The sequence below is a fragment of the Thioclava sp. genome (assembly GCF_048263065.1).
Lineage (GTDB): Bacteria > Pseudomonadota > Alphaproteobacteria > Rhodobacterales > Rhodobacteraceae > Thioclava.
Map to the genome: position 1 here is coordinate 166,462 of NZ_JBLXEM010000005.1, position 55,382 is coordinate 221,843.

Sequence of the window (55,382 nt, forward strand, 5' to 3'; positions counted from 1 at the left end):
CATCGGGTGCGTCGTTTGAACGCCTTTGCCGCTTGTATGCGTCCGGGCGAAGATCATGCGCCGGTTTTCTTGATTTGCCGCGCCTGTGGCGAGGTTGCCGAGGCGGGCGCGGATGAGGTGCGCGGCGCGCTGCTTGATGCGGCCGCGCGCCATAACTTCACCGTCGAACGCGCCACGGTCGAGGCTTTGGGCCTGTGCCCGCGCTGTGTCGATGGCGCAGAGGTCGCGCTATGAAAGACCTGATCACCGCGCAAAACCTGTCGGTTCGCCACGGCGCGACCGAAGTGCTCTCGGGCGTCAACTTTACCATTGCCAAGGGTGAGATCGTGACCGTGATCGGTCCCAACGGATCGGGCAAGTCCACCCTGATCCGCGCACTGATCGGGCTCGAAACCGCCGCGACGGGGCAGGTGGCCCGCGCGCCGGGGCTGGCGATTGGCTATGTCCCGCAAAAACTGCATATTGACGCCAGCCTGCCACTAACGGTGCGCCGGTTCCTGTCGCTGCCCACGCGCGTTTCCAATGAGCTTGCCGAAGCCGCGCTTGAACGCACGGGCGTGGCGGGGCTTGGGGCGCGCCCCATCGCGCGGCTGTCTGGCGGGCAGTTCCAACGCGTACTTTTGGCGCGGGCCTTGCTGGTGAACCCTGATATCCTGATATTGGATGAGCCGACGCAGGGGCTTGATCAGCCCGGCACAGCGGCATTTTACAAGCTGATCGAAGAGGTGCGCGCGCAGACAGGGGCGGCCGTTTTGATGGTCAGTCACGATCTGCATGTCGTGATGTCGGCCTCGGATCGGGTGCTATGCCTGAACGGGCATGTCTGCTGTCAGGGCGCGCCGAAAGTGGTGGCTGAGGCCCCGGAATATCGCGCGCTGTTTGGCATGGGCACGCAAGGGGCCTTCGCGCTGTATCAGCATGATCACGATCACGGGCATGAAGGGGGCGCAGAGGGCGCCGCTTGCAGCCATGAAGGGCATAAGCACGAACATGTTTGACGATTTTCTAGCCCGCGCGGCGATCGCGGGAATTGGCCTGACGCTGGCAACTGGCCCGCTGGGCGCGTTTGTGGTGTGGCGTCGCATGGCCTATTTTGGCGATGCGACAGCGCATGCCGCGATCCTTGGCGTGGCGCTAAGTTTCGCCTTTGGCACCTCGGTTTACATTGGCACGTTGGGCGTGGCGCTGGCGATGGCGCTGACGGTAGCGCGGCTGTCGGGGCGGGGCCATGCGATGGATACGATGCTGGGCGTGCTGGCCCATTCGGCCCTAGCCTTTGGTCTGCTGGCGGCCTCGCTCCAATCAGGGCTGCGCGTCGATCTAAGCGCGTGGCTGTTTGGCGATATTCTGGCAGTGTCGAAAACCGATCTGGCAATTGTCTGGGGGGGCGCTGCGGTGGTGCTGGCGCTACTGGCGTGGCGTTGGCAGGGGCTGCTGACATCAACGATCAATGACGAGTTGGCGATGGCCTCGGGGATCGACCCCAAGCGTGAGCAATTGGTGTTGACGGTCGCACTGGCGCTGACGGTGGCGGTGTCGATCAAGATCGTGGGGGCGTTGCTAATTGCGGCGCTGCTGATCATCCCGGCAGCCAGCGCGCGCCAGATCGCGCGCAGCCCGGAAACGATGGCGATTGGCGCAACGGGGGTAGGGGTTGCCTCGGTACTGCTGGGGCTTTGGGCCTCAATGCAGTTTGACACGCCTGCGGGCCCCTCAATCGTATCGGCGGCCGCGGCGATTTTCGTGGTGTCGCTGGCCTTGCGGCGGCGTTAGAGGGCGCGCGCAGAGATCGCGCGCGCCCGAATTTTAGTGATCCACCACCGCTTTTCCGCCATTGGACAGCCGGTCGATGATCGTTTCCGTCGCCTGATTCATGCCCACGACCTTCACATCCGTGCCTTGCATGCGGAATTTGCCCACCGCCCGATCCAGCGCCGCGACCGAAGAAATATCCCAGATATGCGCATGCGTCAGGTCGATCACCACGCGATCCAGCTTTTCGCGGAAATCAAAGGCGCGGTTGAATTCCTCGACCGTGGCGAAGAATATCTGGCCCTTGATGTAATAGGTGCGCAAGCGGTGTTCCTCGTTCAGGCGTGACGTCATATCGGTCATCTTCGCGATCTTCCCGGCAAAGAAAATTCCCGACAGCAGAACGCCCACCAGCACCCCGATTGCAAGGTTATGCGTGGCCACAACAAAGCCCACGGTGGCCAGCATCACGATATTGGACGACAGCGGCATCGTGCGAAGCTGACCCAGCGAGGCCCAGCTAAACGTGCCAATCGAGACCATGATCATGATCGCGACCAGCGCGGGCATCGGGATGCGCCCGACCCATTCGCCCAGCACAACGCAAAAGATCAGCAGCGAAACGCCCGCCACCAGCGTCGACAGGCGCTGCCGCCCGCCCGAGGTCACGTTGATCACCGACTGCCCGATCATCGCACAACCCGCCATGCCGCCAACAAAACCGGTCGCGAAATTGGCGATGCCTTGGCCATAACATTCCTGACGACGATCCGAGATCGTATCGGTCATCTCATCGACGATATTCTGCGTCATCAGGCTTTCCAGCAGCCCTACGACCGCCACGGCAACCGAATAGGGCAGGATGATTTGCAGCGTTTGCAAGTTGAACGGCACGTTGGGGATCAGGAAGGAGGGCAGCTCATCGGGCAGCGCGCCCATATCCGAAACGGTGTGCACATCGCCAAGGCCAAGTCCAATCGTGATCGCCGACAGCACCACGATCGCCACCAGCGGCGAGGGGATGGTGCGAAACACGCGCGGCAGCAGATAGATGATCGCAAGACCACCTGCGACCAGCGCATAGGTGATCGGGGGAACTTTGGAGGGGTCCAGTTCGGGCCATTGCGCCATGAAAATCATGATCGCCAGCGCGTTCACAAACCCCGTCATCACCGATTTCGATACGAAACGCATCACATGCCCAAGGTTGAGCAAGCCTGCGATCATCTGGATCACGCCCGCCAAAATCGTAGCCGCCAGCAGGTAATCAAGCCCGTGTTCGCGCACCAAAGTGCCCATCAGCACCGCTGTGGCCGCAGTCGCCGCCGAGATCATCCCCGGACGCCCGCCGAAAAACGCCGTAATCGTGGCGATCATGAACGAGGCATAAAGCCCCACTTTCGGGTCCACCCCGGCGATGATAGAAAACGCGATGGCCTCGGGGATGAGTGCCAGCGCGACCACAAGGCCAGACAGAATATCGGTGCGGACATTGCCGAACCATTGGGTCCGCCACGTTGAAAAGGTCATACGACTCTCCGGGAATACAAAGGCCCGCAGCGGGGGGAGGCGCGGGCTTAACGACGTCAATTTGAGGCTGGACATATCGCCGCAAGGCCGAAAAGCCAAGCAAACCTTGGCGGATTTTAGAGAAACTTAAGGCCGATTATGCCGATGTGACGGGTTTATGCGCAAAATCTGCAAGGCTTGTGGCCAAATCGCCATAGCCCGTAAAGCGCCGCTCATAGCGCAACCCCAACCGCGCGGCGGCTTCAGCTGCCTTGGCATCAAGCGCGGGATCATCGGTTTGCGCCTGATAGATCAGCCGGTCGTAATTGCCAAACATCATCTCTATCAGCTCGGGATGGCGATCAAACCCCATCGGGCGCCACACGAAGGCATCGAACTGGCGTACCAGAAAATCGGTCAGGTAATAGGCGGTGATTTCATCCTCGGCGGTCTTGGCAAAGGCGGCGTTACCTTCAAAAAAGGAATAACAATGGGGCCCTGAGATCATCTCAACGCCCAATTCCTTGCACTTTTCCAACAATTGCCCGCCCGTACCGCAATCCGCATAGACGACAAAAATATCGTCGTAATCGGCGCGATGTTTGGCCACCGCATCGGCCACGGCTTGCGTGATTTTTCCGGGGTAATTGTGCAAAATCGCGGGCAGGCAAGTCAGATCAAGATGATCCCACCCGTTCAGCCGCTTAAGATCCAAAATCTCGCGCGCAAGCGCACCGCAGGCGATCAGCAACAATCGCCCCGAGCCTTGCGGGGCCAGCCCGTCCTTGGACAACACCGAATCCCGGGGAGGCTGGGTCATTCCACCCGCGCCATTAACCGCATCACGCCCGCCGCAATCAAAGCCATCAATCCCAGCGTCGCAATCGGCATGCCCGAACTGGCAAACGCCCAAATCGTTACCCCGGCCATCACGATGACAAACACGATCAACAGAAGAAAATGTGGTAGCGGCATACGCGGTCCCTCCATTACCTTAAGTATGGGGCGCTCAAGGCCAAAGGAAAAGGCCCCGATGAAAAAAAATCGGAGCCTAATGTTGGTTCAATTGTCGCACCTTCACTCGTCAGTACGTTGTTTTCACGCTGACATCTGGTTGTGCTTGCGCGCGATAAAGGCCTTGGCCGTTTCCACCGCCACAGCTGCATCACGGCAATAGGCATCTGCGCCAATCGCGCGGCCAAACTCCTCATTCAACGGCGCACCGCCCACCAGCACGATGTAATCGTCGCGAATGCCCTGTTCCTTCATCGTGTCGATCACGACTTTCATATAGGGCATCGTGGTGGTCAGCAGAGCCGACATGCCAATGATATCGGCACCTTCGGCGGCGGCAGTTTCAAGATATTTCTCGACCGGGTTGTTGATCCCAAGATCAACAATCTCAAATCCGGCACCTTCCATCATCATCGCGACAAGGTTCTTGCCAATGTCGTGGATGTCGCCTTTGACCGTGCCGATCACCATCTTGCCCATGCGCGGGGCACCGGTCTCGATCAGCAGCGGCTTGAGAATCGTCATGCCACCCTTCATCGCGTTTGCCGCCAGCAGCACTTCGGGGACAAACAATATACCGTCGCGGAAATCGTGCCCCACGATCGTCATGCCCGCGACCAGTGCCTTGGTCAGAATGTCATAGGGTGTCCACCCGCGACCCAGCAGAATATGGGTGGCCTCTTCGATCTCTTCCTTGAGACCGTCGTAGAGGTCGTCCATCATCTGCGCGGTCAGCTCGGCATCGTCGAGCTCGGAGAGGATGATGTCTTCGTTGTCTTCGGCCATGTGCCTGATCTCCTGATAGCCGCCTTAACCTTTTGGTGGGGCGCGTGGCCCGTCAAGTCTTGGCGAATTGCGACATACGCGGTGTTTCATGCGACCTCACGCGCTGTTATGCGGTGGCGTCTTGGCAAGCGTTCCTATTTTGTTCTAGATTAACAGTATGAGTCTGCCATTTGATCTGCCACCCAGTGATCCCAACCTGCGCCTGCGCGCGCGCGGTGCTGCCGCGCAGCCTGAGGGTCGGTTTGAACCCTATGCGCGGGCGCCCGAACATGACGGATGGGACATTCCCGAGGAAGAGCGTCTGGCGCGCACCGAGGTCAGTGTCGAGCGCACGCGCAATGTGATTGCGCGCAACACCTCGCCCGATCTGCCCTTTGATCGCTCGCTCAACCCCTATCGGGGCTGCGAACACGGATGCATCTATTGTTTTGCCCGCCCCAGTCACGGCTATCTGGGCCTGTCGGCGGGGCTGGATTTCGAAACCCGACTGGTTGCACGCCCCGATGCCCCGCGCGCGCTGGAATCGGAGCTGCGCAAACCCGGCTACAGCGTGCGCCCGATGGCGATCGGCACCAATACCGACCCCTATCAGCCGATCGAGCGAAAATGGGGTGTGATGCGCGGTGTGCTTGAGGTGCTGGCCGCCCATCGCCACCCCGTCGCCATTGTGACGCGCGGCTCGTTGATCTTGCGCGATCTGGATGTGCTGGGCGACATGGCGGCTGCCGGTCTGGTGCAGGTCGGTATCTCGATCACAACGCTTGATGCCAGCCTTGCCCGCGCGATGGAGCCGCGCGCCCCCAGCCCGCCGACGCGAATCCGGATGATCCGCGAACTCTCGCGCGCTGGCATCCCGGTGCGCGTTATGGCCGCGCCGATGATCCCCGGTCTCACCGATCACGAGCTGGAGGCAATTTTGACCGAGGCGCGCCGGGCTGGGGCCAAAGCCGCCTCGATGATACCGGTACGCTTGCCCCACGAGGTCGCGCCGCTGTTTGCCGATTGGCTGCAACGCCACCGCCCCGGTCAGGCCGAAAAGGTGCTTGGGCGCATCCGCGACATGCGCGGCGGCAAGCTGAATGATCCGCGGTTTGGTGCGCGCATGAAGGGGGAGGGCGAGATGGCCGAGCTGCTCGCACAGCGTTTCGCGCTGTCGTGCAAGCGGCTGGGGCTGGCGCGCGCGCTGCCCGATCTGGATTGCACGCAGTTCCACTTGCCCCCGCGCACGGGCGATCAGCTTGAACTGTTCTAATACTGGTTTCATCACTCACTCTGCGCCGCGCCGAAGATTAAAATCTTCGGTGGGCCTTTTCATCTAGCAAGAAATACTCCCGCCGGAGGCATCTTGCCCCCGAAACCTACGCGCCGCCTAGCTGCGACGCCGACCGCGCCGCTCGCGCTTTGCGCCGCCTTCGCCCAGACCGTCATCCTCCGAGGAAAATCCGCCGAGCCGCTCTGAAATCGCCTCAAGCGTCGGGCGTTCTCCGCGCGGAGTGTTTTCCAATGCGGCGCGCATTGCGCGCAGGTGATCGGGCATCGTGCCACAACAGCCGCCGATGATCGTCGCCCCGCAATCGCGGGCCATCACCGCATATTCGCCCATCAGTTCGGGCGTGCCGTCGTAATGGATATGGCCATCGACATATTTCGGGATGCCCGCATTGCCTTTGGCGATGATCGGGCGCTCGGTGCCAGTTGCGGCAAAACCGAGGATTGTGCGCAAAAGATCAGCCGCGCCGACCCCGCAATTGGCGCCAAACGCCATCGGCGGATGCGCCAGCTTGTCGACCATCCCCACCATCGCGGTCGAAGTTAGCCCCATCATCGTGCGCCCGGCGGTATCAAAGCTCATCGTGCCACACCACGGCATGCCGGCCAGATGGCAGGCCTCGGCAGCGGCCTTGTATTCTTCGGGCGCGCTGATCGTTTCGGCCCAAAGCACATCTGCGCCGCCCTCTTTCAACCCCTCGGCCTGTTCGTGAAACATCTCTACGGCGAGTTCGTGGGTCAGCGTGCCCATCGGCGCGAAAATATCGCCCGTTGGCCCGATTGAGCCCGCCACGATCACCGGGCGGCCCGCCGCATCGGCGACATCGCGCCCAATTTCGGCGGCTAGGCGGTTCAATTCACGCACTCGGTTTTGCGCATCATGCAGTTTCAACCGCGAGGCATTGCCGCCAAAACTGTTGGTCAGAAAAATATCCGAGCCCGCATCGACCGCCAACGAATACAGCTTTTTGATCTTGGCGGGTTCATCGGCGTTCCACATCTCGGGCGCATCACCAGATGACAGCCCCATGTTGAACAGGTTGGTGCCCGTCGCGCCATCGGCCATCAGCCAATCGCGGGTTTCCAGAAGGCGGCTTAGCGCGTCGGTCATTGTGGCCTCGTGTTTCATGGCGTTGCGGGCGCGCGACAAGGCGGCCTTTTGTTCTGTCCTGCCACGCGGGGAGGCAATTGGCAAATTCCTTTCCTTCATGATGAACGTGAGCCAGATTTGAATGGCGCGCGCGCGGGCGAATGATTTCGCCCCTCGCTTGGCTTAGAGAGTGGTGTTTGGGAGGGGGGCACAGGGCAGGGGGCGCATGGATCGCGCGCGCAATGTCCGCCGCACCGAGCATTAGTGCCCCGCACGAGGGCGCGGCGATGTAGCGCGGGCTAAGGCGGGGTGCGAAACCCATTTTGAATTGGCGCAGCCCGGCCGCCCCTGCACCCTTTTCGGCGCGGTCCCAGATCTTGCGCGCAGGCCCGTCGATATCGGCGGCGCGTGGCGCTAGAGCGGCAAGCGAAACGCGCTTAATGCCCGCTGCACGGGCGGCGTTAACCGCCGCCAAGATTAACGCGTGCATCGTGCCATTAGGGGCATTCGGGGCAGGGCGCATCAGGTCCAGCACCCATTCGGTGTGGCCGGTGTGAAAGCTTGCAAAACCGATGATTGCGCCGTTCTGGCGTGCTATGATCACGGCCTGCTGCGCGACATAATCCGCGCTGAAGCGACCCATGGAAAAGCCGCGCTCTCTGCCCCGCGCTTGCGCCCATTGCCTCGCGATTTGGGTTAACTCATAAGGCTTTGGATTTTGTTCAAGCGCGCAGATCACACCGGCTTTGCTGGCCTTGCGCAGCTTGCGACGCAAGCCGGAGCGCGCGGCCGCTTCAAGCGTAAAGCCCGCAAGCTCAAGCCAACATTCCATCGCCACCGGCGCTACATGCCAGCCTGACCCGCGGGCAATGGCGGCTGCGCGCGGGCCAAGCTTGTAAGCACAGGCGATGCGCCCTTGCTCGTGCGCCTGCGAACGCAACTGCGTCAACGATTGCGCAATGCTGGCTGATCCGAAAGGGTCGAGTAGAGCGACCAGCGCTTGCGGCGTGCGCCAGATCATCCAGCCCCCCTGCGCATCAGGACTTAGCAGGACCATATGTTCGCCTTGGCGCAGCAAGCCCAGCTCTGGCTGGTTGGCTTGTGCGACCAATCGGGCCAATTGCGGCGTCAGCGCGGGGGGCACCAGTGACGGAGGCGCGCGCTCGGTTTGGGTGCAACCTGCCAGCACCAATGCAGCCATCGCCAGCATTGCTGGCGCCGCGTAATAGATCAGCCGCCACGCAAGGATGGCCGCCATCAGCGGGGCGGTTTCGCTTTGGGGAAGCAGCGCCAGCAGCGTCACTTCGAACGGACCGACCCCGCCGGGCGACCCCGACACGAACCCGACCCCAAGCGCGATCAGAAAGGCCGGATAGAGCGCGAGCGCCCCGATCCCGCTACCTGTAGGCAACAAGACCCATAAAGCGAGCGCGGCAAAGGCCGTATCAAGCAGACATAGCCACATGATTCGCCCCATGACGGGCAGTGTCGGCAGGCGCCGATGCCAGCGTGCGATTTTCATTCCCGGCTGCAACACCGCCAGCACGCATAGCCCGCCACCTGCTAGCAAAACGACGCCCGCCAGAGCGCGCACCGCCCAGACGCCATTTCCCGCCAATGGCAGCGGCAGCGCAATCAGCACCAGCGCGCTTAGCAACGTCCACGCCGCCAGAAAGCTGGCTGCGACCGCTGCTGTCAGGCGCGACGCCTCGCGCAAGGATAGGCCGGGCAACATCCGCCAGCGCACCAGCGCGCCTGAAATCAGGCCAAATCCAACGGTTTGAGAAATCGCAATCGCGACCCAGCCTGCGCGGCGCGCCCGTGCGGGGGGCTGCGCAGTGCCAAGGGCGCGATGCAACAGTGCGTCATAATTGGCTAAAGCCGCGAAAGAGCCAGCGCTTGCCAGAGCCGCGAGGGACCATTGCAGCCACGAGACCTGCGCAAAGGCCGCGCCAATCGCGACCCAATCAAGCGCTGCGATGCGCTCGCGCAACATCAGCGCAAAGCCCAACAAAAGCGCGATGACAACAAACTGACGCCGCAGCGCCGTGCCCCAGCCGGGCAGGCGCAGAGGCGCTACATGCGTCGTCCCACTTGCCGCGTTGCCGGGTTTGATATGCGCCATATGTGTTGCTCCCGGCCGATCCAATCTTGGCAAGGAAGCTAGCGCAGAGCCGTTCACAGGCGCTTAACAGCCGCAAAGGAAAACGCCGGGCGCATTTCTCGGCGTCCGGCGTATGCTTTAGCATTTAAAGCTGTAATCAGTTGTCTTCGATAACCTGACGGCGCGCCTCGCGCATGCATTCGGCCATCTTGGCGCGGATCGTGGTTTCATCTGCTTTGCCTTCCAGATCGGCGGCAAGCTTGCGGTAGACATCCTCATGTCCGGCTTCTTCGAAATCGGCCGTTACCACTGCGCCAACATAGGCGACAGCCTCGGGGCCGGATTTGCCCAAAAGGCCCGCAGCCCATTCGCCCAGCATCTTGTTGCAGCGCGCATCGGCCTTGAATTGCAACTCCGCATCATGGGCGAATTTGTTCTCATAGGCATTTTCGCGATCATCAAAAGTGGTCATCGGCTGTCTCCCCCAAAGGATTTTTGTTACCTCCTGATATGCACACCATGGGCCTGCATCGCAAGAGGGCTGGCGCGAAACCTGCGATGATAGCGCTCGCAGGCGCGCGTGGTTTGCCTTGCCCCAGCGGCGGGCTTGTCCTATAGGGCAAATAAGGGTTCCGCGCATCGTCCAAGACCGGGCAGACAGGGACCGCAGAGAGAACGGAGACGCCATGGCACCGCGGCGCAAGAAAATCTACGAAGGCAAGGCGAAGACGCTCTACGAGGGGCCCGAACCGGGCACTCTGGTGCAGTATTTCAAAGATGACGCCACCGCGTTCAATGCCCAGAAAAAGGCAGTCATTGAGGGCAAAGGCGTGCTGAACAACCGCCTGTCCGAGTATTTCATGACCGGATTGACTAATATCGGCGTGCCCAACCACTTCATCAAACGCCTCAATATGCGCGAGCAGTTGATCCGTCAGGTGGAGATCGTACCGCTCGAAGTGATCGTGCGCAATTTTGCCGCCGGATCAATTGCGAAGCGCCTTGGTCTGGAAGAGGGCACGCCGCTGCCCCGTCCGATCGTGGAATACAGCTACAAAAATGACGATCTGGGCGACCCGCTGGTGCCCGAGGAATATATCATCGCCTTTGGTTGGGCCAATCAGCAGGATCTTGATGATATCGTCGCGCTGGCGCTGCGGGTGAATGATTTCCTGACTGGCGTGTTTTACGCTGTTGGCATCAAGCTGATCGACTTCAAAATCGAAGTTGGCCGCGTTTGGGAAGGCGATTTCATGCGCCTTCTGGTGGCTGATGAAATCAGCCCCGATAGCTGTCGTTTGTGGGACATCAAGACCGGCGAGAAGCTGGATAAAGACGTGTTCCGGCGCGATCTGGGCAATCTGACGGATGCCTATACCGAAGTTGCGCGGCGGTTGGGCGTTTTGCCCACCAATACCGCGCAGATCAAACCGACCCTGATCAACTAAAGGAGCCCCGGCGATGAAAGCGCGCGTGCATGTGATGCTGAAAGATGGGGTGCTTGACCCGCAAGGTGAGGCGGTGCGTCACGCGCTGGGCCATCTGGGGTTTTCGGGCGTTGAGGGCGTGCGCCAAGGTAAGGTGATCGAGCTGGAGCTGGCGACGAGCGATAAGGCTGCGGCCGAGGCCGAAGTGGCGCAGATGTGCGATAAGCTGCTCGCCAATACGGTGATCGAGAAATACACCGTCGAGATCGTCTGAACCCGCCGGGGCGCTGCCCCGGACCCCGGGATATTTCAAACACTTGGAAGCAGGAGCCGCCGCGATGAAAGCCGCTGTCATCACCTTTCCCGGGTCCAATTGCGACCGCGATCTGGCCGTGGGCTTTGAGAAGGCCGGGGCGCAAGTGGTCAAGGTTTGGCACAAGGAAACCGAACTGCCCGCCGGGATTGATCTGATCGCGGTGCCGGGCGGGTTTTCCTATGGAGATTATCTTCGCTGCGGGGCGATTGCGTCGCGCTCGCCCGTGGGGCAGGCGATTGCCGATTTCGCGGTTCGGGGCGGTTATGTTTTGGGTATCTGCAACGGCTTTCAGATATTGACTGAGATGGGGTTGTTGCCGGGCGCGCTGATGCGCAATGCGACGTTGAAATATATCTGCAAGCCGGTCGCGTTGAGCGTGGAGAGCGCCGATAGCGCCTATACGGACAGCTACGGTGTGGGCACGCAGGTGACCTTTCCGATTGCCCATCACGATGGCAATTATCAGATTGATCCCAACGGGTTGGCCGTATTGCAGGGGGAAGACCGCGTGGCGTTTCGCTATGTCGAGAACCCCAATGGCTCGGTCGATGATATCGCAGGCGTGCTGAGCGCAAATCGTCGGGTGTTGGGGATGATGCCCCACCCCGAGCGTGCGATCGACCCTGCGCAGGGTGGCGCCGACGGGGCGGCGCTTTTCCGCGCGTTGTCGGGGATCATGGCAAGCGCCTGAGAGCGCATGCTTGCCCGCGCTTGTCGCACTGGCGTAAGTTGGCGCTATGTCTGATGAAACATCGCAAGATCTGATATTACCCGAGGCAGATGAGCCCGGGACCGGTACGCGTCGCGTGCGTGGCCGCTGGCTGATGCGGATCGCGGTGGCAACGGTGCTGGTGCTGGCAGTGGCGGTCATGTGGGTCAGCAATGTCTGGCTGATGCAGCGGTTCACCGAGACTACGCGTGTGCGCGCCGAGCTGCGGCTGGCGCTCTATACCGGCAATATCATGTCCGAGTTGCAGCGCACCAATGTCGTGCCGCTGTTGTTGGCGCGCGATCCGCAACTGATACAAGCGCTTGATACAAATAATTATTCCTCCGCATCTGCACAGTTGATTTCGGCGCGCAAAGAGGTTGCGGTGGCCTCGATCCGCTTGCTGGATATGCAGGGGCGGGTGGTGGCCTCAACCAATCGCACGCAGATCGGGATGAGCTTTCCGACCGAGGCGTTTTTTGTGGATGCGACGCGTTCGCGCGATACAATCTTTTCGCTCAATAGCAATGCGGCGGGCGGGGCCGAGTTTGATTACTCTCGCGTCGTGCTTCAGGATAATCGCCCCGTCGGTGTGATTGTGGTTGAGGCGGATTTGTCGAAATTCGAGCGCTCTTGGGCGGGCATTTCGGATGCGGTGGCGGTGACGGACAGTTCCGGGATAATCATTTTGACCACCGAGCCGCGCTGGCGGGGCGTGACGATGGCGCAGGCTTTGGCTGCGCGCTCGGCGCCCACGGCGATTCAGCGTGCTCTGCAAGCCACCGCCGATTGGGCCAATGAGGCCCCTGATGCCTATCTTCAGGGGCAGGCGGTGATGCGCACCGAGGCACGGGTGCCGTTCCGCGGCTGGAAGATGATCGCCTTCACCAGCTATGATTCGATCCGCGAGCGGGTGAATGCGGTGCTGGCGCTGGAAATCATGGGGTTCGCGATTTTGCTGGCGCTGGTATTTTACGCGCTGTCGCGGCGTGCGCGGCGCCAAAGCCAGGCCCTGCGCGCCGAATCGGCCGAGTTGCGCACCCTCAACGTGCGTCTGTCGCGCGAGATTGCTGAACGTGAGAAAGCCCAGATGGACCTTGCCGTAGCCGAGCAAACCTTGGCGCAAAGTTCTAAACTTGCCGCATTGGGGGAAATGTCGGCGGCTGTCAGCCACGAGCTGAATCAGCCTTTGGCCGCAATGAAAACCTATTTGGCGGGGGCGAAGCTGCTATTGCAGCGCGCGCGCACCGAAGAGGCCTTGTCCTCATTCCAGCGCATCGACGATCTGATCGGGCGGATGGGGGCGATCACGCGCCAGCTCAAATCATACGCCCGCAAAGGCGGCGAGGCGTTCGAGCCGGTCGATTTGCGCGCAGCACTTTCCGAGGCGCTCTCGATGATGGAGCCACAGTTGAAAACGCGCAAGCTGCACATCATTCGTACGATGCCGCGCGGATCTGTTATGGTGATGGCAGATCGCATCCGTTTGGAGCAAGTTATCATTAACCTGTTGCGCAATGCGCTGGACGCTACCAAGTCGGTAGCGGAACCGCAGGTCGAGTTGATGCTGACCGCGGGTGAGACCGCCGTTTTGAGCGTGCGCGATAACGGCCCCGGGATCAGTGATCTCGACAAGCTGTTCGAGCCGTTCTGGACAACGAAGAAACCGGGCGAGGGGACAGGGCTTGGCCTTGCGATTTCCTCGTCCATCGTGACTGATTTTGGCGGTCGCATGACCGCGCATAACTCTGAGGATGGGGGAGCTGTGTTCGAAGTGCAGTTGCCGCTATTGTCAGATAAGAACAGGTCCATCAGGGCTGCGGAGTAAAATATGGCTAGAATGATGAAGGTCGCAATCGTCGATGATGAAGAGGACATGCGCCAATCGGTCAGCCAATGGCTGGCGCTTTCGGGATTTGACACCGAGACCTATCCCACTGCCGAGGATGCGCTCAAGGAGATCGGGGCGGATTGGCCGGGCGTTGTGATTTCCGACATTCGGATGCCGGGAATGGACGGGATGGCCTTTCTCAAGCGCCTGATGGGCATTGATAGCGGTCTGCCGGTAATCATGATTACGGGTCATGGTGATGTGCCCATGGCGGTTGAGGCGATGCGCCTTGGCGCGATGGATTTCATGGAAAAACCCTTCAGCCCCGACCGGATGACAGAACTGGCCAAACGCGCCACGCAGGCCCGGCGCACCACGCTGGACAACCGCGCGCTGCGCCGCGATCTGGCCAAGGGCGAAAAGGTGATCGGCAAGCTGATCGGCACTTCGGAACCGATGGAGCGGCTGCGCGAGGATGTGCTTGATCTCAGTCAGGCCGATGGTCATGTGCTGATTGATGGCGAAACCGGGTCGGGCAAGACTTTGGTGGCGCATGCGCTGCATGCCACGGGGCCGCGCGCGGGCAAGAAATTCGTCATGGTGTCCTGCGCAGCCTTCACCGAAGAGGCGCTGTCTGCCAAACTGTTTGGCCCCGTCGAAGAGGGCGGGTTGCCCCTTGTCGAAGAGGCGCGCGGCGGCACGCTGTGTCTTGAGGATGTCGAGGCGCTGAGCCAGCCGCTACAGGCGCGGTTGCTGCAATTCATCAACGATCAGGGCACGCCTGCCGAGACCCGGATCGTGGCGATCTGCAACACCCATGGCGAGGGCAAAACGGTCGAGGATGCGCTGCGTCCCGATCTTTATTACCGCCTTGCCGCGTTGAAAATTACCCTGCCGCCGCTGCGTGCGCGTGGTGAAGACGTGCTAACGCTGTTCAACCGGATGTCGGAACAATTCGCTGATGAATATGGCTGCGATGTGCCCGAAGTGACGGCGCAAGAGGCGGCGCAACTGCTGCAAGCGCCGTGGCCGGGCAATGTGCGTCAGCTTATCAATGTAGCTGAGCGCGCGGTGCTGCAATCGCGCCGGGGGTCTGGGTCGATTGCTTCGCTGTTGATGGCCGATGACGAAGACACCGGCCCGGCAGCGATCACGACCGAGGGCAAGCCGCTGAAAGAATATGTCGAGAGCTTTGAGAAAATGTTGATCGACAACACGATGCGCCGCCATAAAGGGTCGATCGCGGCGGTGATGGAAGAACTTTGCCTGCCGCGCCGCACCTTGAACGAGAAGATGGCGAAATACGGGTTGCAGCGATCCGATTATCTTTGATCGGGGCGCGGCGTGTCGGGCAGAAACTCGGCGCGCGCCGCCCCCACCTGATCGGCGATAAAGCGCATCGTGGTGCGCACCCGCGCGCTGTCGCGTAAATCCTGATGGGCCACCAGCCAGAACGAGCGCCGAATTTCGATCTGCTCGGGCAGCACGGGAATCAGCTCGGGGCTGTGATGGGCCATGAAATCGGGCAAAATCCCCAGACCCTTGCCCGCTGCCACCGCACGCATCTGCGCAAACAGGTTGGTTGAGGACAGCTGGGGCACGTGATCGCCCATCACCAGCGACAGGTAATCCAGCTCGGGCGTGTAAATCAGCTCGGGGATGTAGCCGATCAGCAGATGCTGGCCCAAGGTTTCGGTATCGGTGACGGGATGGGCGTCCAGATATTCGGGCGCGCCGTAAAGATGCAGCGTGTAGTCGGTCAGCTTGCGCGAAATCAGCCGCCCCTTTTCGGGCCGTGACAGGGTGATGGCGATATCAGCCTCGCGTTTGGAGAGGCTGAAAATGCGCGGGGTGGCAACCAGTTGCACCTCAAGATCGGGGTTGTCGCGGGCATAATCGGCCAGACGCGGCGCAAGGAAGAACGCCCCAAACCCATCTGGCGCGCCGATCCGCACGGACCCCGACAGCGCATAAAGCTCGCCTGCGATATCGTCATGCACCTTGGCCGCGACGCTTTCGATCTGCTCACTGTGGCGTAACAACCGTTCGCCTGCGCCCGTCAGCGCATAGCCGCGCGGGCTGCGTTCAAACAGTTGCGCGCCAAGCTGTTTTTCCAGCGCCCCGACCCGGCGTGAGACCGTCGCATGATCCGATCCGATGATCCGCGCTGCCGCAGTCAGACGCCCCGCGCGCGCTACGGCCAGAAAATAGCGAAGATCGTTCCAATCGAAATTCATCGGCTCTCCTGAACGGGTATGGGTGTTTTCGCACATCGGCTTCGCGACTCGTGGCATGGTCGTCACAGATTTCCCAGCTACACTTTTAGTCAGATTGGCCGAACCGCCCATTTCCCGGGCTGTTACATAAAATTTACTGCGCACGGGAAGAGAATTGGTGTGAAGGGGTTGAAACCTGCGCTGCTGATCTGGCTTTGTAACGCACGTAGCGCGTGACCGGAGGAGAAAAACGGACGCGCGCTGGAGGACAGACAACCATAAAACGTCGCGCGGGCCTTTGGCTTCGACGACGCTACAGAACAGGCTTGATGTAGGTCCAGATCTGGTCCATCGTCACGCTCGATCATGAAAACGGGAGGAAAATTCATGAAATCAAAGATTTACGCAGGGGTAAGTGCTGCGGCGCTGATGCTGGCTGCACAGGGTGCGCTGGCGCAGGATGCGGTTTCGGATGGGGTCGTCAAGATCGGCGTGCTCGGCGACATGTCGGGCATTTACTCGACCGGCTTTTCGGGCAAGGGCGCTGTTGATGCCGTGAAAATGGCAGTGCGTGATTTCGGCGGCACCGTGTTGGGCAAGCCGATCGAAGTGATCGCGGCTGACCACCAGAACAAGGCTGACGTCGGTTCGGCGACAGCACGTCAGTGGATCGACGAAGATCATGTCGATATGATTACCGACCTGACCAACTCGGCGGTCGGTCTTGCGGTGCAGAAACTGGCCTCTGACAAAAAAGTCATCACGATTAATGTCGGCGCGGCTTCAAGCGCGCTAACCGGTGCGGATTGCACGAAATATGGCATCCACTACGCCTATGACACCCATGCGCTGCCCGTTGGCACCGCAACGGCCGTCGTCAAGGAAGGCGGCGATAGCTGGTATTTCATCACCGCTGACTATGCTTTTGGTCATGCGCTGCAAAAGAACACCAGCGAAGTGATCGATAGTCTCGGTGGCACAGTCGTGGGTAGCTCGGACGTGCCGCTTGGCACGAGTGACTTCTCGTCCTACCTGCTGCAAGCGCAAAGCTCGGGCGCAAAGGTGATCGGTCTGGCCAATGCGGGTCAAGATACCGTCAACGCGATCAAGCAAGCGCATGAGTTTGGCATCGTCGAGGGCGGTCAGCAGCTTGCGGGCATGCTGGTGCTGATCTCGGATGTGAAATCGCTGGGCACCGATGTCGCCAAGGGGCTGCAATTCACGTCGGCTTGGTATTGGAACCAAGATGACGCGTCGCGCAAATGGAAAGAGGAATACGAGAAATTCTCGGGCGGCGAGGCTCCGACTTTCCCGCATGCCGCGGATTACTCGCTCACCATGGCCTATCTGAATGCGATCAAGGCTGCTGGCACGGATGATCCCGACAAGGTGCGCGAGCAGCTTGGCAAAGCCAAGATCGACGACTTCTTTGCCAAGGGCGGCATGATCCGTGAGGACGGCCTGCTTGAGCACGACATGTATCTACTCAAAGTCAAAGAAGGCGGCACCGATCCGTGGGATGTGGCCGATGTGGTCCGCACGATTCCGGGCAACGAAGCCTATGCTTCGCTTGCGAAGGGCGGTTGCCCGCTCGTCAACAAGTAAGCCAACCAAACCCGGACGGGGGCGCGCCGATGGGCCGCCCCCGCACGCGTATCAGTGCGAAGGCTAGTCTATGAACGACACGATCCTTGAGGCGCGCAACCTGACCAAAAACTTTGGTGGGTTCGTGGCTGTAAACGGGGTTGATCTGCGCATCAAGCGCGGCTCGATCCATGCCATCATCGGCCCTAACGGGGCGGGCAAAACGACAATGTTCAACCTGTTGACCAAGTTCATCACGCCCAGCTCGGGCAAGATCTTGTTCAACGACACCGATATTACCAACAAGAAACCCGCTGAAATCGCAAATATGGGCGTTGTGCGCTCGTTCCAGATTTCCGCCGTGTTTCCCCACCTGACTGTGCTGGAAAATGTGCGCCTTGCGCTACAGCGCGGGCTGGGGGTGAGCTATCATTTCTGGCGCTCCAAGGCGATGCTGCACAATCTGGATGCGCAGGCGATGGCGCAGCTGGAGCGGGTGGGTCTGGCCGATTACGCCGCTTTGCGCGCCGTCGAACTGCCCTATGGGCGCAAACGCGCGCTGGAAATCGCAACCACGCTGGGCCTTGAGCCCGAGCTGATGTTGCTTGATGAGCCAACGCAGGGCATGGGCACTGAAGATGTCGGCACCGTCACCGATCTGATCGGACGCGTGCGCGAGGGGCGCACGATTGTCATGGTGGAACACAACCTTGGCGTGGTCGCGCATTTGGCCGACACGATCACCGTGCTCGCGCGCGGCGAGGTTCTGGCCGAGGGACCCTATGAGGTTGTGTCGAAAAATCCGCAAGTCATGGAGGCCTATATGGGCGTCTCTGCCGATGAGCAGGAGGAGACCGTATGAGCACCGCAACGCTGACCAAACCGATGCTGAAAATCGAAAACCTGCATGCGTGGTATGGCGAATCCCATGTGCTGCACGGGATCAATCTGGAACTGGCCGAGGGGCAGTTGATCACGCTGCTGGGGCGCAACGGGGCAGGGCGCTCGACGACCCTGCGCTCGATCATGGGCATGGTCGATCGCCGCACCGGCTCGATTGCGATCAACGGCGAAGAGTTCATCACCAAGCCTGCCCATCGCATCACGCCCGATGGTCGGATCGGGTTTTGCCCCGAGGAACGCGGCATCTTTGGCTCGCTCAACGTGGAAGAAAACCTGATGCTGCCGCCCGCCGTGGGGGCTGATGGCATGTCGATTGAGGAACTGTTCGAGATGTTCCCCAACCTCGCCAATGTGCGCAAACGCATGGGCACGCGCCTGTCAGGCGGCGAGCAGCAGATGCTGGCCATTGCGCGCATCCTGCGCACTGGCGCGCGGTTGATGCTGCTGGATGAGATCACCGAGGGGCTTGCCCCCGTGATCGTGAAAACGCTGGGCCGGGTCATTCGCGACCTGAAATCGCGCGGCTATACGATTGTGCTGGTGGAGCAGAACTTCCGCTTTGCCGCGCCTTTGGCTGATCGCCATTACGTCATCGAACATGGCGAGGTCGTTGATACGATCGAGTCCGCCGATGTCGAGTCCAGCATGGACCGTCTCAACCATTACCTGAGCGTGTAAGGAGGGAAACCGAACATGGACCCTATGATCCGACTGATCCTCGCCCAGGGTATGCTGGGCCTCAATAACGGCGTGTTCTACGCCATGCTAAGCCTTGGTTTAGCGGTCATTTTTGGCCTGCTGAACGTGGTCAATTTCGCTCATGGCGCGCTGTATATGCTGGGCGCGTTTCTGGCGCTGATCCTGTATTCCTATGCCGGGGCATGGGTGGGGCTGGATGCGCTGCATATCGGCTTCTGGCCCGCCCTGATCATCGCGCCGCTGCTGGTGGCCTGTTTCGGGATGGTGATCGAACGCTTCATGCTGCGTCGTCTCTATAAACTCGACCCGATCTATTCGCTGCTGCTGACTTTCGGCGTCACGCTGGTGCTGCAAGGGTTGTTCATCAACTTCTTCAACGCCTCGGGAACGCCCTATCCGGGTATGCCTGAAAGTCTGCGCGGGGTGGTGAACCTTGGCTTCATGATGTTCCCGAAATACCGCCTGTTCGTGATTATCTTCTCGATCATTGTGTGTTTCGTGGTCTGGTACATAATCGAGCGCACGCGGATCGGCTCGCGCTTGCGCGCGGGCACGGAAAACCCCGAACTGGTGAAAGCTTTTGGCATCAACGTGCCGCTAATGGTCATGCTGACCTTTGGCTTTGGCACCGGGCTTGCCGGTCTTGCGGGTGTGCTGGCTGCGCCGATCTATTCGGTCAGCCCCCTGATGGGGGCCAATCTGATCATCGTGATCTTCGCGGTGGTGGTGATCGGCGGAATGGGCTCGATTGCGGGCGCGGTGGTGACCGGGTTCTCGCTAGGTCTGGTCGAGGGCATCACCAAGGTGTTTTACGCCCCCGCCGCCAATACCGTGATCTTCCTGCTGATGGTGATCGTCTTGCTGGTTCGGCCCAACGGGCTGTTCGGGCGTCAGGGGTAAGGGATGAGTAACATGAGCAATACGACCACCGATATCGGCGAGTTCGAGGAAAACACCGGAGAACCCGAACACCGCACGCGCTCGCGCATCTGGCAAGGGGTCTTCTGGGTTGCGTTGATTGGCTTTTTGCTGATCGCACCTGCGCTGCTGTATCCAGTCTTCGTGATGCAGTTGCTGTGCTTTGCGCTGTTTGCGGCCGCCTTCAACCTGTTGATCGGCTTCACGGGGCTGTTGTCCTTCGGCCATGCCGCCTTCTTTGGCGGCGCGGCCTATATTGCGGGGCATGCGCTAAAGGTCTGGGGGTTTCCACCGCTGTTGGGGATTGCCACGGGCACGCTGTTTGCGGCCGCTTTGGGCTGGGCTGTGGGGTCATTGGCGATCCGCCGTCAGGGGATTTACTTTGCGATGATCACGCTGGCACTGGCGCAGATCGTGTATTTCCTTGTGCTGCAACTGCCCTTCACCGGCGGCGAGGACGGGCTGCAAGGCATTCCGCGCGGCCATCTGCTGGGCTTTATCGACCTCAACCAACCGCTGGCGATGTATTACACCGTGGCTGCGATCTTCCTGATCGGGTTCTTGGTGATCTACCGCATCATCCATTCGCCTTTTGGTCAGGTCTTGCAGGCGATCCGCGAAAACGAGCCGCGCGCGCTGTCGCTGGGCTATAACGTGGACCGCTTCAAGCTGCTGGCATTCGTCCTGTCGGCGGCGCTGGCGGGGCTTGCGGGCTCGACCAAGGCGCTGGTGTTCCAGTTCGCTTCGCTGACGGATGCGCAATGGCAGATGTCGGGTGAGGTGATCTTGATGACGCTGCTGGGCGGCATGGGCACGATCTTTGGGCCCGTTGTTGGCGCGTTCATCGTCGTGGCGTTGCAACATGCCCTTAGCGGCATCGGGTCGTGGGTGCAGGTTGTGATTGGCGGCACCTTCATCGCCTGCGTGCTGCTGTTCCGCCGTGGCATCGTCGGCGAACTGGCCCGCCTGCTTAAAATCAACTCGCTTTAAGATCTGCCACACCGCTTGATTGCGGCTGATCTGCGCGCCCCTTCGGAGATTCTTCGAGGGGGCGTTATTCTATCTGAGTGGTGCGATTAACACTTTCGTAACGAAAATTCGATTGTGTTTCGGGGGGACGTGCCGCTATGGTTGCAAATAGTTGGCTGCGCAACGGCATCGCCCGTGCTCGGCTCACCGAAATTCGCTGATCTCCAAGCAGCCCTGATGCGCAACAGTCGCGCAGGTGGCGCGTGTTTGGATCAACCGATTGGCCGCAAGGCCGCTAGTTTGCCTCCCTCTGCCGATTTCTGGGCACGGAGGTTTTGAATGGGGCGCCGGATAAACCGCGCGTCTGGGAAAGAACCGCGATGATGCGTGTCGAGCTGAGGCAAATGATTGAGGGTGGGCCAGAAATGGCTGCGCCCGCTTGCCTGTGCCGCCCGCCCGTCGCCTTATGGACAGATCATGCAACTTGTGCGCTTGGCCCTCCGGGTTTGGCGGTAAGGGCATGGGCAATGGAATTACATGGCAAAGAAGATGCTTATCGATGCAACCCACGCGGAAGAAACCCGCGTCGTGGTGGCAGACGGCAACAAGGTCGAGGAATTTGACTTTGAAACCATCAACAGACGGCAACTCGCCGGCAATATCTATCTGGCAAAAATAACGCGGGTGGAGCCTTCGCTCCAGGCCGCTTTTGTCGATTACGGCGGCAATCGTCACGGGTTTCTGGCATTTGCCGAAATTCACCCCGATTATTACCAGATCCCGGTCGCTGACCGTGAGGCGCTGCTTGAAGAAGAGCGCCAGCTTGCCGAGGCCGCCGAGGCCGAGGAAGATAAGCCCAAACCGACGCGCCGTCGCCGCTCGCGCCGTCCGGCCAAGGCTGAAAAGGCAACCACCGATGAGGCAGTTGTCAGCTCGGATGAAATCCCGGGCATGGCAATTGTCGATCACGAAAGTGACGACGCGACCGATGGTGAGGCTGCGCAAGCTGTGGCCGCTCCGGTCGAGGCAGATGATGCGGCGCAACCCGTTGTTGCAGACGCGCCCGCCGAGCCGACACCCGCCGAGGATGCGTCTGCTCCAGAGGCTCCGGTTGCAGAGGCTCCGGTAGCCGATGAAGCCGACTCTGCCGCCAACGATGACGAGTCTGGCGACGACTCCGACGATGAATCGCAAGACGATGACGACAGCGACGCCGCAGAACGCGCCGCAGAAACCGGCATCGAATCCATCGCCGAGGAAGACGTTCAGGAAGAAATCCGCCCGCCCCGCAAGGCCCGCGCGCGCCGCTACAAGATCCAAGAAGTGATCAAAGTGCGCCAGATCATGCTGGTGCAGGTCGTTAAGGAAGAGCGCGGCAACAAAGGCGCGGCGCTGACCACTTATCTGTCGCTCGCGGGTCGCTACTGCGTCTTGATGCCCAATACCGCGCGTGGCGGTGGCATCTCGCGCAAGATCACCAACGCTGCCGATCGCAAGAAGCTTAAGGAAATCGCCGGTGAGTTCGACGTGCCCAAGGGCGCGGGTCTGATCGTGCGCACTGCCGGTGCGCAACGCACCAAGACCGAGATCAAGCGCGATTACGAATACCTCATGCGTCTGTGGGAACAGATCCGCGATCTGACGATGAAATCCGTCGCCCCCGCGCCGATCTACGAAGAGGGCGATCTGATCAAACGCTCGATCCGCGATCTTTACTCGAAAGAGATCGACGAGGTGTTGGTCGAGGGCGAGCGCGGCTATCGCGTGGCCAAAGACTTCATGCGTATGATCATGCCGAGCCACGCCAAGAACGTGAAGCATTATCAGGAATCGCTGCCGCTTTTCGCGCGCTACCAAGTCGAAAGCTATCTCACGGGCATGTTCAATCCGACTGTGCAGCTCAAATCGGGCGGCTATATCGTGATCGGGATCACCGAGGCGCTGGTGGCGATTGACGTGAACTCGGGCCGGGCCACCAAAGAGGGCTCGATCGAGGAAACCGCGACCAAGACCAACCTTGAGGCCGCCGAAGAGGTGGCGCGCCAATTGCGCCTGCGCGATCTGGCCGGTCTGATTGTGATCGACTTTATCGACATGGACGAACGCCGTAACAACAACGCGGTTGAGAAGCGCCTGAAAGACAAGCTGAAAACCGACCGCGCGCGCATCCAAGTGGGCCGTATCTCGGGTTTTGGCCTGCTGGAAATGTCGCGCCAGCGCCTGCGTCCAGGGATGCTGGAAAGCACCACGCAGCCCTGCCCGCATTGCCATGGCACGGGGATCATCCGCTCGGATGACAGTCTCGCGCTGTCGGTTCTGCGCGCGATTGAAGAAGAAGGCACGCGCAAACGCTCGCGCGAGGTTCTGGTGCGCGCGCCGGTGGCTGTGGCCAACTATCTGATCAATGCCAAGCGTGAACACATCGCCTCGATTGAGGCGCGCTACGGCATGTCCGTGCGCATCGAGGCCGCGCCGGATCTGATCTCGCCCGATTTCACCATGGAAAAGCTGAAAACCGCGACCCGTTTGGTGCCTGAAGTCTCCAGCGCGGTGGTGTCGGCAACAGCCAGCTTGATGGCCGAGATTGATCTTGATGAAGACGAAGAGGTCGTTGAAGAGGCGGAAATCATCGAGGCCGAGGCCGAAACGCCAGAGCTGAACGAAGACGATCAGCCCAAGAAAAAACGCCGTCGTCGGCGTCGCAAGAAGCGCACCAATGGCGAAGATGGCGCGCAGAACGGCGAAGAGGGCAACGATCAAGACGCCTCTGAAATCCCGGCGCAAGAGGGAGAGCAGCCTGCTGCCGCCCCGGTTGAGGCTGGCGAGGCTGACGAAGCAGCTCCTGCGGTGAGCGAAGAGGCCGTGGAAGAGGCTCCCAAGCCCAAACGCCGCACGCGCTCGCGCAAGAAGGTCGAAGCGCCTGTGACTGAAGGCGACGCCGAGGCCGCGCAAGTCGAGGCGACTGAGGTTGCTGAACCAGCGGCTGAGGAAGAGCCCCCCAAGCCGAAGCGGCGCACCCGCTCGCGCAAGAAAGTCGAACCTGACGCCGAGGCGCAAGCCACGGTCGAGGGCGAGGTAGAGGCTTCGGCGGCTGAAGAGGCCCCCAAGCCGAAACGCCGTTCGCGCGCGCGCAAGAAACCCGAGCCGGTCGCTGCGGAAGCGGTTGAAACGCCGGATATTCCCGAAACGCCGCAACCCGACGCACCGGTTGAAACACCGCCCGCGCCGCAACCTGATGCACCGGTCGAAACACCGCCCGCGCCCAGCGAAACGCCGGTGCAGGTGCCTGACGAGACACCGGCACCCCCGCCAAGCGAAGCGCCGGTAGAGATGCCCCCCGAGGCACCGCCCGAGGCCCCCGTTGAGATGCCCCAAGGCGACACGATGGTTGAGGCGAAAGCCGAGCCCGTCAAATCGCGTCGTCGCGGTTGGTGGAGCCGGGGCTAAGTTCTGGACCTGAGAAACGCAAAGGGCCGGGCACAGCGCCCGGCCTTTTTGCTATGCGCAAATCAGCTGCGGGTCACGCGGGCGCAAAAACATCCCTGTCGAGCAAAATGCAAATGGATTTCCACGATCTTGGGATCCTCAAAGGTAGCTTCAAGCGCCGCACCCAGCGCTCGGCCCTCGATGACGTCAGCTTGCTGCATCATGAACTGCGCATCGAAACCGCGCCAAGAGATCAACCGGCTTGCGATCACGTCGGGGATTACGTCCGGCGCAAGCTGCGCCTGATGCACACCTTCGCGCACATAAATCGCGTGGCTCGACCGAAAGGGCGAGGACGCGGAGAGATGCGTGAAATTCACCAGCAGCACGCGCTCGCCGATCTCTGCATCAGCCAGACTGACGCGACAGGGAAAGCCGGGTGTTTGATCGGCCGTGACGATCGTGGCGTGGTGCTGCGCGAGGTTTTTTCGCGGCGCGGTGAAAAGCGGGGCGAATGTCTGGGCGGGCAGGGCGTGGATCTGGAAGGGCATTGGCGACCTCGGTTTCATCTGTTTCGCAACCCTTGCGCGCTTTACCCGTGCTCTGCGACCCGAAAGCTGCGCAATCAGCCCTTGCGCACCACATAGACCTTCACGCCTTCCCAATCCTCGGCGGAGACCAGTACATGCCCGTCTTGGGCGCAGAAATGGGGCACGTCGATCCAAGAGGCCCCATCGGTCGCCTCAAGACGCACCAACGCGCCGGGGGACAGCCCCGCAAGCACCTTGCGCAGCCGCAATACAGGCAGCGGACACAGCAGCCCACGCGCGTCGATATCCATGATCTCGCTCATGATTTGCGCTTTAGGCCCGCCGCGCTGATTTGTCCACGATCTTGTTATCTCACGGGCAGGTGACCGCGCCTGCGCGATAGGATAAGCGTGGGGCATGTTTGGAATCGATCTTGCCAGTGCCGCCTTCCTGCCCGCCGCGTTTGTCGCGTTATCTGCGGGCCTTTTGTCATTCCTGTCGCCCTGCGTCTTGCCCATCGTGCCGCCCTATCTGGCCTATATGGGCGGCGTCAGCATGGGTGAGTTGCGCGAAGGGAAACGCTCGGCTGTCGTGCCTGCGATCTTTTTCGTGCTAGGCTTGTCGACGGTGTTTTTGTTCCTCGGCTTCACGGCATCGGCGTTCGGGCGGTTCTTTCTGACCAATCAGGTGCTGTTCGGGCGCATCGCGGGGGGCGTGATCGTCGTGCTCGGCCTGCATTTTCTGGGCCTGTTTCGCATCGGGTTTCTGGATCGCGAGGCGCGGCTCGACGCGGGCGATCGCGGTGGCTCAAGCTTTGGCGCTTATGTTCTGGGGCTGGCCTTTGCCTTTGGCTGGACGCCGTGCATTGGTCCGCAACTGGGCGCGATCTTGTCGATTGCAGCGCAAGGCGGGGATATGGCGCGCGGCACCGGGCTGCTGGCGGTCTATGCGCTGGGGCTGGGCATTCCGTTCCTGCTGGCGGCCCTGTTTATCCAGCGCGCGATTGGCGTGATGAACCGCATCAAGCCCTATATGGGCATCATCGAAAAGACGATGGGCGCGCTGTTGGTAATCGTCGGGATATTGCTGCTGACCAATGCGTTCTCGACGATCAGCTTCTGGCTGCTTGATACGTTTCCGGGGCTGGCCAAGCTTGGATAACCCGTTGGGCAAGCGACAATGAAAAAGGCCGCGCATCACGCGCGGCCTTTTCGTTTGTCTCGTCAAAGCGATCAGTCGAGTGCTTTGAAGTTGAGGCTTGCGCCATCCTTGATCCCCGAGAACCAGCGCGCCGTGACGGTTTTGGTCTTGGTATAGAAGCGGAACGCGTCGGGGCCATATTGGTTAAGATCGCCAAAGCCCGACTTTTTCCAGCCGCCAAAGGTGTAATAGCTTAGCGGGACCGGGATCGGGAAGTTGATGCCGACCATGCCCACGTTGACCTTCGCCGCGTAATCACGTGCGGTGTCGCCATCGGCGGTAAAGATCGAGGTGCCATTGCCATAGGGGTTGTCGATCACCAGATCGAGCGCCTCTTCGTAGGTTTTCGCACGCACCACCGACAGCACGGGGCCAAAGATTTCCTGCTGGTAGATGTCCATCTCGGGGGTGACGTTGTCAAACAGCGACGGGCCGATGAAATAGCCATCCTCATAGCCTTGCAGGCTGAAATCGCGACCGTCACAAACCAGATTTGCGCCTTGCTCGACACCGGAATTGATCAGGCCAAGGATGCGCTCTTTGGCAGCGGCGGTGATGACGGGGCCGTAATCCACATCGTCGCCACCCGTGTAGGGGCCAACCTTGAGCTTTTCGATTTTCGGCACAAGGCGCTCGATCAGCGCGTTTGCCGCCTCTTCGCCCACCGGAACCGCGACCGAGATCGCCATGCAGCGTTCGCCCGCTGCGCCAAAACCCGCGCCAATCAGCGCATCGGCAGCCTTGTCCATATCCGCATCGGGCATGATTAGCATATGGTTTTTCGCACCGCCGAAGCACTGCGCGCGCTTGCCGTTATTGGCGGCGCGACCGTAGATATATTGCGCAATTGGAGTGGAGCCGACAAAGCCGACCGCCTGAACCGTCTCGTGATCAAGGATCGTATCGACGGCCTCTTTATCGCCATTGATCACCTGCAAGACGCCATCGGGCAGACCCGCCTCTTGCGCAAGTTCAGCCAGCAAAAGTGCCGTGGACGGCGTGCGCTCGGACGGCTTGAGGATCATCGCGTTGCCCGAGGACAGGGCAGGGCCCATTTTCCACAGCGGGATCATGGCGGGGAAGTTGAACGGCGTGATACCAGCCACAACACCCAGCGGTTGGCGCATCGAATACAGATCAATGCCGGGACCAGCATCGCCGGTATATTCGCCTTTGAGGAACGCCGGCGCGCCCATGCATACCTCGATTACCTCAAGACCGCGCTGCACATCGCCGCGCGCGTCGGGAATGGTTTTGCCATGCTCGCGCGACAGCGCCTCGGCCAGCTTGTCCATGTCGCGCTCAATCAGCGCGCCGAATTTCATCATCACACGGGCGCGGCGCTGCGGATTGACTTTCATCCACTGCAATTGTGCCGCAGCGGCATCCGCGACAGCGGCGTCGATTTCTGCCGGAGAGGCCAGCGATACGCGCGCCTGCACTTCGCCGGTGGCGGGGTTGTAGACATCGCTAAAGCGGCCCGACGTGCCTGCAACGCGCTTGCCGTTGATCCAGTGACCGATCTCTTCCATGGTTTCTCCTCCAAACGGGTTTGTAGCTTGGCATGACAATAGCCTTGCGAAAATGTAGATAAAAGGGGAAGTAACTCAAAAGCGTTTTGCAGTTTTGCAAAGGTGAGTGATGCTTGATTGGGATGATCTGCGCATTTTTCTGGCCGTGGCGCGGGCGGAAAGTCTGTCACGGGCGGGGCGCGCGCTCAAGCTGGATGCCGCGACGGTAGGGCGGCGCATTGCGCGGCTTGAAGAGGCGCTTTCGGCCAAGCTGTTCGTAAAATCGCCGCAGGGCTATGCGCTATCTGAGGCGGGGGATCGCCTGCTGCCCCATGCCGAGGCCGCCGAGCAGGCCTTTGCGGGCGCGCAAGAGGAACTGTCAGGCGCTGCCGGCCAGTTGACGGGGCAATTGCGCATCGGTGCACCCGATGGTTGTGCCAATTACGTGCTACCACAGGTTTGCGCCAAGATTTCTGACGCCAATCCGGGGCTGGAAATCCAGATCGTGGCGCTGCCCCGCGTTTTCAACCTGTCCAAACGCGAGGCCGATATGGCGATCACCGTCTCGCGGCCCACGGCGGGGCGGTTGACGGTGCAAAAGCTGACCGATTACCACCTGCATCTGGCCGCGCATCGTGATTATCTGGCCAGATCCGCGCCGCTAACGTGCAAAAACGATCTGCGCGCGCACCGCATGATTGGCTATATTCCCGACATGATTTTCGATAAAGAGCTTGATTACTTTGCCGAAACCGAGGCGCAGGCTGTCGGGTTGGCCTCGAATTCCGCCTCGGTTCAGACGCGCATGGTGCAAAGCGGCGCAGGTGTCGGGATCGTGCATGACTTTGCGATTCCCTTCGCGCCTGGTGTGGTGCGCGTGCTTGAGCACGAGATGGGGCTTAAGCGCGCGTTTTGGCTGATCCGCCATGCTGATGATCGCCGTTCCGAACGCCTGACCCGCTTTGCCGAGGCGTTAGGGCAGGGCCTGCGCGAAGAGGTCGCCCGCCTTGAGCGCATCGCGGCGGACACAACTCTGGCGGGCCTGTGATCGCCTTTCCGTTGACAAAGGAGTGCTTGCGATGAGACGCTTGAAAAAATGGGATGTTTCAGGGAGGCCGCTATGCAAGTGATGCAGATTCTAAAGGACAAGGGCGACTTGCCGGTCATTACGGTCACGCCAGAGACCAGCTTGGCCGATGTTGCCAACCTCTTGTCTTCAAAGCGCATTGGCGCTGTTGTCGTTACATTGGATGGGAATAAGGTCGTCGGGATCTTATCCGAGCGCGACATTGTGCGCGAAGTGGCGCGGCGCGGCAGTGCTTGCCTGACTATGCTCGCGGGCGACGTGATGACACGCGATATCAAGTGTTGCGGGCCCAGCGACAGCACCGATGCCGTGATGGAGAGCATGACCGAAGGCCGTTTTCGACACATGCCGGTGCGCCAGAACGGCGACATGATCGGCGTGATCTCGATCGGGGATGTCGTCAAGGCGCGTTTGGCCGAGCTGCATATGGAAAAAGAGGCCCTGACTGGCATGATCATGGGCAACTGATGACGGGTTGGCGCGACATCGCTCTTGCAATCGGGCGCGCAATATAGTTGCGTGCGCGAACCCGAACGGGGTGCAAAAGGGAGGACGCCATGCGCATCGGACTATATCCGGGAACGTTCGATCCGGTTACGCTGGGTCATCTCGACATCATCGAGCGCGCGCTAGCGCTAGTGGATCGGCTGGTGATTGGCGTAGCGATCAATCGCGACAAGGGACCGCTGTTTTCGCTTGAAGAGCGGGTTTCGATGATCAAGGCTGAGTGTGCTGCGATCACCGCGCGCTGTGGCGGTGAAATCGTTGTGCATCCGTTTGAAAATCTGCTGATTGATTGTGCCCGCGATGTCGGGGCCAACGTCATCATCCGCGGCCTGCGCGCGGTCGCGGATTTTGAATATGAATTTCAGATGGTTGGCATGAACCGCGCGCTGGACCCGAAAATCGAGACGGTGTTTTTAATGGCGGATGCGCGTCGTCAGGCGATTGCATCCAAGCTGGTCAAGGAAATCGCTCGGCTCGACGGGGATGTGTCGAAATTCGTCACCCCCGCCGTGCGCGAAGCTATTTCGAAAGCCTATTCAAAGGCCTAACGGTTAGCCATTCGTTTTAGGCGTTGCCGTAGTGGAATGCGTTGAAGTCGCGCTGCCAGCCTGCTGAGGCAGGTCATTCAGACCCCATTGATCGATCACAACGCCGTCTTCGACGCCTTTCAGCGCAAGATTGGCCTCGTAGTAGTTGCCTTTCTTGATCAGGTTCGCCGCGTCTTGCAGATGGGTCAGTGACAGTTTTGCTGGCACCAATGCGGCGCTGATCGAAACGTTGATATCGTTGGCTTTCAACGTTTCCGCAGCCCCTTTCGCATCGCCTTTGGCCATCTGGTCATTGGCTTTGCCGACCGCTTTGGCATTGTCGGGCGTCACGGTGAAATCTTCACCCAGCGCGATTGAGCTGTCAAAGGGCACATAGGTGACGCCTTGTTTGCCCGATTTCGAGGGCACGCCCCATTTGGCTTCTGCGCCCTCTGCCGCCTTCATCTTGGTGATGGCGTCATTGGTCATCTTGCCGGCCATATCGGTATTGCCATCAAACAGAGCAAGCCGGGCGGCGCGCACTTCGCGCATCGCGGTGAACGCATCGTCCACGGTGGTTAGCAGTTGTTTGTTGGCCGAGTTGGCGGTGGTCTTGGCGACCGCGTCATTTCTTTGCGTGGCAGCGGCGGGCGCAGTTTCGGCGAAAGCGGGCATCGTCGTATAAGCGACAGGCCCTGCGATCAGCGCCCCGGACATGACAAGTGCGAGCATTTTGTTGGTACGTTTCATTATTCAAACCCCTTATCTGAGATGACTTGTAACCCTAAGCAGCGGGTAGCCGCCTCGGATATCGGGGTAACGCCGGGGTGGCGATCGGGTTCACTCAACCCTTTTCAAGCGACGGGTAGCTGGGGTGATTATGCGTGTGCTTAACGTGAATTGGGTGTGAGGTTGCATAGAAAAAGGGGGCCGAAATGGCCCCCTTCGTCGTATTCTAAAGCTTGGGGGCGCGTGCCCCGTCGTTCCTCAGATCAGCTTGCCCATCGCGACAGCGGTGTCAGCCATGCGGTTGGAGAAGCCCCATTCGTTGTCATACCAGCTCAGGATGCGCACCATCCGTTTGTCCATCACCTTGGTTTGATCCATGTGGAAGATCGAGGAATGGGGATCATGGTTGAAGTCGCTGGAGACGTTGGGTCTGTCGGTATAGCCCAGCACGCCCTTCAGCGGGCCATCAGCTGCTTTGCGGATGGCGGCGTTGACTTCCTCCACGCTGGTATCTTTGCCAGCCTCAAACACCAGATCGACAACCGAGACGTTGGGCGTAGGCACGCGGATCGCGACACCGTCCAGCTTGCCCGCAAGCTCCGGCAGCACCAGACCCACGGCCTTGGCAGCGCCCGTCGAGGTCGGGATCATGCTGAGGGCGGCAGCGCGCGCGCGATAAAGATCGCTGTGCATCGTGTCCAGCGTCGGCTGATCGCCCGTGTAGCTGTGGATCGTGGTCATGAAGCCTTTGGAAATCCCAATGGCGTCATTCAGCACCTTGGCCACGGGGCTCAGGCAGTTCGTCGTGCAGCTTGCGTTGGACACAACCAGATCGTCGCCCGTCAGCACATCGTCGTTCACGCCATAGACGATGGTCTTGTCAGCGCCCGCGCCGGGGGCCGAGATCAGCACGCGCTTGGAGCCGTTTTCCAAATGGAACGCTGCCTTTTCGCGCGCGGTGAAAATGCCGGTGCATTCCATCGCGATATCGACGTCGCCCCAGGGCAATTCTTTGGGGTCGCGCACCGCGGTCACTTTGATCTTGCCGCGCCCGGCGTCGATCCAGCCCTCACCCGAGGTCACATTGACCGGAAAGCGGCCATGCACGCTATCAAATTGCAGCAGGTGGGCGTTGGTTTCCACCGGGCCAAGATCGTTGATCGCGACGACTTCGATATCGGTGCGCCCCGATTCAACGATAGCGCGCAACACATTGCGCCCGATGCGGCCAAAACCGTTAATGGCAACTTTGACAGTCATGTCTTTCTCCTCTGGCTGGCTGCCCGGCAGGGGTTGCGTGGGCAGAGATCCCGTTGTCGCTAAGAAGCGGTTTTAAGGCAAAAGGTCAACCATTCGCGCAGAATGTTAGCGCCAGAAGGCGATATATTGCACGAGATCTGCGATTTCACGCCCCAAAAATAGCAACGCATGCCCTTGGTTGAGAAAGGTATCCGCCAAGACCAGCACTGTCACGATCGCGGCTAGCCACAGTGCAATCTTATCGGTCATGTCTCTCCCTTTGCGCCCAGTGTTTCAGGGCGCCCCTTTTGCGCGCTCCGTGTAGGCCCGCCTGAGGCGCGAGAGTCACGGTCGATGCTTTGCGGTTTCCAAGGAGACGCAGGCACACCGAATAGTCAAGCAAATCAATCTGCTTGGGTGGGGGATCGGACAAAGCATTGCCCGAGGGTAGGGGGCGACAAGTCGATTTACCTTAGTCTTCGTCTTCGGCGACAAGGAAAATTTCACCAGCGGCCTCCATCTCGCGGATCGCCCCCACGATTTCACCCATCGCTTCCTCTGAGTCCTTTTCTTTGACTTTGCCAAGATTGGCCATTTCGTCGCGCAGGGATTGCGCCATGCGCTGCGACATGTTGGTCAGGATGAATTCTGCTGACGCCTCAAGCGGGCCTGTCGCGCCCGCCAATGCGGTAACTAGACGGGCCTGATCGACGTTACGCAGGATCTTAGGCACATCACGCGGATCGATCCGGGCGGGGATATTGGCGAAGGTGAAGATAGCCTTGCGCACCTGATCGGCAAAGACCTGATCTTCCTCTTCCAGACCTTTCAGCACGGCATCGCGCGTGATCGAGGCGGAATAATTCAGGATCGCGCCGACACGTTCCACCGGGCCAGTGTCAAAGGCTTTGGCGGGTTGCGCGTCAAGCTGTGCGGCCAAGGCCTGCCCGATACGATGCACGGTGTCAGGTGCGACATTACCCGTCAGCGAGACCGCATAGGCCACGCGGCGCGCCTTGTCGCCGGGCAAGAGCCCCAGTAATTCCGCGGCCTTCGCCACGGACAGCTTGGAGAGCATAACCGCACCGACCTCAACGCTTTCCTCTTCAAGGACCGGATGCAGCAGCTCGGCGGACAAGCCTGTGATGCGTTCCCACGGATCGGCGCGTGAGGAGCCAGAGGCAAGCCTGCGCAACCGGGTTGAGGCTGAGGGCGAAAGCTGCCCATCTAGTAGGCTCAGCGCCCCATCCAACCCGCCGGGAAAGGCCAAGCCAACGGAGTCCAGCTCGGCGCAGAATTCCTCGACCACGGCGCTGAGCGTGTCGCGATCCACAAGGCGCAATCGACCAACTGCCTCGGTCAATTCGGTTTGATGATCGTCACTCAGATCGCTGAGCGGCAGTTTCAGCCCCTCAGAGGCCAACAGACGCACCACGATCGCCGCCTTTTGCTTGCGCGTAAAAGCGGTGGGGGCAGGTGCCGGAAGGTCTGGCACCGCCTTGCCAAGCCCGGCCAAATGGCCGAGTGGCTGCATTTTTGCGACTGCGTTCACCGATAACCTCCGAATCCCTGAAACCGTGGTCACAGGATGGCATAGGCTCGGTTAAAACTTGCTTAGCGCCACTTGGATTAGCTGGCTTGCAACACGCAGGTCTTGGCGTCTTTATCCCAGACATGGCCTTGCGGACACGACATCGAGGCCTGATGTTCGCGCATGCAATCGGCGCTGGCAGCAAGCGGTGCAAGGACAAGCACGGCAACGGCGAGGATCGTTCTGGTCATCACGGTTCTCCTTGGTTGAGTGACCCAGCGTAAGCCGAATCACCCCTCCGAGGCCAGTGTCAGATCACATAGCCGCGATTATTCCCCGAAAACGCGCTTGAAAATCGTGTCCACATGCTTGGTGTGATAGCCAAGATCGAATTTTTCGTTGATCTCGTCTTCACTTAGCGCGGCACGCACGTCTGCGTCGCCCAACAATTCCTCGCGGAAATCGGCGCCCTTTTCCCAGACCTTCATCGCGTTGCGCTGCACCAGTTTGTAGCTGTCTTCGCGCGACACGCCCGCTTGGGTCAGGGCCAGCAAAACCCGCTGGCTCATCACCAAGCCTTTAAACTTGTTCATGTTCGCAAGCATGTTGTCGGGGTAAATCACGAGGTTCTCGATCACGCCCGCAAGACGGTTGAGCGCAAAATCAAGCGTCACGGTGGCGTCAGGGCCGATCGCGCGCTCGACCGAGGAATGCGAGATATCGCGCTCGTGCCAAAGCGCCACGTTTTCCATCGCGGGCACCACGGCCATGCGCACCAGACGCGCCAGCCCCGTCAGGTTTTCCGTCAGCACCGGATTGCGTTTATGGGGCATCGCAGAGCTGCCCTTTTGACCCTTGGAGAAGAACTCCTCGGCCTCAAGCACCTCGGTGCGCTGCATGTGGCGAATTTCAATCGCGACGTTTTCGATGCTGGAGGCCACCACACCAAGCGTGGCAAAGAACATCGCGTGACGGTCGCGCGGGATCACCTGTGTCGAAATCGGCTCAACGCGCAGACCAAGTTTCTCGCAGACATGTTCTTCGACCGCGGGGTCGATATTGGCAAACGTGCCGACCGCGCCGGAAATCGCGCCCGTTGCTACTTCCCAACGCGCCTTTTCCAGACGGTTCTTGTTGCGATCCATCTCGGCGTAGAACCGCGCGAAGGTCAGCCCCATTGTGGTGGGTTCGGCGTGAATGCCGTGGCTGCGCCCGATGCGCACGGTGTCTTTATGCTCGAACGCGCGCTTTTTCAGCGCGGCGAGCAGGCGGTCCATATCGGCCAGCAAAATATCAGCCGCGCGCACGAGTTGGACGTTAAAAGTGGTGTCCAAAACGTCTGAACTGGTCATGCCCTGATGCACGAACCGTGCCTCGGTCGATCCGATATGCTCGGCCAGATGGGTCAGAAAGGCGATGACGTCATGCTTGGTCACGGCCTCGATTTCGTCGATGCGCGAGACGTCGAATTCCACGTCTTTCGCCTTCCAGACGGCCAGCGCAGATTCGCGCGGGATCACACCCAGATCGGCCTGAGCATCACAGGCATGGGCCTCGATCTCATACCAGATCTTGAACTTGCTGGCGGGTTCCCAGATATCGACCATCTCTTTGCGGGAATAACGCGGGATCATGGGCGCGGCCTTTCGATTGCAGGTGGTTTAGGCGGCTTGTTAGACTGTGCCTGCCTTTGGGGCAAGGGAGCGGTGATGATCAAGCTGTGCGATTTTGCAGGGGACTGGCGTTTGACGCGTCGGATTTCTCATAGCGATGGCAGCGTCGCGCGCTTTGAGGGCAGGGCGATGTTCACCACCGAGGATGACGGGTTGCGTTATCACGAGACCGGCGATCTGATTTTGTCGAGCGGGCAACGCATGGCGGGCGAGCGCAGCTATCTGTGGCGCGAGCAGGGCGCGCAGATCGCGGTGGCCTTTGACGATGGCCGCCCGTTTCACGTATTTGATCCGACCGATCCCCGCGCGGATCATTTCTGCGCACCCGACAGCTATGTTGTGCGCTATGCGTTTGGCGACTGGCCGCGCTGGCAGGCTGTGTGGCGCGTGCAGGGGCCGCGCAAGGACTATGTGATGGAATCGCATTACGCCCGCGAATGATCGCTGGCTTTGATGAGCGAATGAGATGGTGCACGCACATCTGATCACCGTCGTGCCACATTTGCGTGAAGCATCCCAAGGTTCTGTTTTTGCGATATTAAAATCTTTGCAATACGCAAAAACCCACGCTTTTTTAACCATCACTGCCGCGAAAGGATCGCAACATCACTCTGCTTTGGCCACAGATTTGAACGAATCTTTAACCATAACCCGTCGTTGAAGGGCGCCATGAAGTGCCCAGACGAGGTTAAGGGTTAGGGCACAAGCCATGAGCGAATTCACCACCAATATCGCGCTGAAACGCCAAGCGGTTGCACATGCGACGTTCGCAGGTGTTGCGCCCTATCGGGCTGCCGGTAAACGGGTGTTTGATATCGTGATGGTGTTGGCTGTGATTCCCGTCTTGTTGCCGCTGATCTTGCTGTTAGCCGCTTTGGTTTCGCTGGATGGCGGGCCTGCGTTTTTCGCCCAAACCCGAATTGGCCGTGACGGTAAGACCTTTAAAATGTGGAAGCTGCGCACGATGGTGGTCAATGCCGAAGCCAAGTTGAGCGCGCTTTGCGCCGCCGATCCCGCGATTGCGCAGGAATGGGCCGTGAACCAGAAGCTCGCCCATGATCCGCGCATCACCCATATTGGGGCGTTCTTGCGCCGCACCAGCCTTGATGAGCTGCCGCAATTCTTCAACGTGCTGTTTGGATCGATGAGCCTTGTCGGCCCGCGCCCGTTCCTTGCCTCGCAAGAAGAGACCTATCAGGATGCGATGGGGCGCGCCTATTACCGGATGCGTCCGGGCATCACCGGGCTGTGGCAAGTGGTGGGGCGTTCCTCCAGCGCGTTCGTGGATCGTGTCCGCTTTGACGAGCGCTACTACGCAAAAATGTCGCTGATGAATGATGTTATGTTGTGCCTAATGACCGTCGCCGTGGTGTTCAAACAAACTGGCAAGTGATCGCGTTCCTCCCCAGCGATCTGCAAGCGCCTCGACATCGGGGCGTTTTGCAGTTTACCCCCGAACGGTGAGAAATTTAAGCCCGTTGCGATCAAACCAAGCCGCGCTAAGCCGCCCCGATTGGCTGGCCCCGGTATCCAGCGCAACACGGCCGCGATCCACAAACGGCTCGGCCACGACCCAGTGACCATGCGCGATCCACAGCCCGTCACGGCGCGGAGCGCTGCCAAATCGCGCATGCCCCCACAGCAGCGCATCGGCGTTTTGACGTTCTAGCGGGTAATAGGGATCGGCCCCGGCATGGGTCACCGCCAGATCGCCCTCGCGCCAATAAAGCGGACAGGCATCAAGCCAAGCCAGCGTCTCTGCCCCAATCGCGCGTGCCAGATCCATGCGCAGCGCGTCTAGCGCATCCGTGTCGGGTTCGGCCGGATTTGGGGGTGTCAGACCGTAGCTGCGCAACGTCGCCGCCCCACCCAGCTTGAACCAGCGCGCGCTATGCGCATCTGGCGAGATCAGGAAATCCAGCATCATGCGTTCATGGTTGCCCATCAGGCAGATCATCCGCTCGGGGGCGGCTTGTTGTGCGGCGTGCAGCATCGACAGCACCCGCGCGCTATCGGGGCCGCGGTCAATCATGTCGCCCACCGTGATGACACGCGCGCGATCGGCCTCGGGCAGAGTGCCGATCTGGTCAAACATCGCGCCCAGCAAATCGGCACGCCCATGCAGATCGCCGATCACGCAGACCGGGTCTTGTGGCCGGGGCAGGCCGTGGTGTGGCGCGGCGCTTTTGGCGGGGCGCGCAAATTTATTAAGCAATGAGGTGAGCATGTTTGAAAGGGGTACTCGCGCAGGGCTGGAATCCCGTGTGTTTTGGCGACATAAGCATGTTCAGGACAAAGCGGAAGGGGCTCACGCAAAGGTGGGCGACAAACCGCTGCACGCAGGGGGCGAGCGATGGCAGGGCTGAACGCGGACAGGCGCATTTTGATCGTGGTGGAAAACCTGCCGGTGCCGCTGGATCGCCGGGTCTGGCTTGAGGCCACGACCTTGGCAGGGGCGGGCTATCAGGTGTCGGTGATCTGCCCGATGGGGCGGGGATGGGATGCGCCTTATGAAATGATCGAGGGCATCCATATCTATCGCCATCCCGCACCGCCCGAGGCGCATTCCGGCGCGGTGGCCTACACCAAAGAGTATTGGCACGCGATCAAGGCGTGGTTTCGCCTCGCCCGCGTCGTGCGGCGCGAGCGGGGTTTCGACGTCATTCAGGGCTGCAATCCGCCCGATCTGATCTGGTTGCTGGCGCTGCGCTATCGCCCCTCTGGCGTGCGCTATATGTTTGATCATCACGATGTTTGCCCTGAACTGTTTGAGGCCAAATTCAACAAAAAGGGCCTGCTATGGGGCGTGATGCGGGTGTGGGAACGTATCACGTTTGCCTGTGCGTCCGTGTCGATGGCCACCAATGAGAGCTTCCGCCAGATCGCTATCCATCGCGGGAAAATGGCGCCCGAGGACGTGTTCGTCGTGCGCTCGGCCCCGCGTGTTGAAACCTTTCTGCCCGGCCCCGGCGACGCGCGTTATCGCCACGGCGCGAAAACGGTGCTCGGCTATATCGGGGTGATCGGTCAGCAAGAGGGGATGGATCTGCTGATCGAGGCTCTGCAAATCCTGATCCGCGATCTGGGTCATGACGACGTGCATCTGGTGATCGTGGGCTTTGGCCCCGAGGTGCCGATGGTGCAGGCCGATGTCGCCGCGCGTGGGTTAAATGATCACGTCACCTTCACCGGCCCGCTTTATGGCGATGAGATGCTGGCAGCGATGAATGCGATTGATATCGGCGTCGCCTCTGATCCGAAAAACGCGATGAATGACATCTCTACGATGAATAAGGTGATGGAATATATGACGCTGGAAAAGCCCTTGGTGCAGTTTGATCTGACCGAGGGGCGCGCCTCGGCGGGGGCGGCGTCGCGCTATGCCAAGGCCAATGATCCGCGTGATTTCGCGGCCCAGATCGCTGCGCTGATTGACGCGCCCGAGGCCGCGCGCGAAATGGGCCAGGCGGGGCGCAAACGGGTGCTGGACTCGCTGGCGTGGGATTTCTCCGCCAAGCAACTTCTGGCGGCGTATGATCGGCTATTCTCCAAGATCGGGAAATAATGCGCGCTGATGCGGGGCAACTGTTTCGCGCCGCGCATAAAATTAGCCAAATGTTGACGCATTCGTGCTTGATTAGCGCCGCAATCTCGACACAAATACCCCAACGCGCCCTGAATTAGCGGGGCAGATATCCGCTGGGGGGCTGATATGACGCGAAATAGGAAAACTGGCTTCGGGGCTGCCGCCCTAGTCTTGGGAATCATGCTGGCTGGCATGGCCGGGGCGGACGAGTTGCGCCAGATCACCCCTGTTAAGGTCGCAGATGAGGTGACGGGTCGCAGCGATTATGATCCGGTGGCCCATGCGCTGGCGACTGGCCTGACGCCCGAACGCGCCGATGCGATGCTTGATAGCGCGATGCAAACCGCGCAAAGCTGCCCGATGGTGTTTGATACCCGCAAGCCAATCCCACATTGCTGGAAAGGGCTGGAGCAGACCGGATCGTAACCTAGTCGGGAACGTATTCACGCATCTGCGGCAAGCTGCGCGCAATGAATTTGGCCAGCCGCGCATCGGCCACAGAGATATCCTCATCCGCGCCAATCGGCGTGACATAGCGGATCAGCGCGCCATCGGTGCGCCCGCGCGTGATGCCATCGACAATCACCGACAGCTTTGCGCGCCAATCGCTGGTCATCGCCACGCCGCGTTCATCAAACCAGTAGTACACCAACTGCCGGTTCAGCCCCTTGGTGATCACCGCGCGGTTGACCTCGAACGGTGCGCGGTCCGGCAACGTCAGGGTGCGGGGGGCGAAATTGCTGACCTCCCAGCCGCCCACGGGCAGACAGACCTCGGGGGAATGGATGCCCGCACCGCCGGTCTGATCGCCATACCACGCCACGAACAGATTGACCGCCGTCGCGCGATCCGGGCTGGCATAGATGGCGTTGAGATAATCACTCGCGCCCAGCACTTTTGCGGTTTCGGGCTCCAACGCCCGCGTCTCACCGCGCCAGCCGTCAATGGCGCGCGGAAAGGTTGAAAAATCACTACGTTGGGGCGTGATCGTCTCGGGGCGGGGCAGGGCGATAAGGGCGGTGGTTGCGAGCGCCGCCAACCCCAACGCCACCATGAGCGCGCGCGAGGGGGCGATGCTGGCGAGCCGACGCATTTCTGGCGCAAAGCGGCGATAATCCAGATCGAGCGCCTCCGAGAGCGGGCGCGGATCGGGCGTCAGGCGTTGCAGACCGACCGCCGTGAGGCTGAGGATCGCAATTGCCGCGCCGAAGATCACCCAGCCCTCAAAGACGTGCAAAAACCCTTCGGCCTGCCCGATCCCGTAGCTGTTGACCAAGATCGCCACCACGCCGATGCGCAAGCTGTTTAGCGCTATGGTCAGCGGTGCCGCCATTACAAACAGCACCGCCTTGTGCCAGAACGGGCCGCGATAAAGGATGCCAAACAGGTATGAAAAACTGAGGATCGGGAACAGGTAGCGCAACCCCGAACAGGCCTCGGCGACTTGCAACTTATAGACGCCGAGATCAATCACATTGCCCGACAGAAACACCGGAATATCAAAGGCGCGCACCAACATCACGCCCAGCTCGGACGAGATCAGCTGCAACACAATCGTCAGCTTCCAATACAGGATCTGAGGCAGCGGCAGCATGAAAACCAGATGCAACACCGGTTTCCAATGGCGTTGCCCCGCCTGCCAGCCCATGATCAGCAACACGACGCCCATCAGCCAGCCAATTAGCGCGTAGGTGACGATGTCGGGGATCTGCGCAAGGTTGCCAAACGTCGCCACGCCAAGCGCCGCCATGATCACGACGATCCCTTGCCAACGGCTTTGATGCGCCGATGCAGGCGGCGCGTGACGCAGCTCACGCGCAAAAAGATAAAGCGAAATCAGCGGGATCAGCGGGCCGTGGCTATATTCTGGCGTGGACCAGGCCGCGCCCAGACTTTGCAGGCCCAGCGTGAAAAACGGCGCGCAGGCCAAGGCGAGGGCGGCCACCCCAAGGGCGCCCCACGGCAGCGCGCGCGCTGCGCGCAGATTGGTGCTGGCTATGCTCATGTCTGCTCTCGTTGGCGGGGCATCTGATGTGCCCCTTTGAGAATAGCTTAGAGTGCAAATAGGCCCCGCCAAAGGCAAAACCGTGATCAACCTATGCGAAATGCGCCGATCTGTGCCTTAATTCCCGCGTTTGGCGCTGGCTTGCAGCGCCTCCAGCTTGGCGCGCGCATTGCGCATCTGCGCGGGCAGGTCGGCCCCCGCCAGATCCAGCGCTTTTTGCAACTGCTCTGCGGCCTTGGCGTCTTCGCCATTGGCCGCCATAACCATCGCATAATGATACTGCGCAAGCGCGTTATCGGGCAGACCTGCAGCGGCGGCGGCCAGCAATGGCTCGGCCTGCGCGAAATTGCCTAAGCGATATTCGGCCCAGCCATAAGTGTCTTTGAACGCAGGTTCGGGGCTTTCGCGAAAACGCTGCGCGATACGCGCGGCGCGCTCAAGGCTCGGCTTGTCATCGCGATGCTGGCTCAGCAGGCTGGCAAGGTTGTTGGCCAGCACCGCATTGTCGGAATTGCGCTGATAGAGCGCGTCATAGGTGGCGATTGCGGCCTCATACTGGCCCGCATTTTGCTGTGAGCGGGCGCGATAGAGCAACAGCAACGGGTCGGGCGACGCGCCTTGCGCGGCCAGCGTCGTGTCGATGATCTGTGCGGCATCAGCGTCACGTCCGGCAGCAGCAAGCAGGCGATACAACTGGCGCGCGGGCTGGCTATCGGCGGGGCGCTCAGACAGCAGCGCGCGCAAGCCCGCCTCGGCCGCTTTGCCCTGACCGGTCAGCGCGTCAAGATTGGCCGCCAGCAGGCGCAATCCGCGATCGTCGGGGGCGCCGGCAAGCTGGTCGGCCAGATAGCTATGGGCGGCATCGGGGCGCCCGGCGGCAAGCTGGGCCTGAATCACGGCCGCAATAGCGCCATTATTGCTAGTGCTGTCTGCGAGCGATTTCAGCGTATCAATCGCCGCATCGCTTTGCCCGCGCCCGAGTAAAATCGCGGCGCGGATCGATTGCGCCAGTGCCGCTGCCTCGGGGCGTTGCAGCGTATCAAGGTGCTCGGCAATGCGCTGGGCCTGCGCCCAATCGGTCTGACTAAGGGCCAGATCGGCTTGGCGATGCAACAGGCCCGGATCGTTGGGGTTGCGCTGAATTGCCTCGGACAGCAGTGCGCCCGCTGCGGTGATGCGTTTCTGATCAAGCAGGAAATCGGCGTAGTTGCGCGCCTCGGTGGCGCTGTGATCGGTGGCCTCATAGGCTTGCGCCAGACGTGCGCCTGCCAGATCGGGCGCGCCCTCGCGCAGGTTGGCTTGCGCCATCAGGGTCAGGGTCGGGGCATCTTGCGGGGCCTGTTGCAGCGCGCGGCGCAGCGCGACCAGCGCGTCTTCGGGATTGTCGGCTTCGATCAGCCACGCGGCCCGCAGCCGCAGCGCTGCCACCAGATCGGGCGCGGCCTTGAGGGCTGCGTCCAGCTCGGCCTGCGCCGCGTCGCGCTGTCCGGCGCGATCCAGCATCTGCGCATAGCTTACACGCAGCCGGTCGGTTTGCTCGCTTTCGGGCGCGTCTTTGAGCAGTGCTTTCATACGCGCCAAGGCGATGTCGTGCTGGCCTGCGGTGAAATCGAGATCCGCCCGCATCGCCCCGAACAGCCGCGCATTTGGCGTGCCTTTGGACTGCGTGATCAGACTGTCCAACTCTTTGGCTGCCGCATCAACGCCCCGGCTTTGTGCCAGGAACTGCACAAGTTGCACATAGCCTTCGGTTTCCGATGCCGGATCGCCCGCCAGCTTGCGCAGGAAGTTCGCGGCGCCATCGGGATCGTCGCGCAGCACATACCACGCGATCAGAGCGGTGCGAGTCTTGGGGTCGTCGGGAAACAGCTTTTGCATCTGTTTTAGCTGCGCGCCGATTTGATCATTGCGCTTGAGCTGTGCCAGCAGTTCCAGCCGCATCACTTGCAAGCGGTATTGCGCAGGCTTTTGCGCCAGCGCCGAGTCAATCGCCGCGAGTGTGCCTTCCTGATCGCCCTGCGCATTCAGCGTGTCGATCAGCACATGCCACGCTGTCGCAATGTCGGGGGCGCGTTGGGCCAGCGCGCGCGCTTGCGTCGCGATATCGGCGTAGGCCGAGGTTTCATTGCGTGCCATCGCCGCGCGCAGTTGCAACGCCAGCCCCACCGCCAGCGCGCCCGGATCATCAGGCGCAAGATCAAGCGTGGCGTTCATCTGGCGAGCCGCCTCGTCGGCATTGCCCGAGCGCAGGGATAGCTCGGCCAGAACGCGTTGGGCATCTGCCAGATCGGGATATTGCTCGGCGAGACGCAGATATTGACCGTAGGCTTCTTGCACGCGCCCGCTCGCCAATAGCAGATCGCCATACTCGCGCCGCGCCGCCTTGTGAGATGTGTCGTATTCAAAGACGTTGCGCAGCTCAATCAAGGCGCGAGGAACATCGCCCTTGGCCACAAGAGCCATTGCAGAGTCGTAATACGCATCTGCCTTTTCCTGCTTGCTTTTGCAGCCCGCCAACGCGATTGCCGCGCACAGAAAGATAACGGCGGGTTTTGCCCCGATATGTCGCGCCATCTGCCCTTGCCCCGATCTTTGCCTATGCGCTCTGAGTGGCGCTTTGCGACAGATTAGCCACAAATACGCGATCAATAAAGACTTTCTCGCGACACAACCTAGGCGGTTTTACGTTCAAGGCCACGTGTGGCGCAAAAACTGCGACCAATGCGCCGCAGATCGCATCCCTCACGCAAGGATTTGTTGCGAATTGCACAGATTTGCGTTTCATTAAAGACGAACGATAACGAGGCCAAAGGCCCGGATACAGGCATGGATGAGATTTACACCGATTTCTTCGGACTGAGAGAGCGTCCCTTTTCGCTGCTGCCAGATCCCGAGTTCCTTTACTGGTCGCCCGAGCACAAGCACGCGGCGACGATGCTCGAATACGGGCTGTTTTCGCGTGCGCCGATTACGCTGATCACGGGCGAGGTCGGGGCGGGCAAGACCACGTTGTTGCGCCATCTGATGGCCACGATCACCGAAAACGTCACGATTGCGCTGGTGTCCAATGCGCGCGGCTCTCGCGAGGATCTGATCCGCTGGATCATGCTGGCCTTGGGTGAGCGGGTCGCGCCGGGCGAGGATTACGTGCTGATCTATGACCGGTTTCAGCAATTCCTAATCTCGGAATATAGTGCGGGTCGCCGTGTGGTTGTGGTGATCGACGAGGCGCAAAACCTCGATGCGGGGGTTCTCGAAGAACTGCGCATGATCACCAACATCAACGCCGATAAGGATGAGTTGGTGCAGCTGATCTTGATGGGCCAGCCCGAGCTGCGCGATCTGATCGCCCAGCCACAGTTGCGCCAGTTTGCGCAGCGCGTGGGGGCGGGGTTCCATTTGGGGCCGATCGGGGCCGATTGCGCCCAGCCCTATGTCGCTCATCGCCTTGAGGTGGCGGGTGCCAAGCACGCGATTTTCACCCCAGAGGCCGCGCAAAAAGTGCATGCCTATACCGGGGGTATCCCGCGGCTGATGAACCAGCTTTGCGATCTGGGGATGGTCTATGCCTATTCGGCGCGCTCCGATCAGGTCACGGCAGAGATCATCGACAAGGTGATCGAGGATAACGTCTTTTATCTGCCCGTCGAAGCACAGGGCAAACCTCGCGTCGTCGCGCCAGCTGGCGGGTTCCGCTCGGGGCGCACGGCTGTGCAAGGGGGGGCGTGATGCACAGCGCACGGTTTTATGCCGGCCTGTTGTTGCGCCGTATCCACTGGGTTATTCTACTGACGCTTTTGGGCACGGCGGCGGGGCTGCTGGTCGCGCGCTCGATCACCCCGATCTATGAGGCCAACGCGCTTTTGGTCGTTGAAGGGGACAGCATTCCCGACAAGCTGGCCGCGAGCACGGTGCAAACCGATACCAACGCCAAGCTTCAGGTGATCCGCAAGCGCGTGCTGTCGCGCGAAAGCTTGCTGGATATCGCCAATCGGATGAACCTGTATCCCGCTCTGCGTCTGGAGTCCGGCGCGCGCGATGCAGATAGCGTGTTCAACGCGCTTTATAACTCGATCAAAATCGAAATTACCGGCCAAACCAAAGACCGCCGCGCCCCTGAACAGGCGACGTTTTTGACGGTTTCCTATGTGTCGGGCCGCCCCGCGCAGGCCGCACAAGTTGCCAATGAACTGGTGACGCGCATTCTGAAAGAAGACAGCGACATTCGCACCAAATCGGCGCGCGACACGCTTGATTTCTTCACGCGCGAAGCTGACCGTCTTTCGGGTGAATTGTCGAAGTCTTCTGCGGCAATCCTAAAATTCAAGCAAGAAAACGGCGCGGCTTTGCCAGAGCGGATAAGTATCATGCGCGATCAGGTGGAGGCTTTGCAGCGCGATCAGCCCAAGCTGGCGGCACAAAAAGCCGCGCTTGAAGATCAGTATGACAAGTTGGTCCGGCGCCATGAACTGTCGGGCGATAAGGTGGATCTGGATGCGATTTATCCGCCCCAATTGCGTGAGATGGCGCAATTGAGCGCGCAGCAATCGGCCTTGCAGGCCGTCTTGTCGGAAGACGATCCTAAACTGGCGGCCCTTGGCGCACAAATCGCCAGTCTGCGTGCCAAGGGCTTGCCCGCGCTGCCCAAAGGGGGCGATGCGTTTGAAGAGCGGCTGCGCCAGTTGGAAGACGAGATCTTTGCCGCCGATGCGCAGGTGCAAGCCAATCGCGCAAGCTATGACCGCGTTCAAACCGATATCGCGCGCGTGCCCGCCAATGCAGCGACTCTGGATGCGTTACAACTCGATCATGCCAATCTGCGCGATCAATATGACAAGGCGATCAGCGCGCGGGCGATGGCCACGACGGGGGACACGATTGAATCGCTCTCCAAGGGCGAGCGGCTGACGGTGATCGAACAAGCGGTCGCGCCAAACTCCCCGATCAAGCCAAATCGCAAGACGATTACGCTGGCGGGCTTTGGCGCGGGCCTCATGCTGGGGCTATTGGTGGTAGTGGCGTTGGCACTGTTAAGCCCTGGAATTCGTCGCCCCGAAGATTTGGCCTCAAAGCTGGGGATCACGGCCTTTGCCACGCTGCCCTATGTCAGCACGGCGGCGGATCACGCGCAAAAGCGGCGTCGCTTGGTGATTTCGTCGGGGGCGGTTGTTCTGGCGCTGATCGCGGTGGTGGTGCTGGTGGGTGTGCTCTACAACCCGCTCGATCTGGTGTTTTGAGACAGGAGGGCTGAGCTATGGTTGAACGTCTGCGCGATGCGATCGCCCAAGCCCGCGCGAGCCGTGAGAATCGCTCGCTTGACGATTTGCGCCCGCGCGGCGGCGAACGCGCCACGATGACCTTGCGTCCGGGGCTGGCGGGTGCGGCGTGGCAGGCGCTTGATCCTTGGTCACCCGCGCCGCGCCTGTTGGAAAATGCGCGCGTCGTGACCACAGAGCCGCGCGCCGAGGCGGCCCCGTTCGATCTGATGCGCACCAAGATCTTGCAGCAGATGCGCGCCAAGGGCTGGAAGCGCTTGGCGATCACTTCGCCCACGGCGGGATGCGGGAAATCGACCATTGCGCTTAATCTGGCGTTCTCGCTGGCGCGTCAGGATGAGCTGTTCAGCACGCTGATCGAGACCGACCTGCGCCGCCCCTCGTTAGCGCGGATGTTGCAGATTGAAAGCGGCGCGCAGGTGTCACAGGTTCTGGATGGGCGCGCCGAGCTGTGCGATCACGCCTGCCGTTATGGCACCAATCTTGCGATCGCGACGAATGCGCGCGCGGTGGAAAACCCGTCCGAGCTGATCCAGTCGCAGACCTGTGCGCAGGCGCTTGACCGGATCGAGGCGCTCTATCAGCCCGATCTGATGGTGTTTGACACAGCCCCTGTGCTGGTCAGCGATGACACGCTGGCGCTAGCGGCGCATGTCGATTGTGTGCTGATCATCGCGGCCACCGAAGAGACGACGGTCAAGGAAATCGACATTTGCGAACGCGAATTGGCTGAGCGCACCAATGTGATGGGCGTCGTGGTCAACAAGTTCCGCTATTCAGGGCCGGAATATGGCTATGGCTATGGGGCCGACCCGCAATAGTGAAAAGGCACCGTTCGACGTTCGGAAGCCTCAATCGCCAAGCCCGCAGCGCTGCGTTTGGTTCAAAAACCCCATCTCGGTCAGCGCTTTGGACATATCCTCAGCGGTGAAGGGCTTGCGCAGCATCGCGCCGCTGGGGAAATTGGCAATCGCGCCTTCGACCTCATCATAGCCGGTGGAATACAGGATCGGAACTTGCAGCTTGGCCAGCGCCAGCGCTGCATCCAACGAGGTTTCGCCGCCCAGATTGACATCGAGCAACGCCAGCGTGGGCACCAGCCCGCCCTCAATCAGGCTTAACGCCTCGCGCAGGGTGCCGCAGGTCTGCACCTGAGACACGCCCAATTCATCCAGCATCGCTGCCGCGTCATAGGCCACGATCAACGCATCCTCCAGCACCAGCGCCGTGCCATCCAGACGCAACGCAGCCTCGTGGATCTTGTCGGGTTTGCATTCGATCATGTCAGCCTCCACACCGGGCCAATAGCCCTGCTGACGGCTGACTGGGCGAGAGTTTCCCCCCAGCGCATGAATACGTCATAGTATTTCCCCAAGCAGCAGAGCGCGCCCAAGACGAGCATCGCTTTGACGACAATGGCTGTTGTCGCGTTCCATGTCGTTAAACTATGACATAGCGCGGCGGGAAAAACGGTTTTCTGATCTTGGCTGCGCGCCTTTCCGCCGAGCGCGCCGATCTGCCGCCTATCTTTACACAAAACCTTAGGAAAACTGGCCACCGGAGCCGGGAAGGGAACCGCCTTTGCGGGTGTGACGTTTAGCTTTTGACATAGGGAAGGACAAAAAATGGCCAACAAATGTGAAATTTGCCCGTTCTCGACCAATCCCGCGTTTGTTGCGCCAAGCGAGGCCGATAGCGAGGTGGTCAAGCTGCACCGCATCGGTGAAATGCAGGTCGAGGCGGGGTGCAAAATTCTGGCAGAGGGCAGCGATCCGCATCGATTCTTTACCCTGCTTGAGGGCCAGGCGATGCGCTATCACACACTGGAAGATGGCCGCCGCCAGGTGCTCAATTTTCTGTTTCCGGGCGATCTGATCGGGCTGGAGCCGATCATGCTGGGCCAGACGAGCCACGCGGTTGAGGCGCTCAGCCCGGTCTCGCTCTGCGTGTTTGATCGCACGCAGATCTGGCCGATGTTTTCCAAGATGCCCGAGCGCGCCTTTATGCTGACATGGCAGGTCGCGCGCGAAGAGCACTTTCTGGGCGAAGCGCTGATCTCGGTCGGGCAGCGCTCGGCACGGGAATCTTTGGCTTGGGCGTTCGTGTCGCTTTGGGATCGCGGTCAGCAATCGGGGATAGTGGAGGATGGCGAGATGCCGTTTCCGGTGCGTCAACAGGATCTGGCCGATGCGCTGGGGCTGTCGCTGGTGCATACGAACAAAACGCTTTCACGGCTGCGCAGCGAAGGTTTGGTCGTTTGGCGCGACGGGATCCTGCAACTGCCCGATCGCGAAGCTTTGGCGCGTGTTGGTCTGGTGGATTCCACGGCCCTCAAAAAGCGGTTCTATCTTTGATCGCAAAAGCACGACTCAGCGCATTGGGCTGAGGGGCGAGGCCGGGCCCGCAGAGTGCCGCGCGCCCATTAGAAACGCCGAAATGTTCACGCATTGATCACGGCGCAATCACATCACGGAGAGATCGCGCCGCGTGGCCTGTAGTTAGGCCCGAAATTACAACCCTCGCACACTGAATTTATTGAGTAAAAATAAGGTGTCGCAGGCGTGATTGTAAAATTCTCTAATAAATCCAAAAGGTTCCCATTGCGGGGTGCGACATTTTGTCAAGTTGGATTGAACTGCGACATCCTGCCCTAGGTGACAAATCAGCGCGCGCAAGACCGCCCTAAGGGGCGTGAAATAGGCGCGAAAGAATAGGGAATAGAAAGGTATTCCAGGGTGTTTCAAAATTTGTATCAGCGCTCGCGCTACCTGACCCTTCCCGCCCTGTTGGCGGGGTCGGCTGTGTGGCTGTCAGGGTGCGCAGATAACGGGGTCATGTCACCGCTCGGCCCCATCGCGGCGTCTGAAAAGTCGCATTTGATCATATTCTTCCTTTGGATGCTTCCGGTGTGTCTGCCGATCCTGATTGGCTTGCCGTGGATCTTGTTCAAATACCGCCGCAAAGGCGGCACGGGGGCCTATCATCCCACTTGGTCACATTCGAATTTGGCCGAGGCGGTTATCTGGGGCGGGTCTAGCGTGGCGGTCGTCATCCTTGGCGTTTTGGTCTGGATGAACACGATCAGAGAAGATCCTTACAAGCATACCGGCGCGAATCCGATCAAGGTTCACGTCGTGGGATCGGAATGGAAATGGATGTTCATCTATCCGGGCAAAATGGCGACCGTGAACAAGGTCGTGCTGCCCGAACATACGCCGGTTGAATTTGACATCACCGCCACGGGCGCGATGCAAAGCTTCTGGATTCCGCGACTTGCGGGTCAGATCTATGCGATGCCGGGCATGCAAACCAAGATGAACATGACCACAGGCGATCTTGCGCAGCTTGAGGGCTTTAACAGCCAGTTCAACGGTGCAGCTTTCCCGCTGGACAAGTTCAAAGTCGATGTCGTGACCCAAGAACAATATCAGGCGTTCTTGCAGCAGCCGCGCAAGCCTTGGAACGAACTATTGAGCCAGTTCCGTAAGGTTGCCGCTTGGAATGGCCCGCAGATCTTTGACGCGCCGCCCAAAGGCTGGTGGGACAAGGCTTCGATGAATCCGGAAATGGCGACTGAAGGCGGGGCTGCAATCCTGCCGGATGCTGCACCCGAGCAAAAGAAGATCGACGACGCCATTCGCGACGAGCTTCATATTTCCCAAAATCAATCCCAAGGGGACGCGCAATGAGTATTCTTGGTAGTCTGAACTGGGACGATATATTTATCGTTCCCTTCTTCAAGGAGCCATCCACCTCGACGGCGATCGCGGCCGCCGCTGGCGGGATCGTCGTGCTGGGCGCGCTCGCCGTGCTTGTGTTGCTGACCGTCAAGGGCTGGTGGAAACCGCTTTGGAATAACTGGATCACGACACTCGATCACAAGAAAATCGGTGTGATTTATATCGTTATGGCGATGATCATGCTAATCCGTGGCGTACTGGAGGCGGTCGTGATGCGCGCCCAGCAGGTCACGCCCGCGCCGGGGTTCTTGTCGGTTGAACACCATGCCGAGCTATTTTCGACCCACGGCACAATCATGATCTTCTTCGTTGCGATGCCGCTGTTGATCGGATTGATCAACATGGTGATGCCGCTGCAAATCGGCGCGCGCGACATGGAGTTCCCGTTCATGAACGCGGTCTCGCTGTGGCTGTCGGTTGGCGGCGCGGCGCTGGTGATGGCCTCGCTGGTGATCGGTCGATTTGAGACCGGTGGCTGGACGGCCTATCCGCCCTACACGGGGATCAAACTATCGCCCGATGCGGGTGTGGATTACTGGATCTGGTCGCTGATGCTGACCGGTATCGGCACCACGCTGTCGGGCATCAACTTTGCCGTCACGGTCTACAAGCAACGTGCGCCGGGCATGACGTTGATGAAAATGCCGATTTTTGCTTGGACCACGCTGTGCACCGCGATCCTGATGATTTACGCGATGGTGCCGTTGGCGGTGGCCTCGGTGATGCTGGCGCTTGACCGCCATGCGGGTTTCCACTTCTTCACCGCCACGCAGGGCGGCAACATGATGAACTTTGCCAACCTGTTCTGGCTGTTCGGTCACCCCGAAGTCTACATTCTGATCCTGCCGGCCTTTGGTGTGTTCTCCCATGTGATCCCGACCTTCTCGGGCAAGAAGCTGTATGGCTACACCTCGTTGGTTTGGGCGACTGTGGCGATTGCAGTTCTGTCCTTTACCGTTTGGGTACACCACTTCTTCACGATGGGTCAGACCTCGCATCTCAACGCAATCTTTGGCATCGCGACGATGACCATCGGCGTTCCCACGGGTGTGAAAGTCTATAACTGGATGCTTACGATGTGGCGCGGAAAGCTGCGCTTCTCAACGGCAATGCTGTTCTCGGCGGGCTTCATGTTCACCTTCGTGATCGGCGGGATTACCGGCGTTATGCTGGCCAACCCGACGATCGACTTTGCGGTTCACAACTCGCTGTTCCTGGTGGCGCACTTCCACAACATGCTTATTCCGGGCCTGTTGTTTGGGATGTTCGCGGGTATCAACTACTGGTTCCCACTGGCCTTCGGTTTCCGTCTGGACGAAACATGGGGGCGTCGCAGCTTCTGGTTCTGGTTCGTGGGTTTCTACCTCACCTTCATGCCGCTCTACGCAATCGGCCTGATGGGGGCGCCGCGCCGGATGGCCTTCTTTACCGACCCGGCTTACCTGCCGTGGCTGGTGGTCTCGATGATCGGGGCGCTGTCGGTGCTGGCGGGTCTGACCTCGCAGGTTATCCAGGTCTGGGTTTCGGTCAAAAACCGCGAGGATCTGATGGTGCCCGCAGGCGATCCGTGGGATGGCCGGGGTCTGGAATGGTCGCTGGGTTGCCCGGTACCCGAATATGACTTCACCACGATCCCTAACATCACCTCGCGTGAACCGTGGGTCGAGGCGAAAGAGCGCGGCCTGCGCGTCATGGAACCGACTGAATTTGTCGACATCCACCTGCCCAAGAACACCTCAATGGGGTTCATCGTGGCGATGGTGGCGACCGTTGGCGCATTCGGCCTGATCTTTGAAATGTGGTGGCTTGGGGCGCTGTGCTGGATTGCGATGTTCGTGCTGATCCTGATCCGGTCCTATGACACGGATTGGGAGCAGGTGATCACAGCCGATGAACTGCGCGCCGAATACGAGCGTCACAAACATCTCGTCGAGACGACGCCAAAAGTCAGCCTTGATGATGAATTCACCACTAAGAACCGTGGCTTGGTCTTCGATATGGAGAAAGCAGTATGAGCGCGACAACCACCAATCTGGGGGCACACGCCCCCAGTCATCAGGGGCATGACCACGGCCACGCCCATGGTCATGACAAATCGGGGACGGTGATCTTCGGCTTCTGGATTTTCCTGATGTCCGATCTCATCGCGTTCTCGCTGTTCATCGCGACCTATGCCGATGCGGAATGGCACGGCATCGCAAGCGGCCCCAGCCCGCACGAGCTGTTCAGCCTTGGCCTGCCGTCGATTGAAACGCTGGCGCTGCTGATCTCGACCTTTACGTTCGGGCTGTGCACCTTGGGGATGAAATACAACGCCACCATGCAGCGCACGATTGGCTGGCTGGTGGTGACGCTGGCCTTCGGTGCGATCTTCCTTGGGATCGAACTGTATGAATTCCATGAGTTTTGGACCGAGGGTAACACGCCTCAAGTCTCGGGCTTTCTCAGCGCCTACTATGCGCTGGTCGGGATGCACGGGTTGCACGTCACAAGCGGCATCATCTGGGGGCTGCTGCTGATCGTTCAGATGAGAACGATGGGCATGACCGAGTTGGTCAAATCCCGGCTGATGCGTCTGGGCCTGTTCTGGCACATGCTGGATATCGTCTGGATCGCGCTGTTCACGAAAATTTATCTGATGGGGGTGCTATCATGAGCGCGATTTCGTCTGATCTCGGCATGGATAGCGCCGAATACAAACGGGATATGGGCCGTTATGCTTGGGGCTTTGCGCTGTCAGTCGTGCTGACGGCGGCGTCGCTGGTCATCGTCGCAGGCGGGCTGTTTCCCTCAATCGCTTGGGGCACGGTTGGCATTTTGGGCATCGCCCAACTTGTCATTCAGTTCTGGGCGTTTATGCACCTTGATTTCTCGATGGAATCGCGCCGCGATCTGTATCTGGTGATGTTCTCGTTCCTGATCGTGATCATTTTGGCGGGGGGCACGGTCTGGGTGCTGGCCGATCTGGCAAGCCGGATGGGCATGGGCGACATGAGCAAGATGAGCACGCCGATGGTCACCGATATGGGCACCCCCGCGAATGGGATGACCGAGATGAAGGATATGTCGGGGTCCAACTGAGGGGCTTGCGCCAGAAAAACAGCTAGGGCGGCCTTCGGGCCGCCCTTTTTCATGACTGGGGCGCGATTTCCTGTGTATCCAGCGACACCGTCTTGATCATCGCGTGGCACTCCAGCCCCGTGCGCAGACCAAGCGCCGCCACCGAGCGCGTAGTCAGTCTCGCCAGCAGCCGTTCCTCCCCCAGCGCCAGTTTCACGAAAACCGAGGGCCCCTCGGGTGCGCCGATCTCTAACACCGTGACGCGCAAGATATTAAGCGCCGAGACCTGTTCAGGGCGCACCAGTGCCAGCGTCACATCCGCACCGTGGATTTGCAGGCGCAGATCGGTCCCAATCGTGATGCCCGGTGCCTCAAGAAAAATCGCGCCGCCCGCCGTTTCAATGCGCGCCAACCCGTCGCTTTCTTGCGCCACGACCCGCCCCGAAATCAGCGCCCCCGCCGCGCGCCCGCCAAAGCCCCCCGCCGCACCCGGATCGGCCAACACATCGCGCGCTGGACCAAAGGCGCGCAGATGCCCGTCCTCAAGCAGCGCGACCGAGCTGGCCAACCGCGCGACCTCGGCAGGGGCATGGCTGACATAGAGGATCGGCAGCTTGACCTCATCGCGAAGGCTTTCGAAATAGGGCAGAATTTCCGCCTTGCGCGCCCCGTCGAGTGCGGCCAGTGGCTCGTCCATCAACAACATACGCGGCTTGGACAGCAGCGCGCGCCCCAAAGCGACCCGCGCCGCCTCTCCCCCCGACAGCGCACCGGGACGCCGATCCAGCAACGCGCCAAGCCCCAGCATTTCGACCGCGCGATCAAACCCGATCACGCCGGGGCCGGGCGGGGCAAAGCGCGCGCCATAATTCAGATTCGCGCGCACGTCGAGATGGGGAAACAGCCGCGCCTCTTGAAAAACATATCCGATGCGGCGGCGATGGGGGGGCAGGGCGATGCCCGCTTGCGTGTCCAGTAAAACCTCGCCGTCCACGGCGATACGCCCCCAATCAGGCCGCAGCAGCCCGGCAACCGCATTGACGACCGTGCTTTTGCCCGCGCCCGAATGACCAAACAGCGCGGTGATCCCGCCCGGCGCGTTCAGCGCAAGATCCAGCGTAAAGCCCGCGAACTGGTGTTTTAGCGCAATCTCAAGCATCGCGCCCCGCAATCTGCGCGGCAACCCGTTTGGCCAGCGCTTCTGACACCAGCAGCGCACCAAGCGCTAGCGTGATCGAGATCACCACCAGCTTGGCCGCCGATCCCTCACCACCGGGCACCTGCAATTGCGAATAAATCGCCAGCGGCAGGGTTTGGGTCTGTCCGGGGATGTTGGAAACGAAGGTAATCGTGGCACCAAATTCCCCCATCGCCTTGGCAAATGCTGTGATCGCGCCTGCGATGATGCCGGGCACAATCAGGGGTAGGGTGACGGTTGCAAAGACCCACGCGCGCGAGGCCCCTAGCGTTGATGCCGCCGCCTCAAGTCGCGGGTCCACCGCCTCAATCGCCAGCCGGATTGCGCGCACCATCAGCGGGAATGCCATCACCGCCGCCGCTAGCGCCGCACCCTTCCAGTTGAACGCGAGCGCAATGCCGACGCGCGCCAACGCCGCCCCCAGCGGGCCATTGGGCGCAAAGCCCAGCAGCAACAGGTAGCCTGTCACGACGGGGGGCAGGATCAGCGGCAGATGCACCAATCCGTTCAGCAGTCCATGCCCCACGAACCGACCCCGCGCCAGCAGATAGGCTACCGCGATGCCCGGCGGCAGAGAACAAGCCGTCGCCAACCCCGCCACCTTGAGCGACAGTGCAACCGCCTGCCATTCCGGTGGCGAAAGCCAGCTCATTTGAGAACTTGAAACCCTTGCGCGGTAAAGATCCGTTCGGCCTCGGGGCTGCGCAGCGCGGCATAAAAACCGCGCGCGGCGTCACTGTCGCTCAGGCGCGCGGCGGGGTAGCGGATCGGCGGATGGCTGTCATCGGGGAAGGTCGCCACGACATGCACGCGCGGCTCAGCCACCGCATCGCTTTCATAGGTGATGCCATAAGGCGCGGCCCCTAGCGCCACCATCATCAGCGTGGCACGCACGTTATCGGCCTGCGCGACATCGCCCTTGATGCCGTCCCACAGCCCGAAATGTTCCAGCGCCGCCTTGCCATATTGTCCCGCAGGCACGGCATCAACCAGCGCCATTGCCAGCTTGCCGCCCCCCAGCAAGCCCTTCAGATCAGGCCCCGCCGAGAACGTGACCGGACCTGCCTTCGGGTTGTGCGCAATAAGCACCAGATGATTGGCGAGAAGATCGGCGCGCGCCTTGATCTGCCCCGACTTAGCGACGGCATCCATCCAGCCCGGATTGGCCGAGATAAAAATATCGACCGGCGCTCCCGCCGTGATCTGGCGCGCCAGTGCCCCCGATCCGGCATAAGAAATATGCGCGACATTGCCGGTCTGCGCCTCCCAATCTTGCGCCAGTTGATCCAGCGCAGTCTTCATTGAAGCTGCGGCAAACACCGTCACCTCGCCCGCGCGCGCGGGCAGGGCAAGGCCGAGAGAGAGCAACAAGAGGGCGAGAAACCGGAACATGGGCGCAAACCTTTGGTGAAGTCGATATGTCCGGTCGAACATATTGCAAGGTAAGCGCCGATGACAAGC

The 55,382-nt window shown here is 60.4% G+C and carries 55 protein-coding genes (1 of these 55 running past the window's edge); 31 read left to right on the forward strand and 24 right to left on the reverse strand.

The genetic code is table 11. The annotated features are described in order from the left end of the window. The 3 genes in view from ACN0SD_RS09400 to ACN0SD_RS09410 are tightly spaced (each overlapping or abutting the next) and all read left to right on the forward strand, a layout consistent with a single transcriptional unit that may run on beyond the window. Positions 1-234, forward strand: partial view of a Fur family transcriptional regulator gene (locus tag ACN0SD_RS09400; RefSeq protein WP_417807982.1) — the 3' end only. The gene continues 282 nt to the left of window position 1, outside the view; 234 of the gene's 516 nt are visible here — the last part of the coding sequence; its start codon lies beyond the left edge, outside the window; the stop codon is at positions 232-234. Beyond that, entirely contained in the window at positions 231-998 is a 768-nt protein-coding gene (locus ACN0SD_RS09405; RefSeq protein ID WP_417807983.1) for a metal ABC transporter ATP-binding protein, read from the forward strand. The genes ACN0SD_RS09400 and ACN0SD_RS09405 overlap by 4 nt, the downstream gene beginning before the upstream one ends. Continuing rightward, entirely contained in the window at positions 991-1,773 is a 783-nt protein-coding gene (locus ACN0SD_RS09410; protein ID WP_417807984.1) for a metal ABC transporter permease, read from the forward strand. The genes ACN0SD_RS09405 and ACN0SD_RS09410 overlap by 8 nt, the downstream gene beginning before the upstream one ends. Positions 1,774-1,806: 33 nt before the next feature. On the opposite strand, the gene ACN0SD_RS09415 is transcribed toward ACN0SD_RS09410, so the two are convergent. The 4 genes from ACN0SD_RS09415 to ACN0SD_RS09430 form a co-directional block, all read right to left on the reverse strand. Beyond that, complete coding sequence (locus ACN0SD_RS09415) at positions 1,807-3,282, reverse strand: SulP family inorganic anion transporter (protein ID WP_417807985.1); 1,476 nt, start codon at positions 3,280-3,282, stop codon at positions 1,807-1,809. Positions 3,283-3,418: 136 nt separating this feature from the next. Next, positions 3,419-4,081, reverse strand: a complete 663-nt coding sequence (locus tag ACN0SD_RS09420) for a DUF1638 domain-containing protein (RefSeq protein WP_417807986.1) — start codon at positions 4,079-4,081, stop codon at positions 3,419-3,421. Beyond that, entirely contained in the window at positions 4,078-4,236 is a 159-nt protein-coding gene (locus ACN0SD_RS09425) for a hypothetical protein (RefSeq protein WP_417807987.1), read from the reverse strand. Before ACN0SD_RS09425 ends, ACN0SD_RS09420 begins: the two co-directional genes overlap by 4 nt. 123 nt (positions 4,237-4,359) lie before the next feature. Further along, entirely contained in the window at positions 4,360-5,061 is a 702-nt protein-coding gene (locus ACN0SD_RS09430) for a corrinoid protein (protein ID WP_417807988.1), read from the reverse strand. 157 nt (positions 5,062-5,218) lie between these two features. On the opposite strand from ACN0SD_RS09430, the gene ACN0SD_RS09435 reads away from it, so the two are divergent. Next, on the forward strand, positions 5,219-6,313 hold the full coding sequence (locus tag ACN0SD_RS09435) for a PA0069 family radical SAM protein (protein ID WP_417807989.1): 1,095 nt from the start codon (positions 5,219-5,221) through the stop codon (positions 6,311-6,313). 117 nt (positions 6,314-6,430) lie between these two features. Here ACN0SD_RS09435 and bmt read toward each other — a convergent pair whose 3' ends face one another. From bmt to ACN0SD_RS09450, 3 genes are all read right to left on the reverse strand, one after another. Then, entirely contained in the window at positions 6,431-7,441 is a 1,011-nt protein-coding gene (gene bmt / locus ACN0SD_RS09440) for a betaine--homocysteine S-methyltransferase (RefSeq protein WP_417807990.1), read from the reverse strand. Further along, positions 7,341-9,545 (reverse strand): phosphatidylglycerol lysyltransferase domain-containing protein, encoded by a 2,205-nt coding sequence (locus tag ACN0SD_RS09445; protein WP_417807991.1) that lies wholly within the window; start codon positions 9,543-9,545, stop codon positions 7,341-7,343. Before ACN0SD_RS09445 ends, bmt begins: the two co-directional genes overlap by 101 nt. A 136-nt stretch (positions 9,546-9,681) precedes the next feature. Further along, the gene (locus ACN0SD_RS09450) at positions 9,682-9,996 is read right to left on the reverse strand and encodes a DUF1476 domain-containing protein (protein ID WP_417807992.1); all 315 of its coding nucleotides are present in this window, start codon (positions 9,994-9,996) and stop codon (positions 9,682-9,684) included. Between the two features lie 214 nt (positions 9,997-10,210). Here ACN0SD_RS09450 and purC point away from each other — a divergent pair, with 214 nt between their 5' ends. From purC to ACN0SD_RS09475, 5 genes are all read left to right on the forward strand, one after another. After that, positions 10,211-10,972 carry a phosphoribosylaminoimidazolesuccinocarboxamide synthase gene (purC, locus tag ACN0SD_RS09455; protein WP_417807993.1) on the forward strand — a complete coding sequence of 254 codons (762 nt, stop codon included), beginning with the start codon at positions 10,211-10,213 and terminating at the stop codon, positions 10,970-10,972. A 13-nt stretch (positions 10,973-10,985) separates the two neighbouring features. Continuing rightward, on the forward strand, positions 10,986-11,225 hold the full coding sequence (purS, locus tag ACN0SD_RS09460) for a phosphoribosylformylglycinamidine synthase subunit PurS (protein WP_417807994.1): 240 nt from the start codon (positions 10,986-10,988) through the stop codon (positions 11,223-11,225). A 64-nt stretch (positions 11,226-11,289) separates the two neighbouring features. Next, complete coding sequence (purQ, locus tag ACN0SD_RS09465; protein ID WP_417807995.1) at positions 11,290-11,958, forward strand: phosphoribosylformylglycinamidine synthase subunit PurQ; 669 nt, start codon at positions 11,290-11,292, stop codon at positions 11,956-11,958. Positions 11,959-12,004: 46 nt separating this feature from the next. Beyond that, positions 12,005-13,804 (forward strand): sensor histidine kinase, encoded by a 1,800-nt coding sequence (locus ACN0SD_RS09470; protein WP_417807996.1) that lies wholly within the window; start codon positions 12,005-12,007, stop codon positions 13,802-13,804. A gap of 3 nt (positions 13,805-13,807) precedes the next feature. Further along, positions 13,808-15,139 (forward strand): sigma-54-dependent transcriptional regulator, encoded by a 1,332-nt coding sequence (locus ACN0SD_RS09475; protein WP_417807997.1) that lies wholly within the window; start codon positions 13,808-13,810, stop codon positions 15,137-15,139. Here the strand turns inward: ACN0SD_RS09475 and ACN0SD_RS09480 are convergent. Then, entirely contained in the window at positions 15,130-16,044 is a 915-nt protein-coding gene (locus ACN0SD_RS09480) for a LysR family transcriptional regulator (RefSeq protein WP_417807998.1), read from the reverse strand. The genes ACN0SD_RS09475 and ACN0SD_RS09480 overlap by 10 nt on opposite strands. A gap of 366 nt (positions 16,045-16,410) precedes the next feature. On the opposite strand from ACN0SD_RS09480, the gene ACN0SD_RS09485 reads away from it, so the two are divergent. From ACN0SD_RS09485 to ACN0SD_RS09510, 6 genes are all read left to right on the forward strand, one after another. Further along, positions 16,411-17,628: an ABC transporter substrate-binding protein gene (locus ACN0SD_RS09485; protein ID WP_417807999.1), complete on the forward strand. Its 1,218-nt coding sequence runs from the start codon at positions 16,411-16,413 to the stop codon at positions 17,626-17,628. Positions 17,629-17,698: 70 nt separating this feature from the next. After that, positions 17,699-18,469, forward strand: coding sequence for an ABC transporter ATP-binding protein (locus ACN0SD_RS09490; protein ID WP_417808000.1), 771 nt, complete (start codon positions 17,699-17,701; stop codon positions 18,467-18,469). Next, a complete protein-coding gene (locus tag ACN0SD_RS09495) occupies positions 18,466-19,188 on the forward strand; it encodes an ABC transporter ATP-binding protein (RefSeq protein WP_417808001.1) in 723 nt (240 codons plus the stop codon). The genes ACN0SD_RS09490 and ACN0SD_RS09495 overlap by 4 nt, the downstream gene beginning before the upstream one ends. Positions 19,189-19,203: 15 nt before the next feature. Next, positions 19,204-20,109, forward strand: coding sequence for a branched-chain amino acid ABC transporter permease (locus ACN0SD_RS09500; RefSeq protein WP_417808002.1), 906 nt, complete (start codon positions 19,204-19,206; stop codon positions 20,107-20,109). Positions 20,110-20,121: 12 nt separating this feature from the next. Beyond that, on the forward strand, positions 20,122-21,117 hold the full coding sequence (locus ACN0SD_RS09505; RefSeq protein ID WP_417808003.1) for a branched-chain amino acid ABC transporter permease: 996 nt from the start codon (positions 20,122-20,124) through the stop codon (positions 21,115-21,117). A 516-nt stretch (positions 21,118-21,633) separates the two neighbouring features. Further along, complete coding sequence (locus ACN0SD_RS09510) at positions 21,634-24,543, forward strand: Rne/Rng family ribonuclease (protein WP_417808004.1); 2,910 nt, start codon at positions 21,634-21,636, stop codon at positions 24,541-24,543. 62 nt (positions 24,544-24,605) lie between these two features. Here the strand turns inward: ACN0SD_RS09510 and ACN0SD_RS09515 are convergent, their stop codons facing one another. Together ACN0SD_RS09515 and ACN0SD_RS09520 are read right to left on the reverse strand one after the other, a co-directional pair. After that, a complete protein-coding gene (locus ACN0SD_RS09515; RefSeq protein WP_417808005.1) occupies positions 24,606-25,073 on the reverse strand; it encodes a DUF1203 domain-containing protein in 468 nt (155 codons plus the stop codon). Positions 25,074-25,147: 74 nt separating this feature from the next. Further along, positions 25,148-25,375: a sulfurtransferase TusA family protein gene (locus ACN0SD_RS09520; protein ID WP_417808006.1), complete on the reverse strand. Its 228-nt coding sequence runs from the start codon at positions 25,373-25,375 to the stop codon at positions 25,148-25,150. 94 nt (positions 25,376-25,469) lie between these two features. Between ACN0SD_RS09520 and ACN0SD_RS09525 the strand changes: the two genes are divergently transcribed. Further along, entirely contained in the window at positions 25,470-26,213 is a 744-nt protein-coding gene (locus ACN0SD_RS09525; RefSeq protein WP_417808007.1) for a cytochrome c biogenesis CcdA family protein, read from the forward strand. Positions 26,214-26,284: 71 nt separating this feature from the next. On the opposite strand, the gene ACN0SD_RS09530 is transcribed toward ACN0SD_RS09525, so the two are convergent. Further along, positions 26,285-27,784: a CoA-acylating methylmalonate-semialdehyde dehydrogenase gene (locus ACN0SD_RS09530; protein WP_417808008.1), complete on the reverse strand. Its 1,500-nt coding sequence runs from the start codon at positions 27,782-27,784 to the stop codon at positions 26,285-26,287. 109 nt (positions 27,785-27,893) lie between these two features. Here ACN0SD_RS09530 and ACN0SD_RS09535 point away from each other — a divergent pair, with 109 nt between their 5' ends. The 3 genes from ACN0SD_RS09535 (at position 27,894) to coaD (ending at position 29,905) form a co-directional block, all read left to right on the forward strand. Then, positions 27,894-28,811 carry a LysR family transcriptional regulator gene (locus ACN0SD_RS09535; RefSeq protein WP_417808009.1) on the forward strand — a complete coding sequence of 306 codons (918 nt, stop codon included), beginning with the start codon at positions 27,894-27,896 and terminating at the stop codon, positions 28,809-28,811. A gap of 72 nt (positions 28,812-28,883) precedes the next feature. Beyond that, the gene (locus tag ACN0SD_RS09540; protein WP_417808010.1) at positions 28,884-29,318 is read left to right on the forward strand and encodes a CBS domain-containing protein; all 435 of its coding nucleotides are present in this window, start codon (positions 28,884-28,886) and stop codon (positions 29,316-29,318) included. An 89-nt stretch (positions 29,319-29,407) separates the two neighbouring features. Next, a complete protein-coding gene (gene coaD / locus ACN0SD_RS09545; protein ID WP_417808011.1) occupies positions 29,408-29,905 on the forward strand; it encodes a pantetheine-phosphate adenylyltransferase in 498 nt (165 codons plus the stop codon). A gap of 3 nt (positions 29,906-29,908) precedes the next feature. Here coaD and ACN0SD_RS09550 read toward each other — a convergent pair whose 3' ends face one another. The 6 genes from ACN0SD_RS09550 to purB all read right to left on the reverse strand — a co-directional run bounded on the left by ACN0SD_RS09550 (position 29,909) and on the right by purB (position 35,017). Next, on the reverse strand, positions 29,909-30,634 hold the full coding sequence (locus ACN0SD_RS09550) for a YfdX family protein (protein WP_417808012.1): 726 nt from the start codon (positions 30,632-30,634) through the stop codon (positions 29,909-29,911). Between the two features lie 237 nt (positions 30,635-30,871). Beyond that, entirely contained in the window at positions 30,872-31,873 is a 1,002-nt protein-coding gene (gap, locus tag ACN0SD_RS09555; protein ID WP_417808013.1) for a type I glyceraldehyde-3-phosphate dehydrogenase, read from the reverse strand. Between the two features lie 105 nt (positions 31,874-31,978). After that, on the reverse strand, positions 31,979-32,122 hold the full coding sequence (locus ACN0SD_RS09560; RefSeq protein WP_417808014.1) for a hypothetical protein: 144 nt from the start codon (positions 32,120-32,122) through the stop codon (positions 31,979-31,981). A gap of 202 nt (positions 32,123-32,324) precedes the next feature. Further along, on the reverse strand, positions 32,325-33,386 hold the full coding sequence (locus tag ACN0SD_RS09565) for a flagellar motor switch protein FliG (RefSeq protein WP_417808110.1): 1,062 nt from the start codon (positions 33,384-33,386) through the stop codon (positions 32,325-32,327). A 95-nt stretch (positions 33,387-33,481) separates the two neighbouring features. Beyond that, complete coding sequence (locus tag ACN0SD_RS09570) at positions 33,482-33,634, reverse strand: chitin-binding domain-containing protein (RefSeq protein ID WP_417808015.1); 153 nt, start codon at positions 33,632-33,634, stop codon at positions 33,482-33,484. Positions 33,635-33,712: 78 nt separating this feature from the next. After that, on the reverse strand, positions 33,713-35,017 hold the full coding sequence (gene purB, locus ACN0SD_RS09575; RefSeq protein WP_417808016.1) for an adenylosuccinate lyase: 1,305 nt from the start codon (positions 35,015-35,017) through the stop codon (positions 33,713-33,715). A gap of 75 nt (positions 35,018-35,092) precedes the next feature. Between purB and ACN0SD_RS09580 the strand changes: the two genes are divergently transcribed. Both ACN0SD_RS09580 and ACN0SD_RS09585 read left to right on the forward strand, forming a co-directional pair. After that, the gene (locus tag ACN0SD_RS09580; protein WP_417808017.1) at positions 35,093-35,497 is read left to right on the forward strand and encodes a DUF6314 family protein; all 405 of its coding nucleotides are present in this window, start codon (positions 35,093-35,095) and stop codon (positions 35,495-35,497) included. A gap of 268 nt (positions 35,498-35,765) precedes the next feature. Continuing rightward, a complete protein-coding gene (locus ACN0SD_RS09585; protein WP_417808018.1) occupies positions 35,766-36,449 on the forward strand; it encodes a sugar transferase in 684 nt (227 codons plus the stop codon). Positions 36,450-36,503: 54 nt separating this feature from the next. Here ACN0SD_RS09585 and ACN0SD_RS09590 read toward each other — a convergent pair whose 3' ends face one another. After that, entirely contained in the window at positions 36,504-37,271 is a 768-nt protein-coding gene (locus tag ACN0SD_RS09590) for a metallophosphoesterase family protein (RefSeq protein WP_417808019.1), read from the reverse strand. 138 nt (positions 37,272-37,409) lie between these two features. Here ACN0SD_RS09590 and ACN0SD_RS09595 point away from each other — a divergent pair, with 138 nt between their 5' ends. Next, positions 37,410-38,621: a glycosyltransferase family 4 protein gene (locus ACN0SD_RS09595; protein WP_417808020.1), complete on the forward strand. Its 1,212-nt coding sequence runs from the start codon at positions 37,410-37,412 to the stop codon at positions 38,619-38,621. Positions 38,622-38,768: 147 nt separating this feature from the next. Then, entirely contained in the window at positions 38,769-39,068 is a 300-nt protein-coding gene (locus tag ACN0SD_RS09600) for a hypothetical protein (RefSeq protein WP_417808021.1), read from the forward strand. Position 39,069: 1 nt separating this feature from the next. Here the strand turns inward: ACN0SD_RS09600 and xrtD are convergent, their stop codons facing one another. Then, on the reverse strand, positions 39,070-40,647 hold the full coding sequence (gene xrtD / locus ACN0SD_RS09605) for a VPLPA-CTERM-specific exosortase XrtD (RefSeq protein WP_417808022.1): 1,578 nt from the start codon (positions 40,645-40,647) through the stop codon (positions 39,070-39,072). A 117-nt stretch (positions 40,648-40,764) separates the two neighbouring features. After that, the gene (locus ACN0SD_RS09610; protein ID WP_417808023.1) at positions 40,765-43,221 is read right to left on the reverse strand and encodes a tetratricopeptide repeat protein; all 2,457 of its coding nucleotides are present in this window, start codon (positions 43,219-43,221) and stop codon (positions 40,765-40,767) included. Between the two features lie 252 nt (positions 43,222-43,473). On the opposite strand from ACN0SD_RS09610, the gene ACN0SD_RS09615 reads away from it, so the two are divergent. The 3 genes from ACN0SD_RS09615 to ACN0SD_RS09625 are packed head-to-tail and all read left to right on the forward strand — an operon-like array spanning position 43,474 to position 46,744. Then, on the forward strand, positions 43,474-44,376 hold the full coding sequence (locus ACN0SD_RS09615) for an ExeA family protein (protein ID WP_417808024.1): 903 nt from the start codon (positions 43,474-43,476) through the stop codon (positions 44,374-44,376). Beyond that, positions 44,376-45,884 carry a GumC family protein gene (locus ACN0SD_RS09620; protein ID WP_417808025.1) on the forward strand — a complete coding sequence of 503 codons (1,509 nt, stop codon included), beginning with the start codon at positions 44,376-44,378 and terminating at the stop codon, positions 45,882-45,884. Before ACN0SD_RS09615 ends, ACN0SD_RS09620 begins: the two co-directional genes overlap by 1 nt. Positions 45,885-45,901: 17 nt before the next feature. Next, positions 45,902-46,744 carry a CpsD/CapB family tyrosine-protein kinase gene (locus tag ACN0SD_RS09625; RefSeq protein WP_417808026.1) on the forward strand — a complete coding sequence of 281 codons (843 nt, stop codon included), beginning with the start codon at positions 45,902-45,904 and terminating at the stop codon, positions 46,742-46,744. Between the two features lie 30 nt (positions 46,745-46,774). Here ACN0SD_RS09625 and ACN0SD_RS09630 read toward each other — a convergent pair whose 3' ends face one another. Beyond that, a complete protein-coding gene (locus ACN0SD_RS09630; protein ID WP_417808027.1) occupies positions 46,775-47,206 on the reverse strand; it encodes a hypothetical protein in 432 nt (143 codons plus the stop codon). A 342-nt stretch (positions 47,207-47,548) separates the two neighbouring features. On the opposite strand from ACN0SD_RS09630, the gene ACN0SD_RS09635 reads away from it, so the two are divergent. The 5 genes from ACN0SD_RS09635 (at position 47,549) to ACN0SD_RS09655 (ending at position 52,744) form a co-directional block, all read left to right on the forward strand. Continuing rightward, positions 47,549-48,277: a Crp/Fnr family transcriptional regulator gene (locus ACN0SD_RS09635; RefSeq protein WP_417808028.1), complete on the forward strand. Its 729-nt coding sequence runs from the start codon at positions 47,549-47,551 to the stop codon at positions 48,275-48,277. Between the two features lie 552 nt (positions 48,278-48,829). Further along, a complete protein-coding gene (locus ACN0SD_RS09640; protein ID WP_417808029.1) occupies positions 48,830-49,612 on the forward strand; it encodes a hypothetical protein in 783 nt (260 codons plus the stop codon). Further along, entirely contained in the window at positions 49,609-51,678 is a 2,070-nt protein-coding gene (locus tag ACN0SD_RS09645) for a cbb3-type cytochrome c oxidase subunit I (protein WP_417808030.1), read from the forward strand. The genes ACN0SD_RS09640 and ACN0SD_RS09645 overlap by 4 nt, the downstream gene beginning before the upstream one ends. Further along, positions 51,675-52,319 carry a cytochrome c oxidase subunit 3 gene (locus ACN0SD_RS09650; RefSeq protein WP_417808031.1) on the forward strand — a complete coding sequence of 215 codons (645 nt, stop codon included), beginning with the start codon at positions 51,675-51,677 and terminating at the stop codon, positions 52,317-52,319. The genes ACN0SD_RS09645 and ACN0SD_RS09650 overlap by 4 nt, the downstream gene beginning before the upstream one ends. Then, complete coding sequence (locus ACN0SD_RS09655) at positions 52,316-52,744, forward strand: cytochrome o ubiquinol oxidase subunit IV (protein WP_417808032.1); 429 nt, start codon at positions 52,316-52,318, stop codon at positions 52,742-52,744. Before ACN0SD_RS09650 ends, ACN0SD_RS09655 begins: the two co-directional genes overlap by 4 nt. Before the next feature lie 49 nt (positions 52,745-52,793). Here the strand turns inward: ACN0SD_RS09655 and modC are convergent, their stop codons facing one another. The 3 genes from modC to modA are packed head-to-tail and all read right to left on the reverse strand — an operon-like array spanning position 52,794 to position 55,313. Then, positions 52,794-53,882, reverse strand: a complete 1,089-nt coding sequence (gene modC / locus ACN0SD_RS09660) for a molybdenum ABC transporter ATP-binding protein (protein ID WP_417808033.1) — start codon at positions 53,880-53,882, stop codon at positions 52,794-52,796. Next, positions 53,875-54,573, reverse strand: coding sequence for a molybdate ABC transporter permease subunit (modB, locus tag ACN0SD_RS09665; RefSeq protein ID WP_417808034.1), 699 nt, complete (start codon positions 54,571-54,573; stop codon positions 53,875-53,877). Before modB ends, modC begins: the two co-directional genes overlap by 8 nt. Then, positions 54,570-55,313, reverse strand: coding sequence for a molybdate ABC transporter substrate-binding protein (gene modA, locus ACN0SD_RS09670; RefSeq protein WP_417808035.1), 744 nt, complete (start codon positions 55,311-55,313; stop codon positions 54,570-54,572). The genes modB and modA overlap by 4 nt, the downstream gene beginning before the upstream one ends. Positions 55,314-55,382 lie beyond the last annotated feature (69 nt).

What these genes read in the sequence shown, in the direction of transcription:
- ACN0SD_RS09405 (WP_417807983.1), top strand. Translation starts at nt 231, where the DNA reads ATGAAAGACCTGATCACCGCGCAAAACCTGTCGGTTCGCCACGGCGCG.
- ACN0SD_RS09410 (WP_417807984.1), top strand. Translation starts at nt 991, where the DNA reads ATGTTTGACGATTTTCTAGCCCGCGCGGCGATCGCGGGAATTGGCCTG.
- ACN0SD_RS09415 (WP_417807985.1), bottom strand. Translation starts at nt 3,282, where the DNA reads ATGACCTTTTCAACGTGGCGGACCCAATGGTTCGGCAATGTCCGCACC.
- ACN0SD_RS09420 (WP_417807986.1), bottom strand. Translation starts at nt 4,081, where the DNA reads ATGACCCAGCCTCCCCGGGATTCGGTGTTGTCCAAGGACGGGCTGGCC.
- ACN0SD_RS09425 (WP_417807987.1), bottom strand. Translation starts at nt 4,236, where the DNA reads ATGCCGCTACCACATTTTCTTCTGTTGATCGTGTTTGTCATCGTGATG.
- ACN0SD_RS09430 (WP_417807988.1), bottom strand. Translation starts at nt 5,061, where the DNA reads ATGGCCGAAGACAACGAAGACATCATCCTCTCCGAGCTCGACGATGCC.
- ACN0SD_RS09435 (WP_417807989.1), top strand. Translation starts at nt 5,219, where the DNA reads ATGAGTCTGCCATTTGATCTGCCACCCAGTGATCCCAACCTGCGCCTG.
- bmt (WP_417807990.1), bottom strand. Translation starts at nt 7,441, where the DNA reads ATGACCGACGCGCTAAGCCGCCTTCTGGAAACCCGCGATTGGCTGATG.
- ACN0SD_RS09445 (WP_417807991.1), bottom strand. Translation starts at nt 9,545, where the DNA reads ATGGCGCATATCAAACCCGGCAACGCGGCAAGTGGGACGACGCATGTA.
- ACN0SD_RS09450 (WP_417807992.1), bottom strand. Translation starts at nt 9,996, where the DNA reads ATGACCACTTTTGATGATCGCGAAAATGCCTATGAGAACAAATTCGCC.
- purC (WP_417807993.1), top strand. Translation starts at nt 10,211, where the DNA reads ATGGCACCGCGGCGCAAGAAAATCTACGAAGGCAAGGCGAAGACGCTC.
- purS (WP_417807994.1), top strand. Translation starts at nt 10,986, where the DNA reads ATGAAAGCGCGCGTGCATGTGATGCTGAAAGATGGGGTGCTTGACCCG.
- purQ (WP_417807995.1), top strand. Translation starts at nt 11,290, where the DNA reads ATGAAAGCCGCTGTCATCACCTTTCCCGGGTCCAATTGCGACCGCGAT.
- ACN0SD_RS09470 (WP_417807996.1), top strand. Translation starts at nt 12,005, where the DNA reads ATGTCTGATGAAACATCGCAAGATCTGATATTACCCGAGGCAGATGAG.
- ACN0SD_RS09475 (WP_417807997.1), top strand. Translation starts at nt 13,808, where the DNA reads ATGGCTAGAATGATGAAGGTCGCAATCGTCGATGATGAAGAGGACATG.
- ACN0SD_RS09480 (WP_417807998.1), bottom strand. Translation starts at nt 16,044, where the DNA reads ATGAATTTCGATTGGAACGATCTTCGCTATTTTCTGGCCGTAGCGCGC.
- ACN0SD_RS09485 (WP_417807999.1), top strand. Translation starts at nt 16,411, where the DNA reads ATGAAATCAAAGATTTACGCAGGGGTAAGTGCTGCGGCGCTGATGCTG.
- ACN0SD_RS09490 (WP_417808000.1), top strand. Translation starts at nt 17,699, where the DNA reads ATGAACGACACGATCCTTGAGGCGCGCAACCTGACCAAAAACTTTGGT.
- ACN0SD_RS09495 (WP_417808001.1), top strand. Translation starts at nt 18,466, where the DNA reads ATGAGCACCGCAACGCTGACCAAACCGATGCTGAAAATCGAAAACCTG.
- ACN0SD_RS09500 (WP_417808002.1), top strand. Translation starts at nt 19,204, where the DNA reads ATGGACCCTATGATCCGACTGATCCTCGCCCAGGGTATGCTGGGCCTC.
- ACN0SD_RS09505 (WP_417808003.1), top strand. Translation starts at nt 20,122, where the DNA reads ATGAGCAATACGACCACCGATATCGGCGAGTTCGAGGAAAACACCGGA.
- ACN0SD_RS09510 (WP_417808004.1), top strand. Translation starts at nt 21,634, where the DNA reads ATGGCAAAGAAGATGCTTATCGATGCAACCCACGCGGAAGAAACCCGC.
- ACN0SD_RS09515 (WP_417808005.1), bottom strand. Translation starts at nt 25,073, where the DNA reads ATGCCCTTCCAGATCCACGCCCTGCCCGCCCAGACATTCGCCCCGCTT.
- ACN0SD_RS09520 (WP_417808006.1), bottom strand. Translation starts at nt 25,375, where the DNA reads ATGAGCGAGATCATGGATATCGACGCGCGTGGGCTGCTGTGTCCGCTG.
- ACN0SD_RS09525 (WP_417808007.1), top strand. Translation starts at nt 25,470, where the DNA reads ATGTTTGGAATCGATCTTGCCAGTGCCGCCTTCCTGCCCGCCGCGTTT.
- ACN0SD_RS09530 (WP_417808008.1), bottom strand. Translation starts at nt 27,784, where the DNA reads ATGGAAGAGATCGGTCACTGGATCAACGGCAAGCGCGTTGCAGGCACG.
- ACN0SD_RS09535 (WP_417808009.1), top strand. Translation starts at nt 27,894, where the DNA reads ATGCTTGATTGGGATGATCTGCGCATTTTTCTGGCCGTGGCGCGGGCG.
- ACN0SD_RS09540 (WP_417808010.1), top strand. Translation starts at nt 28,884, where the DNA reads ATGCAAGTGATGCAGATTCTAAAGGACAAGGGCGACTTGCCGGTCATT.
- coaD (WP_417808011.1), top strand. Translation starts at nt 29,408, where the DNA reads ATGCGCATCGGACTATATCCGGGAACGTTCGATCCGGTTACGCTGGGT.
- ACN0SD_RS09550 (WP_417808012.1), bottom strand. Translation starts at nt 30,634, where the DNA reads ATGAAACGTACCAACAAAATGCTCGCACTTGTCATGTCCGGGGCGCTG.
- gap (WP_417808013.1), bottom strand. Translation starts at nt 31,873, where the DNA reads ATGACTGTCAAAGTTGCCATTAACGGTTTTGGCCGCATCGGGCGCAAT.
- ACN0SD_RS09560 (WP_417808014.1), bottom strand. Translation starts at nt 32,122, where the DNA reads ATGACCGATAAGATTGCACTGTGGCTAGCCGCGATCGTGACAGTGCTG.
- ACN0SD_RS09565 (WP_417808110.1), bottom strand. Translation starts at nt 33,386, where the DNA reads ATGCAGCCACTCGGCCATTTGGCCGGGCTTGGCAAGGCGGTGCCAGAC.
- ACN0SD_RS09570 (WP_417808015.1), bottom strand. Translation starts at nt 33,634, where the DNA reads ATGACCAGAACGATCCTCGCCGTTGCCGTGCTTGTCCTTGCACCGCTT.
- purB (WP_417808016.1), bottom strand. Translation starts at nt 35,017, where the DNA reads ATGATCCCGCGTTATTCCCGCAAAGAGATGGTCGATATCTGGGAACCC.
- ACN0SD_RS09580 (WP_417808017.1), top strand. Translation starts at nt 35,093, where the DNA reads ATGATCAAGCTGTGCGATTTTGCAGGGGACTGGCGTTTGACGCGTCGG.
- ACN0SD_RS09585 (WP_417808018.1), top strand. Translation starts at nt 35,766, where the DNA reads ATGAGCGAATTCACCACCAATATCGCGCTGAAACGCCAAGCGGTTGCA.
- ACN0SD_RS09595 (WP_417808020.1), top strand. Translation starts at nt 37,410, where the DNA reads ATGGCAGGGCTGAACGCGGACAGGCGCATTTTGATCGTGGTGGAAAAC.
- ACN0SD_RS09600 (WP_417808021.1), top strand. Translation starts at nt 38,769, where the DNA reads ATGACGCGAAATAGGAAAACTGGCTTCGGGGCTGCCGCCCTAGTCTTG.
- xrtD (WP_417808022.1), bottom strand. Translation starts at nt 40,647, where the DNA reads ATGAGCATAGCCAGCACCAATCTGCGCGCAGCGCGCGCGCTGCCGTGG.
- ACN0SD_RS09610 (WP_417808023.1), bottom strand. Translation starts at nt 43,221, where the DNA reads ATGGCGCGACATATCGGGGCAAAACCCGCCGTTATCTTTCTGTGCGCG.
- ACN0SD_RS09615 (WP_417808024.1), top strand. Translation starts at nt 43,474, where the DNA reads ATGGATGAGATTTACACCGATTTCTTCGGACTGAGAGAGCGTCCCTTT.
- ACN0SD_RS09620 (WP_417808025.1), top strand. Translation starts at nt 44,376, where the DNA reads ATGCACAGCGCACGGTTTTATGCCGGCCTGTTGTTGCGCCGTATCCAC.
- ACN0SD_RS09625 (WP_417808026.1), top strand. Translation starts at nt 45,902, where the DNA reads ATGGTTGAACGTCTGCGCGATGCGATCGCCCAAGCCCGCGCGAGCCGT.
- ACN0SD_RS09630 (WP_417808027.1), bottom strand. Translation starts at nt 47,206, where the DNA reads ATGATCGAATGCAAACCCGACAAGATCCACGAGGCTGCGTTGCGTCTG.
- ACN0SD_RS09635 (WP_417808028.1), top strand. Translation starts at nt 47,549, where the DNA reads ATGGCCAACAAATGTGAAATTTGCCCGTTCTCGACCAATCCCGCGTTT.
- ACN0SD_RS09645 (WP_417808030.1), top strand. Translation starts at nt 49,609, where the DNA reads ATGAGTATTCTTGGTAGTCTGAACTGGGACGATATATTTATCGTTCCC.
- ACN0SD_RS09650 (WP_417808031.1), top strand. Translation starts at nt 51,675, where the DNA reads ATGAGCGCGACAACCACCAATCTGGGGGCACACGCCCCCAGTCATCAG.
- ACN0SD_RS09655 (WP_417808032.1), top strand. Translation starts at nt 52,316, where the DNA reads ATGAGCGCGATTTCGTCTGATCTCGGCATGGATAGCGCCGAATACAAA.
- modC (WP_417808033.1), bottom strand. Translation starts at nt 53,882, where the DNA reads ATGCTTGAGATTGCGCTAAAACACCAGTTCGCGGGCTTTACGCTGGAT.
- modB (WP_417808034.1), bottom strand. Translation starts at nt 54,573, where the DNA reads ATGAGCTGGCTTTCGCCACCGGAATGGCAGGCGGTTGCACTGTCGCTC.
- modA (WP_417808035.1), bottom strand. Translation starts at nt 55,313, where the DNA reads ATGTTCCGGTTTCTCGCCCTCTTGTTGCTCTCTCTCGGCCTTGCCCTG.